The following is a 55,081-nucleotide window of genomic DNA, read 5'->3' as shown; positions in this document are numbered from 1 at the left end:
GTTCAGGACCGAGCCCTCGGAAGGGAGCGGCGGTCGCGCCATCGTCTGGCCGCGTGGCCGCGTGCTCGGCGGTTCCTCGTCGATCAATGGGTTGATCTTCATCCGCGGCCAGCACGAAGACTTCGACGATTGGGAACGCCTTGGCGCCGAGGGTTGGAGCTATCGCGAGCTCCTGCCGTATTTTCGGCGCTACGAACGTTACCGTGGAGGCGAGAGCCAGTTTCACGGCGGACTCGGGGAGTTCGAGGTCTCCGATCTCCGCAACGACAACCAGGCATCGAAGGCCTGGGTCGAGGCGGGTGTAGAGTTCGGCCTGCCGCGCAATCCCGACTTCAACGGTGCCACGACGCTGGGCGTCGGCACCTACCAGCTCGGAATCGGGCGGCACTGGCGGACCAGTTCGGCCTCCGCGTTTCTGCGCCCCGTCGCCAGCCGTCCTAATCTCACCATCATCACCCATGCGCAGGTCAGCAGGGTCGTTTTCAACGGTCGCGTCGCGACCGGCGTCGAGTGGATCAGCAAGGGGCAGGTCCACAGCGCGACGGCTGATCGTGAGATCATCCTGTCCGGGGGCGCGCTGCAGTCGCCGCAGATCCTCCAGCTCTCCGGCGTTGGTCCAGCCGATCTGCTGCGCAAGCTCGGCATTCCCGTTATTGCCGATTCTCCGGAGGTCGGCGCCAATCTCCAGGACCATTATCAGGCCCGGCTGATCGTCCGCCTCAAGGAGCGGATCTCGCTCAACGATCAGGTCCGCAATCCCGTCGAGCTTGCGAAGATGGGCCTGCAGTGGATGCTGGCGGGCAGCGGCCCGCTGACGGTCGGGGCGGGGCAGGTGGGCGGCGCAGCCTGCACGGAATACGCGGTCGGCGGACGGCCGGACGTGCAGTTCAACGTGATGCCGCTCTCGGTCGACAAGCCCGGCGAGCCCCTGCACAGCTATTCCGGCTTCACCGCCTCGGTCTGGCAGTGCCACGCAAAGTCGCGCGGACGGCTTGCGATCAGCTCCACCGATCCGTTCGAGCAGCCGCGTATCGCGCCGAATTATTTTGCCGAGGAGATCGACCGCAAGACCATTGTTGCGGGTCTGAAAATTCTGCGCGAGATTTATCAGCAGACGGCGTTTCGCCCGTTCTGGGACATCGAGATGGTGCCGGGCGAGGCGGCAAGGGATGATGCCGGGCTGTGGGATTTTGCACGCAATACCGGGGGCACGGTGTTTCACTGCGTCGGGACATGTCGCATGGGCGGCGACGCGCAGGCCGTGCTCGATCCGCAGCTGCGCGTGCGCGGCGTCGAGCGGCTGCGGGTGATCGACGCCTCGGTGATGCCGCAGATCACGTCGGCCAACACCAACGCGACCAGCCTGATGATTGGCGAACGCGGTGCCGCACAGGTCATGGCTTGATCGCGCGGCCTGAATTCCGGAGGGCGAGATGGAATTGAGTTCCGATAGTCACGTCCCCAAATACGCACAGATCGCCGACATCTTCCGGCAGCGCATCGCGCGCGGGGTTTGGACCCAGGGCTTTCGCCTGCCCGCCAACGAGGAACTGGCGGCCGAGTTTGGCGTGTCGCGCGTCACGATCAGGCAGGCGGTGGAGCTGCTCGCCCGCGACGGCGTGATCGAGGCACAGCAGGGCCGCGGCACTTTCGTCACAGGGACCGTGCGGCAGGATCGCTGGCTCAAGGTCGAGACGACGCTATCCGATCTCGCCGACATGTACCGCGACACTTCGCCCGAGATCATCAATATCTCCGAAAGCCGCAGCGATGCACCGCTTCTTCCCGGCGACGGTAAGCCGGCCGAAAAATATGTCTTCATGCGTCGGCTGCATTCGCGGGAGAAGCAGCCGTATTGCGTCATTTCCATCTATCTCGACGAGAAGATCTTCCGCAGGTCACCGAAGCGTTTTCGCAACGAGACCGTGATTCCGATCCTGAACGATCTCAGGGATCCCGCCATCGCCAGCGCGCGCCAGACCCTGACGATAGGTGCCGCGGACATCGAAGCCGCCCGGCTGCTGCGCGTGCCGCTGAATTCGCCGGTAGCAGAAGTCCGCCGCATCTTCACGACCGCGGACCGCACTGTGATCTATCTTGGCGAAGTCACCTATCGCGGCGACTTCGTGCGGATCGACATGGATCTGCGGCCCTAGCCCTCTCAGCGCGAGAACAGTTCCTGGTTCCGGCGCTCGAGCTCCTCCCCGTAGGTGCGCAGGACGTGGGCTTCGCTCAAGGTGCCGATCGTCGCGCGATGATCGGTGCGATCGACGACCGCGAGCACGTCGGCCTCGCTGCGTTCAAAGGCCTTCAGGATCTCGCGCACCGGCGTGGTCGGGAGCAGGCACTCATCCTGTTGCTGGGCCAGTGACCCCAGCTGCTCATCGTCCTGGTTGGCGACGGAATGCAGCGTCGCGGCGGGCACGATGCCCGCATAGATGCCGCTGGGATCGCGGAGCACGATCTGGCGAACCTGTGCCGGCGAGAACAGCTTTTGCGCCTCGCCGATCGGCATCGTCGTCAGCGCGTTCTCGAAGTCGGTGCGCATCAGCGAAGCCGCGCTCATCTGCCGGACCCAGCCGATGTCTTGCGGGCCGCGGATCACCTCGCCGCGCAAATGGAAGCGCCATGTGGCGAAGCTGTAGCCGAACAGCTCGCGCACGATCAGCGCGCAGACCGACGACGCGACCACCGCTCCAACGGTGACGGAGAAATCGCCGGTGATCTCGAGCGCAAGACACACCATGCTGAACGGCGCGCCAAGGACGCCCGTCCCGAGTGCGGCGAGCGCCGCGATGGCGGCCGTGCCGGGTTGAAGCGCCAGCGTGGGAAGAGGGCCCATCAGCACGATGCTGTAGAGCTGCCCGATCAGCGCGCCGAGCAACAGCGAGGCGAAGAACAGGCCGCCGCGGAAGCCGGAGCCGAGCGAGATGGCCGAGGCCAGGATCTTGAACACGATCGTGGTCGTGAGCAGAAGCCAGGTCGGATTGCTGACCAGCAGGATCTGCATCGCGCCGTGACCGGCGCCGAGCACAGTGGGCGTCAGCAAGGCGAGGCCGCCGAGGAGGAGGCCGCCGAGAATTGGGCGCAGGAAGCCCTTGAACACCGTGATGCGCAGAAAGCAGCGCTCGGAGAATGCGACGGCAAGCATCACGAGGATGCTGACGAAAGCGCAGATGATGCCGATCAGCACGGTTTGCCCGATCATCTCGACGGAGACCGGCGAGGGGAAGCCGGGCACCATCAGGAAGGACTGGTGCGTCAATTGCCGCGCGACGAGCCATGCGGTGACGGCGCTGGCGATGACCGGCACGAGACCGGCGGACGTATAGGCGCCGAGCACGACCTCGAAGGCGTAGAAGGCGCCCGCGAGCGGTGCGGAGAACGCGGCGCTGATCGCCCCCGCGGCGCCGCAGGCCACCAGCAGCCGCATGTCGTTACGGCGGGCGGCCAGGCGCTGGCCGACGTGAGAGCCGAACATCGAGCAGATCTGGGTATAGCCGGCCTCCAGCCCGACCGACCCGCCGAACCCGTTGGACAGTAATGTCTGGATCGAGATCAGCAGGCTGCCGCGAAAGGACACCCGGCCGCCATAGAGCGCATTGGCCTCGATCGCGTCGGCGAGCTGCTGTCCCTTCACGCGCCTTGCGAAGTACAGCCCGATCAGCGCAAGCACCAGGCCGCCAAGCGTCGGGATCAGCAGCGTGCGCTGCCAGGAGATCACGCCGGTGGCGCTGAGATGTGCATCGAAAGGAATGTCGAATAGAAGGGCGTGAGAAACCTGGCTGAGGCTCGAGATCGCAGCCACCAGCACGCCACTGAGCAGTCCGACGACGATCGCGATCAGCACAAGGCCGGTCTCGCGATTGCGCACGAAGTTGCGCAGGAACAACGGCAGCAGGCGGATGCCGGGAGCCGCGGCCGGCTTCGCAGGATGTGATGCCGGCGCCATCCTAGGCCGGATCCCGCGGCGGTTCGGCGCGCACGACGCGGAAACCGATATTGCTGGACGCGGAATCGGGCGTGTTGGAACTTCTCGCCGCGACGCGGTAGCGATTGCAGTAGGATTCGTGGCAGAGGAAGGATCCGCCGCGCATCGACCGGCTGGGCGCGGGCTCGGCGTTCAGGGGATCTTGCGGCGGCGTAAGACGGTGATAGCTCGGGGAAAAATAGTCTTCACACCACTCCCAGACGTTTCCGGCGACGTTGCGCAAACCATATCCGTTCGACGCAAAGGCGTGAACCGGCGCTGTGCCGAAATAGCCATCATCCACGGTGTTGCGGTCGGGAAAGTTGCCCTGCCAGATATTGCAGCGATGCTCGCCGCCGGGCTCAAGCTCGTTGCCCCAGGGGTAGGTGGCTTGGTCCAATCCGCCGCGCGCGGCCATCTCCCATTCCGCCTCGGTTGGAAGGCGCGTGCCGGACCATTGGCAATAGGCCTGTGCGTCGTTCCAGGAGACGTGGACGACGGGATGATCGAGCCTGTCGAGAATGCTGCTCGACGGTCCTTCCGGCTGCGCCCAGTAGGCGCGCGTCACCGGCACCCACCATGGCGTTTCCTGAACGCGCGTCGTGCGGGCCGCGCGTGTCTCTTCCGGCAACAGCCCGTCGAAGACAAAGCTCCAGCCGTAGCGTTCGGCATCCGTCGTGTAGCCCGTGGCCCGGACGAAGTCGCCGAATTGCAGATTGCTCACGGCGTGGCAGGCAATGGCAAACGGCGACAACGTCACCAGCCGTACCGGGCCTTCGCCGTCCTCAACGAAGCCGACGCCGGCGGATCCCATGTGGAAGGTTCCGCCGATCAGCGAGCTCCAGCGGCGCAGGATCGGAGTTGAACTGGGAGTGATGGCCGCTTGCGCATCCTCACCCGTTGCCCGCCCGCTGCCGGCGGCGCGCTGGGTGCAACAGTGTGAGCGATCCCCGGTCATGTACTATTTCTGCTTCTCTTCCTCCCAGAAGGCTGTGCCGCCTTCCGCCTTCATCAACTCCAGAATCTTTTCGCGCGGGATCACGCCGCAGCGATTGGCCCATTGCTGATACTGCGCCGTCATCTCGCGGACGCGATCCGGATGCTGCGCGGCGAGATCGTTCATCTCGGTGCGGTCCGTCTCCATGTCGTAGAGCTCCCAGGGGCCGGGATACTTCCGCACCAGCTTCCACTTGCCGACGCGGACGGCCGCGTTGCCCTCGTGCTCCCAGAACAGCGGGCCACGGTTGCCATAGGCCGAGGCGAATGACGGCACCAGGCTCTCGCCTTCGCAGGGCAGGATGGCGTTGCCGTTATACTCCTTGGGATAGGTGGCGCCGGTGACGTCGAGAATGGTTGCCATCACGTCGGTGAGCTGGCTCGGATTGTGCCGCAGGCCGCCTCTCTCGGAAATGCCGCGCGGCCAATGCACGATGAACGGGGTTGCGATGCCGCCTTCGTGGATCCAGTGCTTGTAGAGACGGAACGGCGTGTTGGAGAGGTTCGCCCAGGCGGTGCCGTAGCTCTGGTAGGTGTCCTCGGCGCCGGGCATCAGGGTCGGGTCATTGCCGAAGCGCACTGGTCTGCCGTCGCGCGTCTTCGCCTGCGCGATCATGAGCTGATCGACCAGCTCCTTTGCCGTGACGCCTTCCGGAATGTCCTCGGCGCAGGCGCCGTTGTCGGAGAGGAAGATGATCAGCGTGTTGTCCATCTGGCCGGTCTCGTCCAGCGCCTTCAGGATGCGGCCGATGCCCTGGTCCATGCGGTCGATCTGGGCCGCGTAGACCTCCATGCAGCGCAGCGTCCATTCGCGCTGCTCCGCGTCGGTCCACGGCGGTTGGGTCGGATCGCGATCGGTCAGGCGCCAGTTCGGATGGATGATGCCGTCGTCGACGAGGCGCTTGAGGCGCTCCTCCCGCAGCCTGTCCCAGCCCGCATCGAAGCGGCCCTTGTACTTGGCGATATCCTCGTCATGGGCGTGGAGCGGCCAGTGCGGCGCCGTATAGGCGACGTACTGGAAGAATGGCGCGTCGGGCTTCTGCGCCTTGTGCTGGCGGATGAAGGCGGCAGCCTGATCGCTGATCGCATCGGTGTAGAAGAACGAGGGATCCTTCACCGCCTCGTGCTCGATATTGTCGTTGCCGCGGGTGAGCGTGTTGGGATGGTAAAAGGAGCCGGCGCCGATGATGGTGCCGTAGAAGTGGTCGAAGCCGCGCTGCATCGGCCATGCGTCGGTCGGCTCCGTCAGGCTGCTGGCGATGTGCCATTTGCCGCTGAGGTAGGACGTGTAGTTCTTGCTTTTCAGCGCCTCGGCGATCGTCACGCAGCTCTTGTTCAGATTGCCGGCATAGCCTTCCGGGCCGTTGCTGTAGGTAAGGATGCCGATGCCGGTCTGGTGCGGATGCAGGCCGGTGAGCAGCGAGGCGCGTGAAGGGCTGCAGCGTGCGGTGTTGTAGAACTGCGAATAGCGCAAGCCATTCGCCGCGAGGCGGTCGAGGTTTGGCGTCTGGATCTCGCCGCCGTAACAGCCGATGTCCGAAAAGCCCATGTCGTCGTTGAGGATGAGCAGGATGTTGGGGCTGTCAGGGGTCTTTGCGCCATTCGGCATGTTCTTGTCCTCGTGATTGACGTGTGGCGGTTAGTGGCGGCGCGTGAGGCTGATGCTCAGGCGGAAATATTTCGGCAAGTACACGGCGCGCAGCAGCTCGAGCGCCCGTCCGTCCTTGCCGAAAGTGACGCGCTCGATGGAGAGCAGGGGCGAGCCGACCTTGATCCCCAGCAGCTTGGCGCTGCCGGCGTCGGCGAGGTCGGCGCTGATGGTCTGCTGGGCGTCCTTGATGGCGAGGCCAAGCTCGTCCTCGAAGACGCGGTACATGATGATCGAGACCAGATCGCGCTTCTCGAGCTCGAGACCGATATCCGGGGGATAGAAGGCGTGCTCGATGGCGATCGGCGTGTCGTCCGCGAGCCGCAAGCGTCGGAGCTGCCAGACAGCGCGTTCGCGCAGCTGCTCGCGAACGGCGGCATCGTGCCGGTTGGTCATGCCCTGCTGCAGGATCGTGGCGCCGGCCTGGTAGCCGGCGTCGCGGATGGTTTCCGAGAAGCCCATGAGGTGGCCGACCCAGTTCTCGGGCTGGTTCGAGCGCAGGAAGGTGCCGCGGCCGCGCGAGCGGTCGAACATACCTTCGTTCACGAGGGGGGCTATGGCGTTACGGATGGTGATGCGGCTGACGCCGAAATGGCGGCCGAGTTCGGCCTCGGTCATCAGGCGGCCGGTCGCATCGATCAGCTTGCCGTCGCGCACCTGGCTGCGAATGGATTCACGGATCTGGATATGCAGGGGCGTTGATCCCTCCCCAACGACATCGCTGCCGAGCGGCGCGGGCTTCTTCTTGCGTGTTTGAATAGCCATGGTGTCAGAGCCGCATGCGTGTTGCTGGATCGAACAGATGAATGTCTTGAGGTCGGGCCGTGATCGAGATCGTGTTGCCCTCGCCGGGAATGTTGCCGTCGGCGACGCGCATGCGGATCATGGTGCCGGCGCAGTCGAGATCGAGCACGGCGGTATCGCCGAGATCCTCGATCAGATCGACGCGCGCACCTAGTCCGCCTTCTGCCATGCGCAGGGCGCCGGGCCGAAACCCGACCACCACGTCGCGCTCACCTGCGATCGTGGCCGTCGTCTTGAGACGATGGCCCGCGATGATGACGTCGCCATCCACGTAGCGGGCGGGGACGAGATTCATCGGGGGATTGCCGATGAAGCCGGCAATGTCGATCGAGTTCGGGCGGGCGAACACCTCCGCGGGCGTGCCGACCTGCTGGATCTCGCCCGACATGAACACCGCCATGCGGTCCGCAAGCGTCATGGCCTCTTCCTGGTCGTGGGTGACGTAGACGGCGGTGACGCCCAGCGAACGCTGCAGCTTCTTCAGTTCGGCGCGGGTTTCCAGCCGCAGCTTTGCATCGAGGTTCGAGAGCGGCTCGTCGAGCAGGAACAGGCGCGCCTTGCGCACGATGGCGCGGGCCAGCGCGCAGCGCTGCTGCTGGCCGCCCGAGAGCTGGCCCGGCTTGCGGTCGAGCAAATGGTCTATCTTCACCTTGCGCGCCGCGTCCTTCACGGCGGGCGCGATCTCGGACTTCGGTAGCTTGGCCATCTCCAGCGGAAAGGCGATGTTCTCGGCCACCGTCATGTGCGGGTAGAGCGCGTAGCTCTGGAACACCATGGCGATGTCGCGGTCCCGCGCATCGGTCGAGGTGACGTCCTTGTCGTCGATCAGCACGCGGCCGGCGGTCGGCGCGTCCAGGCCGGCGAGGATGCGCAGCGTCGTGCTCTTGCCCGAGCCCGAGGGGCCTAGCAGGGCGAAAAATTCGCCCGGTCGGATGTCGAAATTCACGCCCCTGAGCGCGGCGAACTCGCCGTGCATCTTGACGATGTTGCGAAAACTGACCTGACCCTGGCCGCTCATCGGCGTCCTCCGCCCTTGACTGCACCGACCGTCAGGCCCTTCACGATATGCTTCTGCGCGACCACGCCGAGGACGACGACAGGCAGCATGGCGAGAACCGAGACCGCGGCGAGCTTGGCCCACAGCGTCTGCTCGACGGAGACGAAATTGAACATGGCGACCGTGACCGGGCGCACCGTGTTGCCGCTGAGTACGACGGCGAACAAAAATTCGTTCCACGCATTGAGAAACACGAATACGATCGTCACGGCGATGCCGCCACGGACCTGCGGAATGATGATCCGCCACAATGTCTTCAATCGGCTGGCGCCATCGAGAGAGGCGGCTTCCTCCATCTCGAAAGGAATGTCTTCGAAATAGGAGACCAGCAGCCAGATCGCGAAGGGCAGGGAGAACGACAGATAGATCAGGATGATGCCCTGATAGGTGTCGATCCAGCCGATGTTCCGCAGCACCAGGAAGTACGGGATGATGATGCCGACCGGCGGCAGCATCTGTGTGGCCAGCACGTAGAAGCCCGCGAACTTCTTGCCGCGAAAGCGCAGGCGCGCCAGTGCATAGGCCGCGGGCACCGCCATCAGCATGGTGACCACGGTGGTGCCGACGGAGATGATGACGCTGGAGAGCAGGTTCGGCAGGATCGATCCCGAGCCGAACAACACGTCGCGATAGGCTTCCCACGTCGGCGTGAACACAAGCTTGGGCGGATAGGCCAGCACGTCGGAATCGGTCTTGAGCGAATTCATGACGCTCCAGACGATCGGAAACGCCCAGGCGAGCAGGAAGACCGTGGAGATCGCGAGCAGGGCAATGATGCGGAGGCGCTTTGCGGTCATTTCGCCCTCCGCATCGCGAACAGGATGCCGGAGATGATGATGGTCACGATCAGGAGCGCGACAGCGAGCGCCGACCCGTAGCCGATCGACAGCTCGGTGAAGGATTTCCGGTAGGCATAGAGATTGAGGATCTCGGTCGCGGTGCCGGGACCGCCGGCGGTGACGGTGAAGATCGCTGCGAACGCGGTTAGCGCCACCATGGTCCGCATGATGATGACCATGACGATCGCCGGGCGCAGCAGGGGCAGGGTGATGCGGCGGAAGCGCTGCCAGGCCGAGGCGCGGTCGAGCCGCGCGGCCTCGTAGATGTCCTCGGGCAAGGAGGCGAGCGAAGCCAGCAGCACCATGAACGCGAACGGCGTCCACTGCCAGGTGTGGATCGCGATCACCGAGACCATCGCAAGCGTGGGATCGCCGAGCCAGTTCTTGCTGCCGAGGCCGGCGTTGATGGCGAGGAAATCGACGATGCCGAATTCCGGTGCCAGCATGAAGGTACGCCAAATCATGCCCACAACGGCCGGCGACAGCACCACGGGCAGGATGGCGATGACCCTGAACCAGCCCTGGCCGCGCTTCATGTCCATGACCAGCAAGGCGAGCGCGAGGCCAATGATGACCTGCAGCGCGACGGTCGAGCCGGTATAGACGAGGCTCACCAGCAGCGAGGTCCAGAAGCGCTCGTCGGAGAGGAGCACCTGGTAGTTCTCGAATCCGACGAAGCCGTTGGTGAACGGCATCGCCAGGTCCATCCGGAATGCGCTGGTATAGACCAGGAAGAGCAGCGGAAACGTCGTCGTGGCGAGCAGCGCGAGAAACGCCGGTGCAAGCAGGGCCGCTGCAAACCGGCGTTCGCGCTGCGCCAGGACGCGGCCGAAATCGGTGCGAGGCGCCTCGCTCGCGATCCCGGCAGATGTCACCGCTGTCGTCGCCATGGCTCAGCCGCGCATCATGGGTTCGATGCGGCGCTGCGCATCGTCCAGTGCGGCCTTGACCGTGGCCTGGCCGGAGAGGGCTGACTGGATCGCGGTCGCCATGGTGTCGCCGATCGCCGGCCATTGCGGCACGCGCGGACGCCAGTCGACGTCGGTGTCCTCCTGCAGGGCGCCCATCGTGGCCTCGACGAAGTTCTCGCCGAAGCCGTTCATCAGCTTGATGTAGTCGGGATCCTTCCACACCGAGGTTCGGTTGACGCCCGAGCGTTTGGTGGGGCCGGCGAACTTGTGCGCGGTGCGCGCCTGGGTCTCGGCGCTCGCGGCCCACTGGATGAACAGCCAAGTCGCTTTCCGCTTCTTCTCTGGCAGCGCGGAATTGATCGGGAAGCCCCAGTTCCAGATGGACGTGGTGCGCTTGCCCGAGGGGCCCTTGGGCCAGCGCGCATAGGCGACCTTGCCGATCACTTTGGACTTCTCGGGATTGTTGATGACCGAAGCCGACGAATGTGCGTCGATGTAGCTGGCGACGGTGCCTTGCGAGAATGCGTCGGCGATATCCGGCCAGTTCCAGTTGGCCGCCGCCGTCGGCGCGTACTTCTTCATGATGTCGACGTACCAGGCGAGCGCCGCCTCTGCCTCGGGGCCGTTAACGGTGAGCTTGCCGCCCTTCATCCACTCGCCGCCGAACTCGCGGAAGATCGACGGATAGATGTACATGTTCTGGCCGGCGCCGGCGATGCCGCGAAGTGCTGCGCCCCAGACGCGATCATTCGGCGTGTTCAGCGCCGCAGCGTTTGCCATATAGACCTCTAAAGTGTCGGCCGGCTTCAGGCCCTTCGCGTCGTAGAGGTCCTTGCGATAAACCTGGATGGTGACTTCGCCATCATAGGGCATGCCGTAGAGCTTGCCGTCGATGCCGTTGGCGCTGCGCCAGGCCGGGATGATGTCGTCGAGCTTGAACCAGGCCTGATCGGTCAGCGTCTTGTCGTTGAGATAGGTGTCGAGCGGCTCGACCCATTTGTTCGCGGCGTAGAGCGCGTAATACATGGGGTCCGCGGCGTGGGTCGCGTAGGTGCCGGTCTTCGAGGTCAGGTCGATGACGCTCTTTTGCCGGATCTGCGCAGGCGGAATCTTCTCGAAACGGACGTCGATGCCGGTGAGCGCCTTGAACTGCGGCGCCAGCGTGATCAGGTTTTCGAAATAGCTCGCCGGGATGACCGCAACCGTGATGGTCTCGCCGGAGACCTGCTGCCAGTCGATCTGCGCGGATTTGTAGGGTGCGAGGTCGGCGTCCTGTGCGGACGCGTGCCGCAGGATGCCAGGCCCAAACGTCGCCAGAGCCGCAGCCGCGGTTCCGGTTTTGAGTAGCGTTCGTCGCGTCGGCTTGAATGACGTCATGCTGTCCTCCCGAAAATCCGGATTTATACTTCCGGTTAGTTAGGACATTTGCCCAAATGTTATAACAAGTCAACCGCGGCAAAGTCGCCGCGCGCCGTGCCGTTGGAACGCGTCATCGCGCAGGCCCGGAACTCGGGGCGCGCGTTCCCGACGAGGGTGGTTCGAAGGTGACGATGCGTCGCTAGGCGAGCCGACTTACGGCCGCGGATGATCGCGCGACGTCAGCCGGCGAGAAATCCACCGTCGACAGCAACGACAGTGCCGGTCGCATATTGCGACGCCGGCATACAGAGGAACGCAACCGCGCCGGCGATGTCTTCCGGGCGTCCCCAACGTTTGAACGCGGTGCGGTCGGCTATCCGCTGGTAATGCGCAAGGTCGGTGCGGCCCGCGGCGTTGATCGCGGTTTCGATATAGCCGGGCGCAACCGCATTGACGCGAATGCCGTCCTCGGCCCATTTCAAGGCCAGCGCCTTGGTCAGCATCACGACGCCGCCCTTGCTCGCGCAATAGGCGGGGATTCGCGGCAGCGCGAGCGTCGCATTCATCGAGGCGATGTTGACGATCGAGCCCTTGGTCTCCGCGAGCAGCGCACGGAACGCCATGCATGTCCGGAACGTGCCGGTGAGGTTGACGTCGAGCACCTTCATAAACGTGTCGATCTCGAATTCCTTGTCGCGCGCCAGGATGCCGGCGCAATTGACCAGTGCGTCGACGCGCTTGTGGCTTCCGGCGAACGACGTGACGGCCGCATCGTCGGTGACATCAAGCGTCGCCAGCGTCAGGCCGCCGCGCGGCTTGAGCAGCGTGCGGGCGAGGTCAGCCTCGTTGGCGCCGGTCGCCGTGACTGTCGCGCCGAGATCGCAGAACTGGTTGCTGATCGCCGCGCCAATGTCGCCGGCGCCGCCGATCACGACGGCACGGAATCCGGGGGCGAAAGAAAAATTCGAAGTCATCGGCCATGCCTCACGTCAGGGATGTCGGCGGTGGAGCCGTCGATTCGCGGACCACGAGCGAGAAGTCGATCTCGCGGTGCATGATGGTCTGCTCGCCGGCGAGGCTGCGCACCAGATATTCGCCGGCGCGCTGCCAGGTTTCTCCGGTCGGAACATGGATCGTGGTCAGGCTCGGCCGCAAATGCCGGCTCCAGTCGAGGTCGTCGAAACCGACCACTGACAGGTCGCGCGGCACGGCGAATCCGTCGCGTTCCGCCTCGAGCAATACGCCATAGGCGATGACGTCGTTGCCGCACACCACGGCTGTCGGACGGTCTTTCAGGTTCAGGAGATAGCGTGCCGCCTCGCGGGCGTCGTCGAGCGTGTATGGCACCTCGACATGCCATTGCGGAGGTAGCTCGAGTCCGTTTTCGGCGAGTGCGCGACGAAAGCCGACGACGCGGGCGCTGGCGCGGTCGTTGTTGCGCTGGAGCGCCGAGACGATGCCGATGCGGCGATGGCCGAGCTCGATGACGTGCGCGGCGGCGCGATGGGCGGCGGCTTCGTTGTCGGTGCCGACGCAGGGGTAGGGCCGGTCGGGCTGGTAGATGCCGACGTTGATGAAGGGGACTTTGTTGTCGGCAAGCAGCTTGCGCAGTCCGTCGTGATGGCAATCGCCGCGCAGCACGAGGCCGTCGACGCCGCGGCCGATCAGGTTGCGCGCCTGCTGCAACTCGACATCGAGATCGTAGCCGCTCGTGGTGAGGAACAGCATGTAGCCGACCGACGACAGATATTGCTGCAGCGAAGCGATCCCGCGCGCGAACATCGTGTTGTCGATGGTCGGTACGATCGCTCCCAGGGTGCGCGAGCGCCGCGAGGAGAGAATGCGCGCCGGCGCATGCGGGATGTAGCCGAGCGCATCGATGGCCTGTTCGATGCGCACACGCAGCGACGGGCTCACCGCATCCGGATTGTTGAGAGCGCGCGAGACCGAGGCGGTCGAAACGCCGGCGCGGGCCGCCACGGCGCGGATGCCCTGTTTCACGGATTTGTTAGCAGCCTTGGGGTTGGTCAATCGCATGTATGTAACGTTACATATCGCGGCGCGAGCGGTGTGGTAGCGGCTTCACCGCAAATCTGCCGCAGATTGTGTGGCTTGTCCATCGCTTGACATGCCGGATGTGGGGTCTATTTTGTAACCGTTTTCAAGTTGCGTTCAAACGTGTCAAAATGGTCCGCCGGCTCAAGGCGGCCAGCCGGGAGGAGAGTTCGATGAAAGCCAGGATGCTCGCGACCCACGTCGCGCTGCCCGTTCTCGTCATTGCCGTCAGCGCGCAGGCGCAGGCTGCCGATTTCGACTGGATGAAGTTCAAGGGCAAGACCGTCACCTTTCTCGCCAACAACAATCCGGTGTCCAAGGCGCTGCTGACTTACAAGGCCGATTTCGAGAAGCTGACCGGCATGACCCTGAAGGTCGACGCCTATCAGGAACAGCAGATGCGCCAGCGTCTGGTCACGGTCATGAATGCGAACAGCGACGAGGTCGACGTGTTCATGACGCTGCCCTCGCGCGAGGGCGAGCAGTTCGCCGCCGCCGGCTGGTATGGCGATCTCACCACCATGGCCAAGAACGAGGTCGCCAAGGACTATGATCCGACCGGGCTGAGCCAGGCATTGCTCAAGGCCGCGACCTTCGGCGGCAAGCTGACCAGCATTCCAATGAACATCGAGGGCCCGATCTTCTACTACCGCACCGACATCTTCAAGAAGTGTGGCCTCGAAGCGCCCAAGACCATCAAGGACGTCGAAGCCGCTGCCGAGAAGATCAAGATCTGCGACAGCGCGGTGACGCCGTTCGTCTCGCGCGGTCTCAAGCCCGCGGTGGCCTATACGTTTAGCAACATGCTGCACAATATCGGCGGCACGTACATCGCCAATGGCAAGTCGAATCTCTGCTCGGCCAAGGGCAAGGAAGCGCTCGACACCTATAGCCGGCTGCTGCGCGACTTCGGCCCGCCCGGCGTCGTCAATTACAGCTTTCAGCAGATTTCGGCGCTGTATCGCAGCGGCCGCGCCGCCATGGCCTTCGAATCCTCCAACGAGCTGCGCACCGTGATGGACGGCGGCGCGCGGCTGAAGGACACTGGCCTGCTGCCGTTCCCCGCGGGCGAGGCCGGCCAGGTGCCGACCACGATCGGCTGGGGCATGGCGGTGTCCTCGCACAGCAAGCAGCCGGATGCGGCCTGGTACTTCGTGCAATGGGCGACCAGCCCCGAAGTGCAGAAGAAGATGGCACTCCAGGGCATCGCCCCGCCGCGCCCGTCGGTCGCCAAGCATCCTGAATACCGCAAGTGGATCGACGAGGAGCCGGTCCGCAAGGAATGGCAGGCCGCGCTCGACGTGCTCGCCACCAAGGGGTCCTCCGAGGTCGGCTATCCCATCGTCGCCAATCCCGAATCGCGCGAGTTCATTGGCCAGGCGGTGCAGGACCTCATCCTGAAGCAGAAGCCGATCGATCAGGCCTGTGCCGACGCCGACAAGGCGCTCGATGCATTGATCGCCCAGAAGTAACGGCCTCACGCCGGCAGGCTTGCGGCCTGCCGGCTCTTCACGCCCAGAGAAAAGGACGCATGTCGGACATGGCTGCGACACTCACGCAGGACCGGCAGAAGCTGGAGATGGCGGCGCTTTCGGCGCCGGCCGTGCTGTTCACGGTCGCGATGATCGCGTTTCCGGTCATCTATACGATTTGGCTCGGTTTCCAGACGTTTTCGTCGACCGGCAAGCAATCCTTCGCGGGTCTCGCCAACTATTCGAAGCTGATCTCCGACTACGAATTCTGGCACGGGCTGTGGATCACCATCGCGCTGTTCGTGCTGTCGCTGGTGCTGCAGCTCGTTTTCGGCATCTGGCTCGCGCTGGTGCTGTTCCATGCCAAGCGTCTGCCGGGCATCGTGCGCTCGCTTTTCATCTCGCCCTTCATGATGCCGCCTGTCGTGGCCGGGATGATGTGGCTGGTGATCCTCGACCCCTCGCTGGGCGCGGCCAACTACGTCCTGCAATCGTTCGGCCTGCCCCCGTCGGACTGGCTGGCCTCGCCGACATGGGTGATTCCGACCGTGGCGCTGATCGACAGCTGGCAGTGGACGCCCTACGTCGCCCTGATCGTGCTGGGTGGACTGCAATCGCTGCCGCCGAGCGTCTACGAGGCCGCGCAGATCGACGGTGCGTCCCCGTTCAAGACGTTCCAGCGCATCACGCTGCCGCTATTGCTGCCGACCATTGTCACCGCGGCGATCCTGCGCAGCGTCGATCTCCTGAGATTCTTTGACATCATCTACATCACCACCCAGGGCGGCCCGGGTAACGCCTCGAATACGCTCAATATCTACGGCTTCCGGGTCGGCTTCGAATTCTTCAATATCGGCTATGCCAGCGCCTTGATGCTCACGCTGACCGCGATCGTGTTCGGCGCCGTGCTCGCCTTCAATCGCCTGCGCGGCGCAGTGGCGTGGTGATGTCATGAACGATGCCGCCAACACCGACCGCTGGATACGCTGGCTCAACACGGTGCAGCTCGTGCTGGCCGGCTTGCTTATCATGGCACCGACGGTCTGGATGGTGCTGTCCTCGTTCAAGCCGTCGTTCGAGGTCACCGCCTATCCGCCGACGCTGATCTTTACGCCGACATTGGACAACTATGTCGAACTGACGAGGACCACGCCGTTCCTGAGCTATGCCGCCAACAGCCTCATCGTCACCGTCGGCTCGACCGCGCTCGGGCTGCTGTTCGGGATTCCTGCCGCCTTCGCGGTGTCTTGGACCCGGATCACGTGGCCGGCGATCCTGACGCTCGCGGCGCGCATGGCGCCCGGAACGCTGTTCCTCCTGCCTTGGTACGTGATGTTCCGGCAAATCGGCATGATCGGCTCCTATACCGCGCTGATCCTCAGCCATGCCGTCATCACGCTGCCGATCGTGATCTGGGTGCTGCTGCCGTCGTTCGACGCTATTCCGCGCAGCGTGTTCGAGGCGGCACAGGTGGATGGATGCAGCGTCACGCGCATCCTCTGGCGCATCGCGATGCCGCTGGTGGCGTCGGGCATCGCTGTCGCGGCGATCCTCGCCTTCGTGTTCTCGTGGAACTACTTCCTGTTTGCGCTGGTGCTCTCCAATGGCGACACCAAGACGCTGATCGCGGCGGCCTTCAACTTCATTGGCGAAGGCTCGACGCAATGGGGCGCTCTCATGGCGGCTGCGACGCTCATCGCGTTGCCGCCGCTGGTGCTGGCTGCCTTGGTTCAGCGCTGGCTGGTGTCAGGACTGACGCTCGGCGCGGTGAAAGGCTAGGTATCTGATGAACGAATCCCCCCGTCCGAATTCGATCATGCAGGCCGCGGTCTTCCACGGCAACGACCGCATCACTATCGAGCACGTCGCGATTCCCGATGTCGGCTCCGGCGAGGTGCTGGTCCGCGTCTCGCGCACCGCGCTGTGCGGCTCGGACTTCAAGCTCTGGCACAAGGGCGCCGAGTTCACCGCCGGGCACGAGATCTTCGGTGTCGTCGAGCAGCCCGGCCACCGGCTGCATGGCTGCCGCTGCGCCGTTTACATCCCCTTGCATTGCGGTCACTGCGCCGCCTGCAAGCGTGGCGACACCCAGATGTGCCTGGAGGTTTCCAGCCTGATCGGCTGGAACCGGCCCGGCGGCTATGCGGAATATGTGCCCGTGCCGGAGAACTGTCTGCTGCCGGTGCCTGACGACATTGAGGACAGTCTCGCGCCGCTGTTGCTCGATACCATCGGCACCTCCGGGCACGCCGTGCGCTTCGTCAGCCGCGTGGTGCCAGCGAATGAGGCCGGAGCTGTTCTCGTCATGGGAGCTGGGCCTGTCGGCCTCGGCGTCGTCCTGGCGCTTCGCGCGCTCGGCTACGAGGACATCTATGTCGCCGATCCCAATGCATCGCGATTGAAAATCGCCCAGTCTTTCGGTGCCAAAGCACATCCCGTCGGCGATACGTCCAAGCGATTTGCGCTCATCATGGAATGCTCCGGCGCCCATGCGGCGCGCAATCTCGGCATCGAGTTGGTCCTGCCGCGCGGCGCCCTGGTGCTGGTCGGCGAAAACGCGGCGCCTTGGACCATCGAAGAGGGCAAGGTGTTCCGCCGCAAGGACTTCTACATGATCCGGACCTTCTATTTCCCGGTCGCGGATTTCGAGCCGAATGTCGAGCTGCTGCGCAAATACAAGGACGAATACCGCGTCCTCGTCGATGGCGAGTTTGGCCTCTCGGCGCTGCCCGAGAATTTCGCACGCTTTGCAAAGGGTGAGCTGATCAAGCCCGTGCTGGCGCTGGACTGACGATCATGGCCTCGATCTCGATCCGCAACCTTACCAAGCGGTACGGCAATTTCACCGTGATCCCCGATCTCAATCTCGAGATCGCGGACCACGAATTCGTGGTTTTCGTCGGCCCATCCGGTTGCGGCAAGTCGACCCTGCTCCGGATCATCGCGGGTCTCGAGCCGATTTCCTCCGGAGACCTCTACATCGGCGATACCCGCGTCAACGGTGTGCAGGCGGCCGAGCGCGACATCGCGATGGTGTTCCAGGACTACGCGCTCTATCCGCACATGCGGGTTTACGACAACATGTCGTTTGCGCTGGAGCTTCGCGGGGTGCCAAAGGCGGAGATCGACGCGCGGGTGAGGCGCGCGGCGGCGCTCTTGCACATCGGGCCGTATCTCGACCGCAAGCCGAAAGAGCTCTCCGGCGGCCAGCGCCAGCGCGTCGCCATGGGGCGTGCGATCGTGCGCAATCCCAAGGCCTTCCTGTTTGACGAGCCGCTATCCAATCTCGACGCCAAGCTGCGCGGGCAGGTGCGCGCCGAGATCAAGGCGCTGTCGCAAGAGCTCAAGACCACCATGGTCTTCGTGACCCACGACCAGATCGAGGCCATGACCATGGCCGATCGCATCGTGGTGCTTCAGAGCGGCACGATCCAGCAATACGACACGCCGGAGACGGTCTACGAGCGGCCCGCCAACCAGTTCGTTGCCGGCTTCATCGGTTCGCCGGCGATGAATTTCTTTCCGGTCGAATGGCGCGGGCAGGCAGCGATCCTCTCGCAAGGCGGAACGACGGTGCCGCTGGACAGCGAGACCGCGGACCGCCTGCGCCAGGTCGGCAGCGCCGTGCTCGGCGTTCGCCCCGAGCATTTCGCCGTCGCCGCCGATGCGGCCGACGGCATCGCCATCGACGTCAGGCTGGTCGAGCCGCTAGGCTCGGATACGCTGATCCATTTCGATCTCGCCGGCGGCTCCGCCATCGCGCGGGTCGATCCGGCGCTGCGTCCGAAGGTCGGCGACCGCATCACGCTGCGACCGCAATCCGGCAAGACGCATTTGTTCGATGCCACAAGTGGACAGGTCGTGCGGTGAGCGCATTGGTCAACATCGGGCATCTGTCGGCGCTCGCGGACGTCGCGTCCAAGGCGAGGCCCTTGCACGTGATCTGTCTCGGGTTGTCGGCGCTCGACCAGGTCTGGCGCGTCGATCGGCCGTTCGCGGGCGGAAGCGAGAAGATCAAGGCCATCGAATACGGCACGCTCGGCGGTGGTATGGCGGCCAATGCGAGCATCGCGGTGGCGAAGCTCGGCGCGTCCGTCGCATTCTGGGGCCGGGCAGGGGACGACGCTGCCGGTCATGAGATGACATCGGCTTTCACTGCCCAAGGCGTCGACGTCGAGAATTTCCGGCTGTTTCCTGGCGGCCGTTCGTCGGTCTCCGGAATCATCGTCGACAGCTCCGGCGAACGGCAGATCGTCAACTTTCGCGGCCTTTTTCCGGAAGCCGCGAGCTGGCTCCCGCTCGAGGCCGTGGCGCAGGCGTCCTCCGTGCTGGCCGACCCGCGCTGGGTCGAGGGCGCCGCGACGCTGTTCAGGGAAGCGCGCGCATGCGGCATTCCGACGGTGCTCGACGGCGACATGGCCGACGCCGAGGTGTTCGAGCGGCTGCTGCCGCTGACCGACCATGCGATCTTTTCCGAGCCTGCACTGACGGCTTTTGCCGGCTCCGCTGACGACAAATCCCTGGCGGGCCTTGCGCGCTTCGGCTGCCGCGTCGTCGCCGTAACGCGCGGCGAGGGCGGCGTGAGCTGGTACGAGGACGGACAGCTACACCAGCAGGCCGCCTACGCGGTCGACGTCGTCGACACCACAGGCGCGGGCGACGTCTTTCACGGCGCTTATGCGCTCGCGATCGGCGCCGGTCTCGATGTGCGCGCTGCCATGGCGTTTTCGGCGGCGACCGCCGCCATGAAATGCCGTCACGCCGGCGGCCGCAATGGAATCCCCGATATCAACGAGTGTCTTGTATTCATGAGGACGAAGCCATGAGAACGATTGGAAAGAACCGCGGCCTGGCACGGCTCGCTGACGCCGATGGCCACTTTCGCATGGTCGCGCTTGATCAGCGGCCACCTTTGTTCGATGCCATCGCGAAAGCCAAAGGCATTACGCGGGAGCAGGTAGAATATTCCGACGTCACGGCGGCGAAACGCCTGCTCGTGGAGAACCTCGCGCCGCACTGCAGCTCGATGCTGTTCGATCCGAATTTCGCGGTGCCCGCGGCGATCGATCTCTTGCCGCCGCGCTGCGGCCTGATCATGACGCTGGAGGAACATCGCGTCGAGGAGACCGCGGGTGGCCGCAAGTCGCGTGTGATCACCAATTGGAGCGTCGAAAAAATCCGCGCCATGGGCGGCGACGCCGTCAAGGTGCTGGCCTGGTATCGTCCGGACGCCGATGCGGCGGTGAACGAGCATCAGAAGAAGTTCGTGCGTGAGATCGGCGATGATTGTGCCCGCCACGACATTCCCTACGTGCTCGAACTGCTGGTCTATCCGTTTCTCGGCAGTGCCAATCACACCGCCGACTACGTGGAATCGCCGGGCAAGCTGCCTGGCCTCGTCATCGACAGCGTGCGCGAGTTCGCCAAGCCGGAGTACGGCGTCGATCTCCTCAAGCTGGAGAGCCCGCTTGCGGCCAACAGCCTGCCGGCCCGAGACGGCAGCGCGGCAGCAAAGGCCGCGCAGAGGGAATTCGATTCGATCGGCGACATCTGCCGCGGCCGCAACATCCCCTGGGTGCTGTTGTCGGGCGGGGCCGCGCCGGAGAAGTTCGAGCGTGTTCTCGACTACTCCTACGCCGCCGGCGCAAGCGGTTTTCTCGCTGGCCGCACCATCTGGCTGGACGCCGTCCTGAACAATTTCCCGGACCGCGCGGCAGTGTCGGCGAGCCTTCGCAAGGATGGCCTCGGCGTGCTGGAGCGTCTCAACAAGCTGACCACCGCCAAGGGCACGCCGTGGAAGGCGCGCTTTCCGGTGTTTACCGACATCAAGCAGGAAGGTGACTTCGCGCGTTCCTACTAAGATGGTGGCGGCTCCACTTCGGTTGCGGGCGAGATTGGCGCCGCACCGAAGTTCTGGCCGCGCTAGCGAGCGTTGATCCCGATCGGTACATGAATTCCGCGTGCAGGGTATTGTTGCGCATTAGAGCGCGCAGAACAGCCAGAGCCACGAGAAGCGAAGCCTCGGAGTCACATCGGCTCGATGCCAATCTTCTTGATGATCCTCGCCCATTTCGCGGCTTCCGAGGCCATAAAGTCCTTGAGGGCTTGCGGGTCCATCACCAGCGGCTCGGCGCCCTGTTCGACGAAGAGGGCGCGCACTTTCGGATCGTTCACGGCTACGACCATCGCTTTATACAGCCTTTCGACGACGGGTTTCTCGGTATTCGCCGGCCCAAGCAGCGCGAGCCAGGCCGCGCTCTCGTAGTCCTTAAGACCGGCCTCAGCCGCGGTCGGCACATCCGGCAGTGCCGTCATGCGCTTGTCGTTGGCAACCGCGAGCGGACGCGCATCACCGCTTTTGATGAGTCCGAGGACGTTCGGCAGAAGTTGGAAGCCGAGCGGGACCTGTCCGGCGATGAAGTCCGGCGTGTAGGCGGCGATGTTGCGGTAGGGCACGTGCGTCAGTTCGGTACCGGTGAGCTGCTCGAAGTAGGCGGCTGCCAGATGCTGCGAGGAGCCGACGCCGACCGTCCCGTAGTTCAGCTCGCGCGGATGCGCCTTGGCGTAGTCGATCAGCTCGGCCAGAGATTTCGGCGGCAGTTTTGAGTTGATCACGATGACATTCGGCAGCGTCGCGAACAGGCCGATCGGGGCGAGATCCTTCAGTGGATCGTAGGGGAGGTCCTTGTAGAGCGACTTGTTCGCGGCCAGCGGACCGGAGGTGCTCATCAGCAAGGTGTAACCGTCAGGCGATGCATGAGCCGCCGCGGCGGTACCGATATTGCCGCCGGCGCCAGGACGGTTGTCGACCACGAAGGCCTGCCCGAGCGATGTGGACATTCGGTTGAGAAGGATGCGCGTGACGACGTCGCTGGCGCTCCCGCCGGCAAAGGGCACGAGCACCTGCACCGGCCGGGCGGGATAGTCCTGTGCTCGTGCAGGACGAAGTCCGGTAGCGGCGAGCACAGCGCCCGCGCCGAACGACAGCAGGGACCTGCGCTTGAGGTGAAAGCCGTTGGCGCATGGCGCCGTGCTGTCCGTGATCTTGCTGCGACCGAACGGTGTCATCCCGAACTGGACCTCCCGACTGTGTCTTGTTCTGCAAGACCTGAAATCGTCCGGGACAGGAGTCGTCGGGGATGAGCGCCAGGTTCGCGAGTTTCTGCGCCTGGACCGTAGTTAGCAGGCCATCGCGGCCGTCATGCCGGCTGGTCTCAAAACTTACCAACGCGTCTCATTTTGCAGCGGGCGCGACATCTTGTCCGTGCGGAATTCTGCATTCAGGAGATCGGTTTTCGCCTCGGTTTCCTGCGCGCGTTGCGTGAAGGCGAAGTTGCGTTGCGCGATGCGGGCTCCACGAACCCGCTCGCCACGGCGGCGGCCTGCGCAAGATCCTGGCTGATGACATCGAGCACGGCCTTGGCCGCGACCGACACGGCGCGCCTGGGGTGATGCACCCAGGCAATCGAGCGCACGATCCTCTGCTCGTCGAAGCGATGCGCCCGGATGCTGCCGCTGGCGAGCGGTTGCCGGAGGGCAATGGTCGGCAGCACCGTCGCGAAATCGGTAGTCGCGATCACGTCGCAGAGCGCGGGCAGGGTGTCGAGCTCCAGGCGTGGCCGCAGGTCAATTCCGATTGCGGCGGCATGCTCGTCGAGGATCAGGCGCAAGCCGTGGCGCTTCGACGGCAGCACGAGATCGACCTTGGCGATGTGGTCGAAGCGTAGTTTTGCAGGCGGCCTGATCGGGCCGTCCTTCCGGCAGGCGAACACCATCTCTTCGTCCATGACGTGGTGCGCAGCTAACGGCGTCTTGCGGCGCGGCACGTTGATCAGCGCGAAATCGAGCTGGCCGGCGCTGACCCAGTCGACCAGCGTTTCGGTATAGCCCTCGCAGACCGACAGCGTGATCTCGGGATAGCGGCTGGCGACGGTCGCCGACGACCTCGCCATCGTGCTCTGCGCCACCGACGTGATGAGGCCGACCGAGACGCGGCCCGAGATGCGCCCGCCGAGTTGGGCCATCTCCTGTCGGGCATATTCGGCATCGCGCACGATCGGCGCCGTCAGCCGCACCAGCGCTTCGCCGGCGCTGGTCAGAGTCATGCCCTGGACGTTGCGGTCGAACAGTTTCTGGCCGAGCTCGGCCTCGAGCTTGGCGATCTGCATGCTCAGCGCCGGCTGCACGATGTTGAGCTGGCGCGCAGCCTTTGTGACGTTCTTCTCCTCGGCCAGGCACAGGAAATATTGCATTTGCCTGAGTTCCACGGGGCTGTCCTTCGTTCGCCGGTCCTGTCCTTGGCTATCATTTCAGATGATTGATGACATAATCAATCATTATTTGTTCTGATGGATGCGATTGCCTAGTTTGGTTATGGACCGCGAGGACGCGTGCCCGAGGGAGCGAAACCAGACCTATGCAGGACTCAACGCCCAAGCGGATGATCATCGGCATTTCCGGCGCCTCCGGCGTCACCTATGGCGTGCGCCTGCTCCAGCTCCTGCGCAATGCCGGCGTCGAGACGCATCTGGTGATGTCGAAGACCGCCGAGCTGACCTTTGCCTACGAGACCGATCTGAAGATCGCGGAGGTGAGGGATCTCGCCAATGTCTGCCATGGGATCGACGACATGGCGTCCGCCATCTCCAGCGGCTCGTTCCGGACCGCCGGCATGATCGTGGCGCCGTGCTCGATGCGCTCGATGTCCGAGATCGCCTCCGGCGTGACCACGACGCTTTTGACCCGCGCCGCCGACGTCGTGCTCAAGGAGCGCCGGCGCCTGGTGCTGATGGTGCGCGAGACCCCGCTGCACACCGGGCATCTCAGAACGATGACGGCGCTCTCCGAGATGGGCGCGATCATCGCACCGCCGGTGCCGGCCTTCTACGGCAAGCCCGAGAACCTCGAAGACATGGTGGAGCACACCGTCGGCCGCGTGCTCGACCTGTTCGACATCGATATCGGCGTCGTGCGCCGCTGGGGCGAGGACGAGGCGCTCAAGCGTCGCCCGCCGCAGCTGCGCAAGATCGCGCCCTGACCGTTAGACGCTAAGGATAAAGTTCATGCAAATGGAAAATCCGGCCACGAAGAGCGCCACGGCGCAAGCCGATCTGCGCGGCTGGCTCGCTTACCTCGCTGAACGCGGCAAGCTCGCGATTGCTCGCGAGGGCATTGGCCTCGCCGATGAGCTCGCTGCCGTCGCCAAACGGCTGGAGCGCGACAGCGCCGTGCTGTTTCCGCGCCCCGACGGGCACGAGATTCCCGTTGTCGCCAACCTGTTCGCCGGCCGCGACTGGGTGGCCGATTCCATCGGTGTGACCGAGGACCAGTTGTTGCCGGAGTTCCTCGCTGCCGCGAACCATCCGTTGCCGACGCATGAGGTGCCTACCGGGCCGGTGCAGGACGTCGTCCACGAAGACGTCGATCTGCTCCGCCAGCTTCCGGTGCCCAAGCATAATGAGCGCGACAGCGGTCCCTATATCACGGCCGGCCTGCTGATCGCGCGCAATCCCAAGACGGGCGTTCAGAACGTCTCGATCCATCGTTGTCAGATCAGCAGCAGGAACCGCATCGGCGTGTTGCTACTGCCGCGGCATACTTTCTCCTATTATCGTCTCGCCGAAGAGCTAGGCCAGGCGCTGGAGATCGCGATCGTGATCGGCGCGCATCCGGCCTTGATGCTGGCCTCGCAGGCGATCGCCGCGCTGGACGAGGACGAGATGGCGATTGCCGGTGCGCTGTTAGGTGCGCCCGTCGATGTCGTTAAGTGCCGGACCAATTCAGTCCGCGTGCCTGCCCATGCGGAGATCGTGATCGAGGGGCGTATTCTCCAGGGCGTGCGTGAGCCCGAGGGCCCGTTCGGCGAATTCCCTCAATATTACGGTCCGCGCGCCAATCGCGAAGTGATCGAGGTCGATGCGATCACGCATCGCGCCAAGCCGATCTTCCACACCATCGTCGGCGGCGGTTTCGAACATCTCATCCTCGGCGGCGTGCCGCGTGAGGCGACGCTGCTGCAGCATCTGCGCCGCAGCTTTCCTAATGTGCTCGACGTCCGCCTGACGCGCGGCGGCACCTGCCGCTATCATGTCGCGATCATGATTGACAAGGCCAATGACGGTGAGCCCAAGAACATCATGATGTGCGCCTTCGGCGCGCATTACGACATCAAGCAGGTGATCGTGGTGGACAAGGATGTCGACATCTCCTCGTCCGACGAGATCGAATGGGCGGTGGCTACGCGCTTCCAAGCCGACCGCGACCTCATGGTTGTCGCCGGTGCGCTCGGCTCGAAGCTCGATCCGACCACCGACAACGGCATCGGCGCCAAGATGGGGCTCGATGCGACCGCGCCGGTCAGCGCGCCCGAGCTCGCCTTCAAGCGCATCCGCGTCAAGGGCGAGGAGGACGTCGATCTCGCCACCGCGTTGCAGGCCGACCCCAGTGCAGCGGTCGCGCGTCTGCTTGCGGAGGCGCGCGCATGAGCGGAGGACCACCCGCCTGCAACTTGCGTCTTTGTGCGCGGTTGGAATATGAAGCGGGTGCCGCTAATAATGCCGTGCCAATGAAGCGATCATTTTGCAGCGCAATGCTGCCGGGAGGATGGAACTGATGTCGACGGCCCTGCGCATCGCTCATGGCGCTTTCGGCAGGGTCGCTCTGCTCGACATGGACCGTTCGCTGGTCCGCCACGCTCATCATCATTGCCACGTCCTGCTCAAGGTCGAGGGTGCCGACACGCATTTCATGGTCGGTGACCAGGTCACGCCGCTGACGGATACCGCTGCCGTGCTGGTCGACGGCTGGAAGCCGCACGCCTATGTGCACGACGCCAATCGCCCGCGCACCCTCATCATGGCGCTCTATATCGAGCCGGAATGGCTGAAGGAGTTCCGCCCTGGCTGGGCCGCGAGCGGTGCGCCGGGCTTTTTCGAGCGGCCCTCGGGCGAGGTCTCGCCGCGCATCCGCCAGCTCACGCTGCATCTGGCGGCCGAAATGATGGCGAATCCGGATGCGGTGCGAACCCATGAGCAGACGCTGTCCGATCTCATGATCGCGGTAATCGAGCGTTTCACGCCGTGGCGGAGCTTTCCGATTTCGATCCGCGGCATGAGCGCGGTGAGCTGCGACTGGCGCATCCGCCGTGCCATGGACGCGATGCGGGTGCAGGATTCCTACGCCAATGTCGATCATTTTGTGAAGGGTGCCGGGCTCTCGCGCGCGCAGTTCTTCCGTCTGTTCGAGACCTCGCTCGGCGTCTCGCCGAAACTTTATCTCAACGTCGTCCGCATGGAGCGGGCGCTTGATGCCGTGATGCGCGAGGATACGCCGCTCGGCGAGCTCAGTGAGCGTTTTGGCTTTCCGGAACCAGCGCATTTCACGCGCTTCTTCCGCGATCACGCCGGCGTCAGCCCGCGCGAGTTTCGCAACGTCTCGCGTCTCGCTGGTTGATTCCCGCAGGTGATATTTTGCGCTGCACGCGCGCGAATGAGACGATTTGGTAAGTCGTGAGAGCGGGCGGTATGGCCCGCGCATCCCCTGTCCTGACATCTGTCACCGTCGCGTCAAAGAGCGCGTTGGGAGGTATGCCGGGACATGGTGCGGGCCGCGGTTCAATCCGCAAATTCAGATCAGAGTGACAGGCCGTGGGTCGCGCGTTCGATCGAGCGCGTCGAGGACGCCGCGCTGCTTTCCGGCCGCGGCCGCTTCATCGACGATCTCGGCGTTGCGCCCGGCACGTTGCACGCGACGATTTTGCGTTCGCCGCACGCGCATGCCGATATTCTCTCGATTGACGCTGAAGCCGCCAGGCGCCTGCCGGGCGTCGCCGCGGTCCTGACCGGCAGCGACGTCAAGGCCGTCACCACGAGCCTCGTCGTCGGCGTCAAGGCGCCGGTCGAGTGCTGGCCCATTGCAATGGATCGCGTGCGCTATGTCGGCGAGCCCGTCGCGGTGGTCGTGGCCACCGATCGCGCCCGTGCCGAAGACGCAGCCGAACTCGTCAGCGTCGACTATCGCCCGCGCGGTGCCGTGGTCGATCCGCTTGGTGCGCTCGCATCCGGCGCGCCCGTGCTGCATGATGGCTTTCCCGGCAATCTCGCCAGCGAGCGGACCTTCCGCTACGGCGATCCCGAGAAGGCTTTTGCGGAGGCGCCGCATCGCTTCTCCATCGACATCCGCTATCCCCGCAACTCCTGCACGCCAATCGAGACCTATGGCGTCGTCGCCTCGCACGATGCCGGCGAGGATGCTTACGAAGTTCTCGCCAATTTCCAGGGCCCGTTCAGCATCCACACCGTGATTGCGCGTGCGCTGAAGGTGCCGGGCAATCGGCTACGGCTGCGCACGCCGCCGGACTCCGGCGGCAGTTTTGGCGTCAAGCAGGGCGTTTTCCCTTACATCGTGCTGATCGCGGCTGCCGCGCGCGTCACGGGAAAGCCGGTGAAATGGATCGAGGATCGGCTCGAACATCTCACCGCCTCGGTCTCGGCAACCAATCGCGCGACGACATTGTCGGCCGCGGTCGCAAGCGACGGAAAAATCCTCGCGCTCGACTGGGATCAGGTCGAGGACTGCGGCGCGCATCTGCGCGCGCCCGAGCCGGCGACGCTCTACCGCATGCACGGCAATCTGACCGGCGCCTACGACATAAGCCACGTCAAGATCCGCAACCGTGTCGTCGTCACCAACAAGACGCCGACCGGCCTCAACCGCGGCTTTGGCGGCCCGCAGGTCTATTTCGCGCTGGAGCGATTGGTTCAGAGGATCGCGATAGGGCTCAAGCTCGATCCGCTCGATGTGATCAAGCGCAATCTGATCGTTTCAGGCGCATTTCCCTATCGCACCGCGACCGGCGCGCTGCTCGATTCCGGCAATTACCAGGAAGCCGTCGCGCGCGCGGTCGAGCAGGGCAGGCTCGCCGAACTCAAAGCAAAGCGCGACGCGGCGCGCGCGCAGGGACGTCTCTACGGCATCGGCTTCACCGCGGTGGTCGAGCCCAGCGTCTCCAACATGGGCTACATCACCACCGTGCTGACGGCGGCCGAGCGCCGCAAGGCAGGTCCCAAGAACGGCGCGCAGGCAACCGCGACGGTCGGCCTCGATCCGGTCGGCAGCGTCACGGTTCATGTCGCCTCGGTGCCGCAAGGGCAGGGCCATCGCACCGTGCTGTCACAGGTCGTCGCCGATGTGTTTGGCCTCCAGCCGAATGACATCCGCGTCAACACCGAGATCGACACCGCCAAGGACGCCTGGTCGATCGCATCGGGCAATTACGCCAGCCGCTTTGCGGCGGCGGTGGCGGGCACCACAAAGCTCGCGGCCGAGCGCGTCGCCAGCAGGCTCGCCCGCATCGCCGCCAGCCAGCTTAACGTCGAAGCCGCCGACATCGTCTTCGCGAAGGGCTTCGTCGCCTCGAAGCATAATCCGGAGAACCGCATTGCGTTCTCGCGCGTGGCCGCGCTCAGCCACTGGTCGCCTGGCTCGCTGCCTGACGATGCCGGCCAGACCATCCGCGAGACCGTGTTCTGGACGCCGCCAGAGCTGACGCCGCCCGACGAGGACGACCGTATCAACTCCTCGCTCTGCCACGGCTTCATCTTCGATTTCTGCGGCGTCGAGATCGATCCCGTCACCATGGAGACGCGGATCGACCGCTACGTCACCATGCACGATTGCGGCACCATCTTGCATCCCGGCATGGTCAACGGCCAGATCCGCGGCGGCTTTACCCAGGCGCTCGGTGCCGCGCTGCTCGAGGAATATGCCTACGCTGAAGACGGCAGTTTTCTGACGGGAACGCTCGCCGACTATTTGCTGCCGACCACGACAGAGGTGCCGGAGCCCGAGATCTTCCACATGGAGACGCCGTCGCCGTTCACGCCGCTTGGCTCGAAGGGCGTCGGTGAAGGAAACTGCATGTCGACGCCGGTGTGCCTCGCCAATGCGGTGGCGGATGCGCTCGGCGTGGACGACCTCACTTTGCCGCTGGTGCCGGCGCGGCTTGCCGAACTGGTGCGCGGTGCCGAGCCGCCGCCGCCGCCCGCTGGCGGTGCGACTGCTGCGCCGGTGTGCGATGGTGACCGGCGACTGCGCGGTGAGGGGCAGGCCTCGGTGAAGGGCGCGCCAGAGCAGGTCTGGGCGATGCTGCTCGATCCCGCCACGTTGCAATCGGTCATTCCCGGCTGCCAGAGCGTCGACAGGATCACCGACACGCATTTCCGCGCCGACGTCACGCTCGGCATCGGCCCCGTCAGCGGCCGCTATCGCGCCGATGTCCAGCTGTTTGATCTCGATCCGCCACGCGCGGTCACCCTGCGCGGCGGCGCCACCGGCGCGCTCGGCTTCGGTAATGCCGAAGGACGCATCACGCTCGCGCCCGACGGCAATGGCGGAACCAGGCTGACCTTCAGCTATGACGCTGCGATCGGCGGCAAGGTCGCCAGCATCGGCGGCCGTCTGCTCGATGGCGCGACGCGCGTGATCATCAGCCAGTTCTTCACCGCGCTTGCTCGTAAAGCCGGCGGTGGTGGCGAGGAGGGCGGCGGCTTCTCGTTGTTCGCCGTGTTGGCGAAGCTCGCCAGCCTGTTCGGGGGGCGCCGATGAAGCCGCCCGCATTCGACTATCTCCGCGCCGAGAGCGTTGGCGATGTCCTCGAAGGCCTCGCGCAGCAGGGCGGCGATGCCCGCGTGCTCGCCGGCGGGCAGTCGTTGATGGCGATGCTCAACATGCGCCTCGCCAAGCCAAAGCTGCTGATCGACATCATGCGGCTCAGGGAGCTGCGTCAGATGGAGCGGAAGGGCGATGCCGTCGTCATCGGCGCCGGGGTGCGCCAGGCCGATCTGCTGGCATGGCCTGATCTGGCCGAAACGCTGCCGCTGGTGTCACTGGCGCTGCCTTGGGTCGGGCACGTGCAGACCCGCAGCCGCGGCACGATCTGCGGCTCGCTCGCACATGCCGATCCCAGCGCCGAGATGCCGCTCGCGCTGGTCGCGCTTGGCGGCGAAGTGTTTTTGCGCAACGCCAAGCGACGGCGCCGGGTCGCTGCCAAAGACTTCTTTGCCGGCATGATGCTGACCGCGCGTGCCGATGACGAGCTGATCGAGGGCATCTCGCTGCCTGTGGTCAAAGGAGCGCGCGTCGCCTTCCGCGAGGTCGCGCGCCGTCACGGCGATTTTGCCATCGTCGCCTGCGCCGCGATGAAAACGTCAACGGGCGTGCGCCTCGCTGTTGGTGGTGTCGCCGACGTGCCAACCGCGCGCGACTGGCCGCGGCTGGAGGGCAGCGCGCTCGACGATGCGCTGAATGCCTTCGCCTACGAACTCGGCGCCCGCGATGACGTCCACGCCACCGCGCGTTACCGCCGCGACCTCGTGCGCAGGATCGGCCGCGACCTGATCGGCGAGGTGCTGCAATGACCCGTCTCAAGGCCGATCAGCGCCATGCGGTTCGCTTCACGCTCAACGGCAAGCCGGTCGAGGCAGAAGCCGAGCCGCGCATGCTGCTGTCTGACTTCCTGCGTCACCAGTTGGGTGCGACCGGCACCCATGTCGGCTGCGAGCACGGCGTCTGCGGTGCCTGCACAATCGTCGTCGACGGCATGCTGACGCGCTCTTGTCTTACGCTCGCGGCTCAGGTCGAGGGTTGCGAGCTGGAGACGGTAGAAGGGCTCGCACCTTCTGCCGACCGGCTCGGCGTGCTGCAGCAAGCCTTTCGCCGCAACCACGCGCTCCAGTGCGGCTTCTGCACCGCCGGCATATTGATGTCGCTCGATCATTACCTCGCGAAGAACCCGGCGCGGACGGAGGTCGAGATCCGCGATCTCCTCAGCGGGCATATCTGCCGCTGCACCGGCTACACCCCGATCGTCCAGGCGGCGTTAGATGCCGCTGCTGAGCTTGCTTCATCCAAAAAAGAGACGTCGAATGCTTGATCTCGCCAGGAGCTTTATCGCCAGTGCCGCGCGCGATCCCCACGCGATTGGCCTGGTCGACGGCGACCTCCGTCTGACTTACCGGCAATGGTACGACAAGATCTCCGCGCTCGTGGCCTCGTTCGACCGTCTCGGCCTCAAGCCGGGCGACCACGTAGTCACGCTGCTGCAGAACCGCTGGGAAGCGGCGACGCTGCACTGGGCGTGCCAGTTCGCCGGCCTCGTGATCACGCCGATCAACTGGCGCGCCAAGGCGGATGAGCTCGATTACTGCATCGAGAACGCCGAAGCTTGCGCGATCGTCTATCAGGACATTTCCGCTGAGGCGGTGCAGGGCTCGGCGCTGGCGGGCAAGCTGCTGCGCGTGTCCGTCGATCCCGGCACCAACGAGGCGACGAGCTTTGCCGATTTGATCAAATACAGTGCGCCGGACGCCGCGCCGCGTGTCGGCACCGACGCCTGGTCGATCATGCTCTATACGTCAGGCACGACCTCGCGCCCCAAGGGCGTGCCGCGCCGGCATCGCGCCGAACGCGCCGCGGCGATCGCCCATGTCGCGCAAAATCTCTACGGCCGCGGCGAGCGCACGCTCGGCGTCATGCCGCTCTACCACACCATGGGCGTCCGCTCGCTGCTGGCGATGTCGCTGATCGGCGGCACGTTCATCTGCCTGCCGCGCTATGACAGTCACCAGGCCCTGGCGCTGATCGAGCAGGAAGCGATCACCAACCTCTATCTTGTGCCCACGCTCTATCATGACCTCGTCCATCACGAGGCCTTTGCCAAAACTGACGTCTCCAGCGTGCGCAAGCTCGGCTTTGCCGGCGCCTCGATGACCGATGGTTTGCTGAAGAAGCTCAACGAGGCGTTCAAGCCGGAGTTGTTCGTCAATCACTACGGCAGCTCCGAGATCTACACCTTCACGATCGACCAGAACGCCGCTGCAAAACCCGGCTCGGCCGGCAAGGCCGGGCTGAACCAGCACGTCAAGGTCGTGCGTATCGGCGCGAAGTCGATCGCGGATCTCGCCGCCGTCGGCGAGGAGGGCGAGATCATCGCGACCCTCGCCGGCGACGAAGCTTTCGAAGGTTATTGGCGCCGCCCCGAGGCCGACGCCAAATCGCTGCGGGAGGGCTGGTACTTTACCGGCGATACCGGCCTCATTGATCCCGACGGCGATCTCTTCGTCACCGGCCGCGTCGACGACATGATCATCACCGGCGGCGAGAACGTCTCGCCGGTCGAGATCGAGAGCTGCCTGTCGCTGCATCCCGCTGTTGACGAGGTCGCGGTGGTCGGCGTCGCCGACGAGAAATGGGGCAAGGTCGTCGTCGCCTTCGTCAAGCGCAATCGCGCGGTGTCGGAAGGAGAGCTGGAACAGTTTTGCCGCACCTCTGGCCTTGCCAATTTCAAGCGGCCGCGCCGCTACGTCTTCGTCGATGCGATCCCGAAATCGCCGGTCGGCAAGCTGCTGCGGCGACTGCTCGTCGCTGGAGAATACGAGGCCGAGCGCCTGCCGCCGTCGGACGCGGCCTGATCATCAACCATCAACAGAAGGAAGACAACATGGCGTCACCCTATTCATTCACCGATCCCCGGCTCGCCAAGCTCGACGGGTTCAAGGTCGAGATCGACGAGGCGCGTGAGCGCGCCGACATCATCCTTGAGAGGCCGCCCTACAACGTCGTGGCGATGCCACAGCGCGACCAGCTGCGCCTGACTTTCGAGACGCTGGACGAGGATCCGCGCGTGCGCGTCATCGTGCTGCGCGGCGAGGGCGAGCACTTCTCCAGCGGCGGCAATATCGGCGGCTTCATGGAGGCGAGCCCGGAGCACGTCTCCAAGCTCGCCTGGAACATCGCCGCGCCCGCGCGCTGCGCCAAGCCCGTCATCGTCGCCAACCGCGGCTATTGCTTCGGCGTCGGCTTCGAGCTGTCGCTAGCCTGCGATTTCCGTATCGCCTCGGAGACCACGCAATACGCGTTGCCGGAGCAGAAGCTCGGCCAGATCCCGGGCTCGGGCGGCTCGGCGCGCCTTCAGAAGATGGTCGGCATCACCCGCACCAAGGACATCGTGATGCGCTCCAAGCGCATCTCGGCCAAGCAGGCCTATGACTGGGGAATCGCCACCGATTGCGTGCCGGATGCCGAGCTGGAGACGGCGACCGACAAGCTCGTCGATGAGCTCCGCACCTTCTCGCCGCTGGCGCAGCGCACCGCCAAGAAGCTCCTCAACGACACCGAGGATTCGACGCTCGCCATCGCCATCGAACTCGAAGGCCATTGCTACAGCCGCCTGCGGCAGTCGGAAGACTTCAAGGAAGGCGTCGAGGCCTTCAACGCCAAGCGTCCGCCGAAGTTCGCCGGCCGCTGAGACGCGACGAAACTGCCGCGGTTCGCAATGGTGCGAACCGCGGTGTCATTCAAAACGGGGGAGGTCAAACAACATGGCTGAGATGGATATGCCGGTCGCGGGTGCACAAGCGTCGGCCGATAACAAGCAGATGGTCAACGCGATCATCGCCTCGGTGCTCGGATGGGCACTCGATCTGTTCGATTTGTTCATTCTGCTCTACGTGGCGCCGGTTGTCGGCGCGCTGTTCTTTCCGTCGAGCAATCCGGCACTGTCGCTGGCCGCGGTCTACGGCTCGTTCGCCGTCACGTTGCTGATGCGGCCGCTCGGCTCGGCGATCTTCGGCCATTATGCCGACGTGCACGGCCGCAAGCAGGCGATGCTTATCGCCATCATCGGCGTCGGCGTCAGCACGGCGGCGTTCGGCCTGCTGCCGACCATCGCGCAGGTCGGTGTGATCGCGCCGGTCATCTTCCTGATCCTGCGCCTGGTGCAGGGCATCTTCGTCGGCGGCGTCGTGGCGTCCACCCACACTATCGGGACCGAGTCCGTGCCGCCGCAATGGCGCGGTGCGATGTCCGGTCTGGTCGGCGGCGGCGGTGCCGGCATCGGCGCGCTGCTGGCGTCCTTCATCTTCCTGATCACGTCCTCGGTCTTCGCCGGTGATGCCTTCGCGGTGTGGGGCTGGCGCTTCATGTTCTTTTCGGGACTGCTGAGCTCGCTACTCGGCTGGTTCATCTTCCGCAACCTCGAGGAGTCGCCATACTTCAAGGAGCTCAAGCGCCAGCAGGGCAACAAGCAGGCGAAAGTCTCGAAAGCGCCGGTCAAGGACGTGTTCTCCGGCCAATATCGCAGCGTGCTGCTGGTCAATCTGCTCATCACCTTCGGTGGCGGCGCGGGCTACTACCTGACCTCGGGCTATCTGCCGAGCTTCCTGAAGGTCATCAACGCGGTCCCGAATCAGACCTCGTCGCTGATCCTGATGGGCGCGAGCGTGTCGGCGTTCTCCTCCGCGGTGCTCGTCGGCGCGCTCAGTGACCAGATCGGCCGCAAGAAGACGTTTTTGCTGATCGGCGTGCTGGCTGCGGTATTGCTGCCGCTGTGCTATCTCAATCTCGCAGCGACGACGGACACGACGCAGATCACGCTCTATGCGCTGGCCATCGCCTTCATCGGCAATGCCGGTTACGCCCCGGTGCTGATCTTCCTCAACGAACGTTTTCCAACGGCGCTGCGCGCGAGCGGCACCGGCCTGTCCTGGAATATCGGCTTTGCGCTGGGCGGCATGATGCCGACCTTCGTCTCGCTGGTAAGCGGCAGCCCCGCGGAGATTCCGATGTCGCTGGCCTACTTCGCGGTCGGTGTGTTCGTGATCTATCTGATCGGTTCGATCGTGATCCCCGAGACCAAAGGCGACTTCCGCTGAAGCAAACCGGCGCGGCCACGACGGCCGCGCCGATCCATCGCATTGCACGACGAGACAGGAATGGATGAGCTGCATTTCGACGATGTGATCGTCGGCGGCGGGTCGGCGGGCTGCGTGCTCGCCAATCGGCTTTCCGCGGATGGGGGGCGTCGCGTGCTTCTGATCGAAGCCGGGATGGATACGCCGCCGGAGGCGACGCCGCCCGAAATCCTCGACAGCTATCCGATGACGCTGTTCTTCGGCGACACGTACATCTGGCGCGGCCTGTCGGCGGCGGCCGGCCGTAATGCCGAAGGCAAGCCTGTTATCCGCGCCTATGAGCAGGGACGGGTGATGGGCGGCGGCTCCAGCATCAACGTGCAGTCGGCCAATCGCGGCCTCCCGCGCGACTATGATGAATGGCGCGATCTCGGTGCGCGGGGCTGGGGCTGGGCGGATGTGCTGCCATATTTCCTCAAGCTAGAATCCGATCTCGATTTCGACGGACCGCTGCACGGCAGCACGGTCCAATCCCGATCCGACGCATCGCGCGCGAAGCGATGCCGCCGTTCGGCCACGCCGTCGGCGAGGCGTTGTCCGCAACTGGCCTGCCATTCCGAAAGGACCAGAACGGCGAGTTCGAGGACGGCATTTTTCCGCCGGCGTTTTCGAACCGCAATGACCAGCGTGTCTCCACGGCCGCCGGCTACCTCGATGCGGCGACGCGGGCGCGGCCGAATCTGACCATCTGGGCCGACAGCGAGGTCGAGCAACTTCGGCTTGACGGCCGCCGCGCAACGGGTGTGATGGTCGCTCGCGGCAGCGAGCGGCTCACCGTCGGTGCCCGCCGCGTAATCCTCACGGCAGGCGCGCTGCAATCGCCGGCGATCCTGATGCGGGCGGGCATCGGCCCCGGTGCGGCGCTGCAAGCTCTGGGCATCCCCGTGGCGATCGATTTGCCCGCGGTCGGCAGCAATCTGCGCGACCATCCCGCGCTGACGTTCTGCCAATACCTGCCGAGGCAGCTACGGCTGCCGCTGACCCGGCGGCGCCCAAACTTTGCCGCGATGCGCTTCTCCTCCAAACATCGAGGCTGCGATGCTTCCGATATGTACATCACGGCCTCGGCGCGCGGAGGCTGGCACGCGCTGGGCACGCGGCTCGGTCTCTATTTCCTCTGGTGCAACCGGCCGTATTCGAGCGGATCGCTGAAGCTGGCGACGCCCGATCCCGAGACTTTTCCGGTTGTCGATTTCAACCTGTTGTCCGATCCGCGTGATCTCGAACGGATGATTGCGTCCGTCCGCCTGCTTGCGAGCCTGGTCGTCCATCCCGCGGTCAATCCTGAGGCCGGTGATTTCTTCCCGGCCTCGTATTCCCCGCGCATCAAGCGGCTGAGCCGGTATGGCACGGTCAATCGCATTGTCGCATCCATCCTCGGGCCGATGCTCGACGTGCCTGCGGTCCTCCGGCAACTCCTGATCCGGCTGGTCCTGCTCAACGGCACCGCCTTTCGGGCGACGCTGGCGGACGACCGTGCCCTTGAAGCCTTTGTGCGGCAGAGCATGTTCGGCGTCTGGCACCCCGTGGGGACATGCCGCATGGGCGATTCCGCCGACCCCACGGCGGTAGTCGATCCCGAGGGCAGGGTGATCGGCAGCGACAATATTTTCGTGGCGGATGCCTCGATTATGCCGCGGTTGCCGACGGCCAATACCAACATCCCCGTGATCATGGCGGCCGAGAAGATCAGCGATGCGCTTTTGCCCCGAAGTTAGAGTGGGATGCCCCGACCGCAGGCGCGCGCAAGGATGGCCGAAATTGCCCGACACGTCACCGAACTTCCGGATCAGTTAGACTGGACACCGACCGAAGCTGACTATCAATGGGGTTGTGCGCCAATGACCGCTGACGGTATCGGCTGACAGTCGGTCAAAGCCCAAGAGGAGTCCGTTTCGGCTTAGTGTACGTCTATGTTCGTCGACTGATACCGATAGTTGCTGAAAGTGCCGCCCCTCAGAGCCTCGGAAATTTTCCTGTGAATTCAAGACCAAAAATTTGGGGCGGGTATACCGTCGGCATTAGACCGTCAGCTTTGAGGATTTATGCTTGTTAATCAACGCGAAAACGGCTTCCTGAATCATTGAGTGGGGAGTAGTGCGGGTGGCGAGGATAGCGCAGTTTAGCGTATTTGGTCGAACTGTTCTCCGCCCGTCGCGCTGAGAGGCGGGCCGGCCAGCGAGCTCGGCTTATCCCGGCGGAGATCTGAAAGCCATTATCTTTTCATTGATGGAGAAATTCCGCGCGCTTGGTCGTACATAAAGGTCGGGCGCTCAGAGTCTTCGACACCGATAGGTCCGCCACAGGGGTTGATTAGCACCGATCCTTTCGGCCAAGGTAGCCTCAAGCAGCCTCGGGCAGGGATTGAAGAATTCAGAAAGTTCAATTTCTGAGGTGGCTGCGTGTGGATGACGTGTGCACCGACGGACCAACAAGGATTCGGTTACAGCCATCATGCGCTTTTGACAGCAGGGCCTCCGGTTGCGGCACGAGGATTCGGCGGCTTGATAGCTCTAATTGCCCGATCTGATTGATCCGTCTGCGCAATCCCAGCCGCGACATGCCCGCGGGCGCCGCAATGCATGTCAAAAAAGTATCAGTCGCACATTGAAATCGTGGTGGCGGGTCCAGATACCGCTCGCTACGATCTCGGGCGAGAGGAAGCGCTGAAGCAAATTCAGCCAATAAGGGAACAGGTGCGGCTCATTGCAAACCGCACCGGCCTGAAGGGAGCGGATATGGAACCGGACCTGGAAGTTGTCCAGATACGGCGCGGCGAGTCGTTCAAGGCGTGGTCGCACGGCTACCCATTCCACACCGTCCGCTGGCATTTCCATCCCGAATACGAGCTCCACCAGGTTGTGACGACCAGCGGTCGCTATTTCGTCGGCGACTTCATCGGCGAGTTCGAGCCGGGCAATCTCGTGCTCACCGGCCCCAATCTGCCGCACAATTGGGTGAGTGATGTGCCGGCCGGAAACACCATCCCGCTACGCGGGCGCGTCCTCCAGTTCAGCGAAGAGTTCATCGGCGACCTGATGAAGGTCATGCCGGAGCTGTCGGGCCTCGCCGCGCTGCTGGATTTCTCCCGGCGCGGCGCGCTCTTTACGCGCAGCACCAGCGACTTGATCTCTCCGCTGATGGAGGAGATCGTGACCGCGAACGGTGTGCGCCGGATCGAACTGTTCCTGATGATCTTGGGGACACTCTGCCGCGCCCGCAATGCGCGTCCGCTCTCCAGTCCGAATTATCTGCCCGACCCGTCCGGGTATATGTCGGCGGGCATGAATAAGGCGCTTGCCTTCATCCGACAGAATTTGACGCAGCCTTTCGGTGAAGCCGAGCTTGCGGCGATCGCCGGCCAGTCGCAAAGCGCGTTTTCGCGCTCCTTCCGTCGGCACACGGGCATGTCGCTGGTGCAATACGTCAAGCGCCTGCGCGTCAATCTCGCCTGTCAGATCCTGATGAGCGACGAGCAGGCTTCCATCACCGACATCTGCTTCGAGGTCGGCTTCAACAATCTCTCCAACTTCAATCGGCAGTTTTTGGCCGAGAAAGGTATGCCGCCTTCGCGCTTCAGGCGATTGCTCGCGCAGAACATCGATACGGCACGCGCGGCCTAGCCGGCGAAAAAGCAAAGGAGGAGACCAAAACGGGAAGAATGACGGGGGCATGCCGATGGCAGCCCGCGACAGGAATCGCTTGTCCGGGAATTCCGTGCGGCTTCAGAGCCCCGGCACTCATCGCCGCCGGGACGGGAGCCGCGAAGGCCCATCTTCAAGGATCAACCACAGCACTCCAGTTCTGGAAAGGAAAGTCCGAATGAAAAAGTTCTCCCCGAAACATGCAGGCACGCTTGCTCTGGCGGTGTCGCTGCTCGGCACAACGGCAATGATCTCGCAGGCCGCAGAGGTGAAGGATGCGACGGTTGCCTTCCTGATGCCGGACCAGGCCTCCACCCGCTACGAACAGCACGATTATCCGGGCTTTGCCGCGGAGATGAAGAAGGTCTGCGAGAGCTGCAAGGTGATCTATCAGAACGCCAGCGCCGATGCAGCGCGGCAGCAACAGCAGTTCAACTCGGTCATCTCGCAGGGCGCCAAGGTGATCGTGCTCGACCCCGTCGATTCCACCGCCGCAGCCTCCCTCGTCAAGATGGCGCAGTCGCAGGGCATCAAGGTCATTGCCTATGACCGGCCGGTGCCCGACGCCAAAGTCGATTTCTACGTCTCCTTCGACAACGAAGCCATCGGCAAAGCCATCTCCGATTCGCTCATCAAGCATCTGAAGGCCACCAACGTCGCGGCGAAGGAAGGTGAGGGCGTGCTCGAAATCAACGGGTCGCCGACCGATGCCGCTGCGGGCCTCATCAAGAAGGGCATCCACGCGGGCCTTGATAAGAGCGGCTATCCGCTTCTCGCCGAATACGACACGCCGGACTGGGCGCCGCCGAAGGCGCAGCAATGGGCGAGCGGCCAGGTCACCCGCTTCGGTAAGAAGATCCTCGGTGTGGTGGCCGCCAACGACGGCACCGGCGGTGGCGCAATTGCCGCTTTCAAGGCCGCGGGCGTCGATCCGGTGCCGCCGGTGACGGGCAACGATGCGACGATCGCCGCGCTTCAGCTCATTATCGCCGGCGATCAGTACAACACGATCTCCAAGCCCAGCGAGATCGTGGCCGCTGCCGCGGCCGAGGCGGCAGTGAAGTTCCTTTCCGGCGAGACGCCCAAGGCGGAAACCACGCTTTTCAACGCGCCATCGAAGCTGTTCGTGCCGGCGGTCGTCACGCAGGAGAACCTGAAGGCGGAGATCATCGACAAGAAGATCCAGACGGCCGATCAGCTCTGCACCGGCCGATATGCCGTCGGCTGCAAGAAGCTCGGCATCACGCAATGACTGCCTCGGTCCCGGCCGCTCGCCGCGGCCGGTACCGACGTCGAGAGGACGGACAGGATATGACCACGACCCCGGACGTCGATCGCGCGCAGGGCGGACCGCGTCAGCCGGTCCTGAGTCTTCGCGGAATTTCCAAGCATTTCGGTGCCGTGTCCGCCCTGACCAACGTTGATCTCGACGTGCATGCCGGCGAGGTCGTGGCGCTCGTGGGCGACAATGGCGCTGGGAAATCCACCCTGGTAAAGATCCTTGCCGGCGTGCACCAGCCCAGCTCCGGAACGATCACCTTCGGCGGCGAACATGTCGTCCTGTCCGATCCAGCCACCGCGCTCGGCCTCGGCATCGCCACCGTTTTCCAGGATCTGGCGCTCTGCGAGAATCTCGATGTGGTCGCGAATATCTTCCTCGGCCGCGAGCTCAATCCGCTGCGGCTCGACGAGGTCTCTATGGAGCTTCGCGCCTGGACCTTGCTCAACGAATTGTCGGCGCGGATTCCGAGCGTGCGCGAGCCCGTGGCATCGCTCTCCGGCGGACAGCGCCAGACGGTTGCGATCGCGCGTTCACTGCTCACTGAACCGAAGCTCATCCTGCTCGACGAGCCCACCGCCGCACTCGGCGTCGCCCAGACCGCCGAGGTGCTCGACCTCGTCGAGCGCGTTCGCGCCCGCGGCCTCGGCGTCATCATGATCAGCCACAACATGGAGGACGTTCGCGCCGTCGCCGACCGGATCGTAGTGCTGCGGCTCGGCCGCAACAACGGTGAATTCGAGCCCGACGTCTCCAACCAGGATCTCGTCACGGCGATTACCGGTGCGGACGAAAACTCGGTCTCGCGCCGCGCCAGCCGGCGCCGCGCCCATCAGCTGCCGGAGCTTGGGCGATGACGGGCGAGACGCACCCGGTTTCGACGGCGCGGCTGCTCGACCGCAGCGACGAACGGGTCAAGCACGCGGATACGATCGGCAACACGATCCGCGCCTTTGTCGACCGGGTGCGGTCGGGCGACCTCGGCTCGCTGCCGGTGGTCGTCGGGCTCATCGTCATCTGCACGGCATTCGAGAGCCTCAACCCGGTCTTTCTCGCGCCGGACAATCTGGTCAATTTGCTGTTCGATTGCTCGACGGTGGGCGTGATCTCGCTGGGCATCGTCTGCATCCTGATGGTCGGCGAGATCGATCTCTCGGTCGGCTCGGTGAGCGGGTTTGCATCGGCACTCGTCGGCGTGCTCTGGGTCGGTCAGGATTGGCCGGTCGCCGTTGCGATCGTGACGGCGCTGGTGCTGGGCGCGGCCATCGGCGCGCTCTACGCGTTTCTGTTCAATCGCCTGGGGATGCCGAGCTTCGTGTCGACGCTGGCCGGCCTGCTGGCGTGGCTCGGCCTGCAGCTCTATCTGCTCGGCTCCTCCGGTTCGATCAATCTTCCGTACGGATCGCCATTGGTCAATTTCGGTCAGATGCTCGTCATGCCGCCGATCGTGTCTTATGTGCTGGCGGCGGTCGCGATCCTGGTCATGTTCGTGACCGACTACCGGACGGCCGCGCGTCGGCGGGCGGCGGGCCTCTGGGCCAGTTCGCTCGGCCGCATGGTGCTGAAGGCGCTGCTGGTCACCATCGTGCTCGAATTCGTCGTGTATTATCTCAATCTCGGGCGCGGCATTCCCTGGATGTTCGGCCTGTTCGTCGGATTGTGCGTGGTCATGAACTACGCGTTGACGCGAACCAAATGGGGCCGCTCGATGTCCGCCGTCGGCGGTAATCGCGAGGCGGCGCGCCGCGCCGGCATCAACGTTCGCCGCGTCCATTTGTCCGCGTTCGTGCTGTGCTCCACACTGGCGGCCGCTGGTGGCATATTGGCCGCGGCGCGGCTGGCATCGTCCAGCCAGCAGGCCGGGACCGGGGATGTGAACCTCAACGCAATCGCCGCCGCGGTCATCGGCGGCACGAGCCTGTTCGGCGGCCGCGGCAGCGCCTATTCCGCATTGCTCGGCGTCATCGTCATCCAGTCCATCGCGAGCGGCTTGACGCTGCTCGATCTCTCCTCGTCGCTACGGTACATGATTACGGGCGCGGTCCTTGCCATTGCGGTCATCGTCGATTCGCTGGCACGGCGCTCGCGTCTCTCCCATGGCCGAGCTTGAATAACCCGAACAAGAAAAGGACAAGCCTTGGCCCAAGAACTTGCAGGAAAAGTTGCCGCGATCACCGGCGCCGCGTCGGGCATCGGTCTGGAATGTGCCAGAACATTGATCGGCGCGGGTGCGCGGGTGGTGCTGATCGATCGTGCGGAGGAGGCACTGAGCAGCGTCTGCGCCGGGCTGGGCGACCGGGCGATTCCATTGCGTGTCGACCTCACCGATCTTGTGAGCGTGCAAACCATGATGCCGCAGGTGCTGGAGAAGGCGGGCCAGCTGGACATCTTTCATGCGAATGCCGGCGCCTATGTCGGCGGCGAGGTGCTTGGCGGCGATCCCGACGCCTGGGACCGCATGCTCAATTTGAACGTCAATGCGCTGTTCCGCTCCATCCATGCGGTACTGCCGCATATGGTCGAACGAAAAAGCGGCGACATCATCGTCACCAGTTCGATCGCAGGGCTCGTCCCCGTCGTCTGGGAACCGATCTACACCGCCTCAAAGCACGCCGTGCAGGCTTTCGTGCACACGCTGCGCCGGCAGGTCGCCAAGCATGGTTTGCGCGTCGGCGCGGTTGCACCCGGTCCGGTCGTGACCGCGCTCATCAAGGACTGGCCCAAGGCGAAGGTGGAGGAGGAAATGGCGGCCGGCGGGTTGATGCAGCCAGTGGAGGTCGCAGAGGCGGTGCTCTTCATGCTGACGCGTCCGAGAAACGTCACCATCCGCGACCTCGTCATCCTGCCGCAGAGCAACGATCTGTAGCGTCTCATGACCAAGCAATCCGATAACCGCCATTTCCTTGGCATCGATGTCGGCACCAGCAGCGCACGGGCCGGCGTGTTCGACCGCGCCGGCAAGCTCCTTGCGAGTGACAGCGCCCCTGTCGCGCTCTGGCGGGAGGCCGGCGATGTCGTCGAGCAGTCCAGCCAGGATATCTGGCATGCCGTCTGTCGCAGCGTGCGCGGCGCGGTGGCGCAGGCCGGCGTCGCGCCCGACAGCATCGCCGGCATGGGCTTCGACGCGACCTGCTCGCTGGTGGTGCTAGGCGAGGGCGGCGCGCCGCTGCCCGTCGGACCGTCCGGCGATCCCGCCCGCAACGTCATCGTATGGATGGATCACCGCGCCGCCGATCAGGCGCGCCGCATCAACCAGACGGGCGAAAAAGTTCTCGACTATGTCGGCGGAACGATCTCACCCGAGATGGAGACGCCGAAACTGTTGTGGCTCGCCGAGAACATGCCAGACACGTTCTGCCATGCGTGGCAGTTCATGGACTTGACCGACTTTCTCTCCTGGCGGGCGACAGGGAGCCTGTCTCGCTCCACATGTACCGTGACATGCAAGTGGACCTATCTGGGTCACGAAAACCGTTGGGACGATCAATTCTTCCGCAAGGTCGGCCTCGGCGTGCTCGCGGACGAGCAGTTTCGCAGGATGGGCACCGAGATCGTGCCCGGGGGAACGAGATTGGCGGCGGGCCTGACGGCGAAGGCCGCGGCCGATCTCGGCCTCATTGCGGGTACGGCGGTCGCCGCCGGCCTTATCGACGCCCATGCTGGCGGTGTCGGAACGGTGGGCGCGCGCGGTACGGCGGGCACGGTGCTGACGCGCATGGCCTATGTGTTCGGAACCTCCGCCTGTACCATGACGACCACGTCGGCTCCGTCCTTCGTCCCCGGCGTGTGGGGACCCTATTTCTCGGCCATGGTACCCGGGCTCTGGCTCAATGAAGGGGGGCAGTCCGCCGCCGGCGCTGCTATCGAGCATCTGTTGCAGATGCATCCGCATTCCGCGCAAGCGACGCAGGCTGCACGCCAGAAGCAGCAGACGCTTGCCGATTGGCTGGCCTCCGAAACCGAATCCCGCGGCGGTGCCGGAATGATTCCGCAGTTGGTCGGCGAGGTGCATGTGGTCCCCGAATTCCTCGGCAATCGCGCGCCGTTTGCGGATCCCGACGCGCGTGCGCTGATTGCCGGGCTCGATATGCGCGCGGATCTGGACAGCCTGCTGGCGCTTTATCTCGCCGGGCTGTGCGGTCTCGGCTGCGGCGCGCGGCAGATCGTTCGCGCCCAGCAAGACAAGGGCATCGCGGTCGATACGATGGTGGTCAGCGGTGGCGCCGCAAAGAGTCCCCTCGTGCGGCAAGTCGTCGCCGATATGACAGGCTTGACGGTCGCCGCGTCGGCCTCACCGGAGGCCGTCCTGCTCGGCTCCGCCATGCTTGGATCCGTTGCTTCGGGCGACCATGCCGATCTCGGCGAGGCGATGCAGGCGATGTCGGTTCTGGGAGACATCCATCGACCCCAGGCCGCTCTGGCAGATTGGACCGACCGGCGCTTTGCAGCCTTCGAGGCCCTGCAAAAGGTCGGTCGGGCTATCAGAAGCGCTTCCTAGCCGCTCTGCAGGCTGGACCCGGTGTCCCCAGGCACGCTCGTTTCTGGCGCCCGTGTTGGCTGTTGTGCGCGAGGGAGAAGCGGAGCGGCGCCTGGCAATCCGGATGAGCCTGGAACGTTTTGCAAAGCAGCCCTGTTTTTTCCAGGCAATGCACATGTCACGATCGATGCCGTCGGTCGTCTCTTTGTCATTAGACAGTCAAGGAGGCCGCCAAATGAAACCCCGCATCAATCTTGCAAGCCCGAATGAGGGCATTGAGGCTATGCGCGCCGCCAATCAATGGGCGGCGAGCCTTCTCGATCCGAAGCTGGTCGCACTCGTCAAGGTGAGAGCTTCCCAGATCAATGGGTGCAATTTCTGTCTGCACATGCACAGCGGCGAGGCGTTCAAGCACGGCGAGAGTCCTACCCGGCTTCTCCTGTTGGACGCCTGGCGCGAGTCGGCGCTGTTCTCGGACCTGGAGCGGGCGGCGCTTGCGTGGACGGAGAGCTTGACGCGGATTGCAGAAACTCACGCGCCCGATGAAGTGTTCGAAGAAGTGCAGCGATGCTTCTCGCAGGATGAGATCATCGCGCTCTCCGTTGCAATCGCGCTCATCAATGCCTTCAACCGCCTTGCCATAGGAGCGCGCGCTCACCATCCAGACGAACCCCAGGCCAACTGAGTTTCAGCTCGATCACTTCCTCGGGAGTGCACCATGACGGACCCCTTACAGGAGCAAAACTCGCCTGAAGAGAGCGGGCGCAGGGCGGCAGACCAGTTCGAAAAGCACCGTCGTTATTTGACCGGTTTGGCCTACCGGATGCTTGGCTCGTTGACTGAAGCCGAGGATGCTGTGCAGGAAGCCTACCTTCGATGGCACGGTACCGACAGGGCGAGGGTCGAGTCGCCGCGAGCGTTCCTGGCAAAGGTCGTCACTCGCATCTGTCTTGATCAGATGAAATCCGCCCGCGCAAAGCGTGAGACCTATGTCGGCCCATGGTTGCCGGAGCCCGTGCTGGATGCCGAGACCCTGGGGGCGGAGACGGCGAGCGACTATGCCTCCGATTTGTCCATCGGATTGATGTTGGCCCTGGAACGGCTTTCACCGCTCGAGCGGGCCGCCTTTCTGTTGCATGACGTCTTTGATGTCGAGTTCGAGGAGGTTGCCCGGCTGCTCGGACGCAATCAGGTAACGTGCCGGCAACTCGCCGCGCGAGCGCGTGCGCACATCCGGGAGTCGCGACCACGATTCGAGGTTGAACCTGACAAAGGAAATGAAATCCTCGAGGCATTCATGACGGCCTATCGGACCGGCAACGTCGATGGCCTGGCGAATATCCTCTCAAACGACGCCGTGCTGTACACGGACGGTGGCGGCAAGCGACGAGCCGCGCTCAATCCGATCGTCGGACGCCCCAGGATCATTGCGCTTTTCGCCGGCCTGGCGCGCAAGCGCGTGCAACCTGTTGTCGACCTGCGTCCTGCGATGATCAACGGGCTCCCTGGATGCGTGGCAACTTTGGCAAATGGAGAGCTTCTCACCATCGCCCTCGAGATCGTGAGCGGCAGGATCGGCAGGGTTTATGTCGTTCGGAATCCGGACAAGCTGACGCGTGTTGCCAACAGTAAAGGCCCCCACGATGCCTGAGGGTGCCAACGGCCAAGGGAGATATGGGACCGACCTGCTTCGAATCACGACCGTTATCTCGGTTGCCATCTACCTCATCCCGGAAGGCGCCCACTTCTTTGAAATGTTCAACAAATTGAAGATGTCGTCGGTCGACTACATGACGATGCAAAGGGCTTATGATGGCTGGGCGTTCTTTGGTGTCGCGATCGTCATTGCGGTTGGCTGCACGCTCGGCCACGCCATCACCATGTGGGACATTCCCGTCGCGCGCTGGCTTTCGCTGGGAGCGCTTGCCTTACTCATTGGTGCCCAGGTCATCTTCTGGTGCTTTATCTATCCGATGAACGCCCTCACAGGGAATTGGACCGAGATGCCAGCAAATCTCGACGTCGCCCGCCTCCAATGGGAATATGGGCATGCCGCGAGTGCGGCGCTGACATTGTCGGCATTGGTGCTGGCGCTGTGCGCAGTCCTGTCGGGAGTCCGGGGGATCAGTCAATCCACGAGGAAAGTCCGACGAATGCAGGCTCGATCGTCCTCACAGCGGATCCAGATGAGCAATATGCACTCGCTGCTCCTTCTCATCACGGCAGGACTGGGGACGGCCGCGTTTATCGCCCTGGCCATTCTGGGGTGGGGTGGGCTGCGCCCGTTCTTTTCTCATGCACCCCTCTCGGTGCTGACAGCGGTCACGGTCGTGCTGACGATCGCATCCATGTTCACCGCCGGCAATCTGAGTCCCGGCGTGCGTGAGGATCGGTCGAACCGCTGGGTCCTTGCCGCTTTCGCGGCCCTCGGCATTCTGATCGGCTGGCTTCCGGCTCTCACGGACCGATTGGACTGGGGTACGATTGACGGCGACACAACGCGCTGGTGTAGCGTGGTTATCTATACGATGGGCGGAGCGCTGAGACTGTGCCCCGTATTCGTCCTTGGGAATCGCTTCAGTGGACTTGTCGCGATCCAGCCAGAACACCGTCTCGTCACCACCGGGCCCTATCGCTGGATCCGTCATCCGAGTTATCTCGGCATGCTTCTATGTGTCTTGGGCTGGGCCCTTGCCTTCCGCTCACTTGCGGGCGTGCTGCTGGCAGCGGCGACAGTCGTGCCGGTCGTCGCGCGGATGGATGCTGAAGAAGCCCTGCTGATCGGCGCGTTTGGTGAGCAATACCGGACCTATCGAGTTAGCACGGCCCGCCTCGTGCCTGGCTTCTACTAATCGACGTCGTTGCGGAGTCCACCACATCAAGGACAAGGAGTGCGTTATGGAACTAGTGTCCCCCGACCGTGTCCTGCGGCTTGACCCTGTTTTCGGATCCATGGGGCTTGAGGCCGCTCGCAGCGTCTGGTCGCCGTCGAAGCTCTCAATGCGTGAAAAGGCGTGTCTGCTTCTTGCGGGCGATGTTGCGGTACGCGAGCTTGGTCTCCCGTTCGAGCTGCATGTCGCCATGGCCTTGAGCCAGGCCGATATGTCCGTTGAAGACCTGCGTGAGCTCTTGCGTCATGTGGCGCCAGCGGCCGGTCTCAATCCGACCTCGCGGGCCTTTGAGCGACTGGCGGTCGTGGTCGCTGAGCTCGGCCATAGCCCGGACAGCCATGCAGCACGCGCTCCATCGCCTCATCCGGCAACGGCCTATCCGGCACATGCTCTTGAAGCACTCAGATCTGCCGATCCCAAGCTTGCCCTTGCAATCGAAAGACAATCGTCTGAGCTTTGGGCACGACCCGGCCTGGACCACCGCGAGCGCCTGTTTGCCAGTTTTGCGATCGATGTTGTGAGCGGAACTCTCGGACAGGCCTTTGCAGCGCACGTTTGTATGGCGCTTCGGGCAGGCATCACAGCAGCCGAGATGCACGAGGCTTTGCGTGTGCTCGCCGAGTACTCGACAGTGAGAGCCTGGCAAGGGACGATTGCTCTTGAAGGCGCTTTGCGATCCGCTCCGAGGTCTCGGGGTAGCCTGGTGGCCTCCGGAGAGGGGAGTTGCGAGCCTCGCACGGTAGCGAGCAAGGTCGAGGTCGATAAATACGATAGGTCGGTTCTCAACGAGGCGGACGCGAGCGGCCTTGCCGTTGTCGAGACACGCTTGGTGGAAAAGTTTAGCGGCGGCATCGTCGGCGAGGGGAGGGCCAGCCACCTGCGGCTCGAACGTCCCGACGGCACGGGCACCTTGATCTGCTACGAGCGCATTGCGGGCTCAATCGGAACCCTGAAGGGTTCATTCCTGCTTAAAGCCGAGGGAGCCATGGAGCCGGGCCCAGTCGTCCGCGGCCGTTGGGAGGTCGTAGGCAGTTCGGGAACAGGAGAACTCGAAGGACTCAACGGTTATGCGGAGTTCTCGGCTGAGCGGGACGAGAAGTCCCCCACGGGATGGCGGGCCAGCACGTCCCTCACGTACTGGCTCTAGCCTCACCGACGTGTTGACGCTTCTGGCAAGACAGCGATGCTGCAATCGATAGCGGAGAAAATCTGGATAGCGGAGGGCTCCGAGGTGAGCTTCCACGGATTTCCGTATCCCACCCGCATGGTCATCGTCAGACTTTCGGACGGTGATCTCTGGGTCTGGTCGCCGATCGAACTCAATGAAGAGCTGCGCGCGGAAGTGGTCAGCCTCGGTCCTGTGCACCATCTCGTCAGCCCGAACAAGCTTCACCACCTCTTCCTGTCACGGTGGCAGGAATGCTTCCCGCAAGCACATCTTTGGGGGCCAGCGTCAACGATCGGCAAGCGACCCGACCTCACGTTCGAACGCAGCCTGACAGATCAGCCGCCGGCCGCATGGAGCCGAGACATCGATCAGGCTTGGTTTCGCGGCTCACCGTTGCTGGACGAGGTCGCATTCTTCCACAAAGCATCTGGTACTGCGATATTCGGCGACCTCGTTCAGGCCTTTGGCGAGGATTACCTCAAAACTAAATGGAAGCCATGGCAACGATACCTGGCGCGTCTGTCGGGCATCACTGCACTTACCGGTGCGCGTGCGCCGCTCGACCTCCGTCTATCATTTCTCGACCGCCATTTGGCGCGCAAAGCGCGTGCGAAGGTGTTGAACTGGCAGCCAGAGCGCGTCGTGATGGCACACGGGCAGTGGCAGCGGAGTGGCGGATCTGTGTTCCTCGCGCAATCCCTTTCTTGGATGGGTTGAGGTGATCCTGTTACCTGCAATGCCGCCCGTTGTGAGTAGATGGTCGTGACCGCCGCCACTGGTCGCATGAATAATGATTGCAGATACAACGACCAATATATCGGTGCGATGCTCGGGGAATGAAAAGAAGAGCCCGACCAAGCCGTTTTCGGAGGCAGCCACCCATACAAGCCAAGGCCGCCTCAGGTGGCGGCCTCTTTATGGCCTGGAATCTGGATCCGGGCGGAACTCGACTTTGAAAGCGTCCGTAAGTTATCGCGACCCGTCGATCGCATATCGTTTGACGATATCGATGGTCGAGCTTGCAAGCAAAGCTTCAGCCCCGCCATTAGCTGGTGGATAGATGAGCTTGGTATTGATTTTTCGCTTCAGGGCCTTTCCTTCAGCGCCAGTCAGCTCAACTCGTCGATCCCAGCCCTGTGTCCTGATCGCGCCCCACCGACCGAGGTCCAGACAGGTGACATAGTTAAGTTGAGAATACGGCACAGCGGTCATCCCAAGCAGGTCCCGCGCGGCGTTCTCCCCGGCAACCCGTCCAATCTGCAGCGCGTGTTGGCAGGATTGCAGAGCCCGGTGTCCATCTCCAGTGTCGGCCGCCGCAGCGTCGCCTGCGACGAATACTTCCGGCGCACCGGGAGCCCGGAGCTCTGCGTCGACGACGATCCGGCCGAGCTCATCTCGCTCGCCGGGAACATTACCCGTGAAGGGCGAGGCTCTCATGCCTGTCGCGAGCACGACGGCATCCGCCGAAAGAGCACTGTCGTCCGCGAAGCTTACACGGTTCGAAGCCAGCGCCGTGATTGTCGCGCCAAGTCGGAGCTCGATACGCGCAGACTGCAAGGCACGCTCGATCTCCGAACGCGGCCCAGGCCCGAGCTCGGGTCCGACCACGTCCGAGCGGTCGATCAAGACGATATGCATCCCTTCAGCAGCCTCGGCTGCACCGTGCGCCACGAATCGGTCGCGCAGCTCGAGCGAAAGTTCGATGCCCGTAAAGCCCGCGCCAACGACGACGAGGGTGGGGTCTTTCTTCTCGCAGGCGAGCTCCTTCAGACGCCGATCGAAAGCGATTGCTTCCGCTTGAGTGTCGACGGAATAAGCCTCTGCGGCGCCAGGCACTGGCGGACGACACATTCGACTGCCTGTGGCGACAATCAGGCGATCGTAGGTGAGGCAGGTGGCGTCATCGAGCGATACGATCTTCGCAGTCGTGTCCAGCCCGACCGCCTCGCCACGAACGTAGTTCACGTCGACCTTGTCCAGGTACGGAAGAACATCGACCGCGAGAGTGTCTGGCCTGGCCTCGTACAGTCTCGGCCTTATTTCCAGTCTTGGCTCTCTCGAAACAACAGTGATATCAGCTGCCGATTTCGCAACTCGCCGAGCCGCCATCGCTGCCCAAAAGCCGGCAAAACCTCCGCCAATGACAAGAATATTCCTCGACATGCTCGCTCCCTTTCTAACCTTGGTACGGCTTTCTCAAGTCATGACGAGTTAGAGTAGCTGGTTGTGACAGTTCATCCGGCTGATTTTGATCCGGCTGATTTTGGTCCTCACGGCATCGGCGCCGCGGGCCGATGCCTGCGCAGACACGACATCGCAGGCCTCCACAGACGGGACCAAAAAGACGGAGCGTGGCGACCTTGTTCGTGCCGGCGGCACCTGCTGCCAGAGCAAATTTGCCTCGTAGGTAGTTGCAGGTGCATGTCACACTGGGGGGCTCGCGATCGTCTCGAGGTGAATTATCCGGAGGAGAGAGACAACGGCCCGTCGGACGTCTTGCCGCTTTGGGAGATGCGCGCTCGAGCAAAGAACAGATCGGTTTTGCCGATGAGCAGGCCCCCCACCGGGCTCGTCAATTCGAGCAAGTGATATGTTGGTAAAGGAGACACGGATATGACAGGCGGCCCGGCAAAGCTGGTTCAGAGCCGATTGGCATTGCGGTTTGCGCTTGTGAGCGACAGACCAAGGTCGATCGCGAGCGCCAGCACTACGGCGCCGCCGCCGAGGCCGAACAGGACCAGATAGTCACCGCCGGTTTGGGCGTAGATCCAGGAGAAGCCATAAGCGGCGGCGGCCTGGAATAGCGCAAAGCTGGTGGTGGCATGGCTCCATGTCGCGCGCTGCTGCTCCGCCGAATGCGGCACGAGTTCGTGGATGCGCCCGAGCACCAGCGGCACGATGCCGGGCGTGAAGCCGCCGACCACGACACTCGATACGATCAGCGAGAGCGGCGCGGCGCTGACGGTCGGCAGTAGCACGGCCGCCGCCTCCATCAGGAACGCAGCGCGCAACGCCGGCCCGAACCCCGAGCGGTCTCCGAGATGACCGGTGACGAGCGGACCGACGATTGCGCCGAGACCGTACAGCACCCAATAGCGCGATCCCGCAGCGATGCCCTGGCCAAGGCCACGTGCGACGAAATCGACGATGAAGACCATGTGCGGCACCAGCGCCACCGCGTTGAGGCCATACTGGACCAGCAACGCCCGGGTCGCCGCCGAGTAGCGGTGGTGCTTCCCAGGATGCGGAGACGGCGCAGCATCACCTTTCGCGTCGGTCGGCCAATTCCACCAACTGGCGAGCGTTAGCAGAGCGGACAGCGTGCCCAGGCCATACCAGGCCTGTTGCAAGCCCTGCTGCAGGAGCAACGGCACCAGGGTGCCCGACGCGGCGACGCCAAGACCGACCCCGGCAAAGATCACGCCGCCGACGATGCCGCGTCGCGCGGGTGAGGTATGCGGCAGGATGACGGAGGCCGCCAGCACCATGATGATGCCGCCAGTCAGGCCAGACAGAAAGCGCCAGGCGAAGAACCAGGTGAACGACACCGGTACCGAGCTTGCGAAGAAGGATAGGCTGGCGAGCAGCATCATGGTCCTTAGTGCGCGGACCGCGCCGATCCGGGCGGCTGCAGCGCGGGCCGCGAGCGCGCCGGCGAGATAGCCGGCAAGATTCGCCGCGCCGAGATAGACGACGTCGGACGCGCCGAACCATTTTGCCGCGATCAGGGCCGGGATCAGCGGCGTGTAGGAAAAGCGGGCGAGGCCCAGTCCGACCAGCGATGCGGAGAGGCCCGCCACCGCATATCGCCAGGTCGCCTGCGATGTTGCTCCCGGCTGCGGAGGCAGCCGGGTCTCCAGAAGTTGCTTCGTCTTTGCGTTGGTCATGGCGTCCTCCAGCGCGCAAGCAGCGCTCGGATCATCCTGTCTGGCCGGTGCGATGGCGCCGGAATTCCTGCACGGGCAGGCCGCCCCAACCCGAATTGTCGGTGTCGACTTCCTCGATCACGACGAAGGTGGCCTCGAGCGGCTTGCCGAGAACGTCGCGCAGCAGCTCGCTCGATCCTTTGATCAGCGCCACCTTCTCCTCCCCCGTCAGCGACGCCGCTCCCGGCGTCGTTCCCTCGCGGGTCACTTGAATGGTGACGATGGGCATGATGCTGCTCCGCGCTCAATGGCCGGCGCTCTGGCCGCCGTCGACATGCAGGATCTCGCCGGTGACAAAGGAGGCTCCCTCGAGATAGAGCACGGCATCGACGATGTCGGACATTTCGCCCATGCGACCGACCGGGTGAAGTGCGCTGAGCTGGGCATGTGTGGCGACCGGATGCATCGGCGACTTGATGATGCCGGGCGACACCGCGTTCACGCGGATGCCGCGCTTGGCGTATTCGATCGCAAGCGACCTGGTCGCGGCGTTCAGCCCGCCCTTGCTCAGCGAGGCCAGCACCGAGGGAACGTTCGAGTTGGCCTGATCGACCAGCGTGGTCGTGATCTGGACGACGTGGCCCGAGCCCTGCTTCTCCATCTCGGCGATGGCAAGCTGGGTGATGTGGAAGAAGCCGGCGACGTTGGTGCCCATCACGGTCGCATAATCTTGGGCGGTGTACTGGGTGAACGGCTTGGCGACGAAGATGCCGGCATTGTTGACCAGCGCGTCGACACGGCCGAAGCGGGCGACGGCCTGCGAGACCACCCGCTCGGCGGTGGCCCGGTCGGCGATGTCGCCGGGAATGGCAAGGATGTCTTCGTCGCTTGACGGTTGGACGGAGCGCGCCGTTGCGACGACGCGGTAGTTGCGATCGCGAAAACCCTGGACCAGGGCGGCGCCGATACCCTGTGATGCACCAGTGACGATGGCAACCTTCTGCTCGATACCCATGAGGGGCTCCTGTTGTTGGCTTTCAGAACCTGCGCCAGCAGCGGCTGGCTTGGGCATTGAGGTACGTCGCGCTGCCCCGGCTGCGAATATGCGCTGTCCGGCAGACATTCTTTCGCGGCGCGAACGAATGCTGAGCGTCATGTAATTGTCGGAGGCAACTTAGCGACGCCCAAGGAGCTTCGTCAGTCTAATAGGAAACGTCTCATCTCAAGGGCTACAGCGTCTATCTGCGTCTCGAGCGCAAAATGGCCCGTATCTAACAGGGCGATGTGTGCATCAGGAATATCGCGGCGGAAGGCTTCCGCCCCCGCAGGGGCGAAGAACGGATCATTTTTCCCCCAGACAGCGAGCAATTTCGGCTGTCGCTGACGAAAGAAGGCTTGGTAGAGGGGATAACGTTCGATATTGCGCTTGTAGTCCAGTTTGAGGTCGATCTGCAAATCTGCGTTTCCCGGTCGAGCGAGTATCGCTGCATCGAGTGTAAAAGACTCTGGCTCGATAGTGGATGGATCGGCCACCCCGTGGAAATAGGCTGCCTTAACGCCATCGAGGCTCATCCGCGCGCGAATCGCTTCGCGCTTGTCGACGCTGGGGCTCGCCCAGTAAGCCCGCAGCGGATCCCACGCCTCCGGTCGCAGGCCCTCGAGATAGGCATTGCCGTTCTGGCTGATGATCCCCGCCACGCGATCGGGATAGGTCAACGCAAGATCCCAGCCGACCGGCGCGCCGTAGTCGAAAACGTAGAGCACATATCGTTTAAACTCGAGTGCATCGACGAACGCCGCTATCGTGCGGGACAGGGAGTCGAAGTCGTAAACATAATTGCGTTCGGCGGGGATTTGCGTGAAGCCGAACGACGGTAGATCGGGCGCGATCAGCCGGAACCGATCTGCCAGCCTTGGCATCAGGTGGCGAAAGTAGAAGGAGGAATTCGCAAAGCCGTGCAGCAACAGCAGGGTCGGCGCGTCGGCAGGACCCGCTTCACGGTAGAAGACGTCCAGGCCGTCGGCGCGGACCCATTTGTGACGTGGCCCGCTCGCGGCCTGCGGCACGGAGGCCTGTGCTGGCAGGGCCGTGCCCAGGCCCACGGCCGTTACGCCGGCCAGCACGGCACGTCGCGAGGCGCCCGATGAGCCTTGATTCCCGGCGACCATTGGCGGCTCGGGTGAGCATGAAAAGTGGATCATGAGAGTCTCCATTCTCAAGAGGTCATCGGGTCATCAATGCTGTCGCGGCCCCCTCAACGGTGCTTGCTGGCCTCCGCGTGCCGGACCAGCTCCGTGATCTCTGGCGTGAACCGAGTCTCACCGGGTTCGAGATATCCGGTCAGTCGAGCCGTGACTTCCTGAAACACCCAGCCATTGCCGTCGGGATCGCTGAATGAAGCGAACGACGCGTAGCTCTTGCGCTCCGGATTGGGGCCAGAGGCCACCCGCTTGCCGTTGGCGTGATGGAAGATGCCGCCCGTGTCATGGAAGGGCTCGCTGACCGCCACGCCGCGGCGGATCAGGTCGGCGCGGGCCGCCTCGATGTCGGAGACGATCAGATGCAGTCCTTGCACGGAGCCGGGAATGGCTGCCGTGACGTTCGTGCCGAAGATCACCGAGCAGCCAGAGCCAGGCGGCGTGAACTGGATTACGCGGTAGTCGTCGCCGTCAATGAAGTCGATATCGAGCCTCCAGCCGAGATCGCTGTAGAAGCTTTTTGCGCGATCTACGTCGGAAACCGGGATGACGATGACCTCGAGCTTCATCTCGATCTCGCTTGCTGCTACAGCTTTCGCCGTCGCTTCTTTTTGCAACTCAGTGACGCTCATGTTTGCCTCCTCGGTAAACGAAATGATGGTTATCGTTGGATTCAAGAGAGACACAGTTTCGTGCCT

The 55,081-nt window shown here is 64.0% G+C and carries 48 protein-coding genes and 1 pseudogene; 31 read left to right on the top strand and 18 right to left on the bottom strand.

Annotated features, from left to right (window positions below; all coding sequences use genetic code 11):
• A partial coding sequence (locus IF809_RS27825) for a GMC family oxidoreductase (protein ID WP_462839116.1) occupies positions 1-1,405 on the top strand: 1,405 nt, incomplete at its 5' end.
• Positions 1,406-1,433: 28 nt separating this feature from the next.
• The gene (locus IF809_RS27820) at positions 1,434-2,156 is read left to right on the top strand and encodes a GntR family transcriptional regulator (protein ID WP_462839115.1); all 723 of its coding nucleotides are present in this window, start codon (positions 1,434-1,436) and stop codon (positions 2,154-2,156) included.
• Positions 2,157-2,161: 5 nt separating this feature from the next.
• On the opposite strand, the gene IF809_RS27815 is transcribed toward IF809_RS27820, so the two are convergent.
• From IF809_RS27815 to IF809_RS27770, 10 genes are all read right to left on the bottom strand, one after another.
• Positions 2,162-3,952 carry a chloride channel protein gene (locus tag IF809_RS27815; protein ID WP_462839114.1) on the bottom strand — a complete coding sequence of 597 codons (1,791 nt, stop codon included), beginning with the start codon at positions 3,950-3,952 and terminating at the stop codon, positions 2,162-2,164.
• Between the two features lies 1 nt (position 3,953).
• On the bottom strand, positions 3,954-4,928 hold the full coding sequence (locus tag IF809_RS27810; protein WP_462839113.1) for a formylglycine-generating enzyme family protein: 975 nt from the start codon (positions 4,926-4,928) through the stop codon (positions 3,954-3,956).
• Between the two features lie 3 nt (positions 4,929-4,931).
• Positions 4,932-6,575, bottom strand: coding sequence for an arylsulfatase (locus tag IF809_RS27805; protein WP_063684290.1), 1,644 nt, complete (start codon positions 6,573-6,575; stop codon positions 4,932-4,934).
• 30 nt (positions 6,576-6,605) lie between these two features.
• The gene (locus IF809_RS27800; protein WP_462839112.1) at positions 6,606-7,379 is read right to left on the bottom strand and encodes a GntR family transcriptional regulator; all 774 of its coding nucleotides are present in this window, start codon (positions 7,377-7,379) and stop codon (positions 6,606-6,608) included.
• Between the two features lie 4 nt (positions 7,380-7,383).
• Complete coding sequence (locus IF809_RS27795) at positions 7,384-8,436, bottom strand: ABC transporter ATP-binding protein (protein WP_462839111.1); 1,053 nt, start codon at positions 8,434-8,436, stop codon at positions 7,384-7,386.
• Positions 8,433-9,272, bottom strand: coding sequence for a carbohydrate ABC transporter permease (locus IF809_RS27790; protein ID WP_462839110.1), 840 nt, complete (start codon positions 9,270-9,272; stop codon positions 8,433-8,435). Before IF809_RS27790 ends, IF809_RS27795 begins: the two co-directional genes overlap by 4 nt.
• Complete coding sequence (locus tag IF809_RS27785; protein ID WP_462839109.1) at positions 9,269-10,204, bottom strand: carbohydrate ABC transporter permease; 936 nt, start codon at positions 10,202-10,204, stop codon at positions 9,269-9,271. The genes IF809_RS27790 and IF809_RS27785 overlap by 4 nt, the downstream gene beginning before the upstream one ends.
• 3 nt (positions 10,205-10,207) lie before the next feature.
• On the bottom strand, positions 10,208-11,602 hold the full coding sequence (locus IF809_RS27780) for an ABC transporter substrate-binding protein (RefSeq protein ID WP_462839108.1): 1,395 nt from the start codon (positions 11,600-11,602) through the stop codon (positions 10,208-10,210).
• 221 nt (positions 11,603-11,823) lie between these two features.
• The gene (locus IF809_RS27775) at positions 11,824-12,558 is read right to left on the bottom strand and encodes an SDR family NAD(P)-dependent oxidoreductase (protein ID WP_462839107.1); all 735 of its coding nucleotides are present in this window, start codon (positions 12,556-12,558) and stop codon (positions 11,824-11,826) included.
• Positions 12,559-12,568: 10 nt separating this feature from the next.
• On the bottom strand, positions 12,569-13,621 hold the full coding sequence (locus IF809_RS27770; protein WP_462839106.1) for a LacI family DNA-binding transcriptional regulator: 1,053 nt from the start codon (positions 13,619-13,621) through the stop codon (positions 12,569-12,571).
• A gap of 191 nt (positions 13,622-13,812) precedes the next feature.
• Between IF809_RS27770 and IF809_RS27765 the strand changes: the two genes are divergently transcribed.
• The 7 genes from IF809_RS27765 (at position 13,813) to IF809_RS27735 (ending at position 20,971) form a co-directional block, all read left to right on the top strand.
• Positions 13,813-15,111 carry an ABC transporter substrate-binding protein gene (locus tag IF809_RS27765; protein ID WP_462839105.1) on the top strand — a complete coding sequence of 433 codons (1,299 nt, stop codon included), beginning with the start codon at positions 13,813-13,815 and terminating at the stop codon, positions 15,109-15,111.
• A 68-nt stretch (positions 15,112-15,179) separates the two neighbouring features.
• Positions 15,180-16,058 (top strand): carbohydrate ABC transporter permease, encoded by an 879-nt coding sequence (locus IF809_RS27760; protein WP_462839104.1) that lies wholly within the window; start codon positions 15,180-15,182, stop codon positions 16,056-16,058.
• A gap of 4 nt (positions 16,059-16,062) precedes the next feature.
• A complete protein-coding gene (locus IF809_RS27755) occupies positions 16,063-16,890 on the top strand; it encodes a carbohydrate ABC transporter permease (RefSeq protein WP_462839103.1) in 828 nt (275 codons plus the stop codon).
• Between the two features lie 7 nt (positions 16,891-16,897).
• Positions 16,898-17,902, top strand: a complete 1,005-nt coding sequence (locus IF809_RS27750; protein WP_462839102.1) for a zinc-dependent alcohol dehydrogenase family protein — start codon at positions 16,898-16,900, stop codon at positions 17,900-17,902.
• Positions 17,903-17,907: 5 nt separating this feature from the next.
• Positions 17,908-18,981 carry an ABC transporter ATP-binding protein gene (locus IF809_RS27745; protein WP_462839101.1) on the top strand — a complete coding sequence of 358 codons (1,074 nt, stop codon included), beginning with the start codon at positions 17,908-17,910 and terminating at the stop codon, positions 18,979-18,981.
• Positions 18,978-19,937, top strand: a complete 960-nt coding sequence (locus IF809_RS27740) for a sugar kinase (RefSeq protein ID WP_462839100.1) — start codon at positions 18,978-18,980, stop codon at positions 19,935-19,937. The genes IF809_RS27745 and IF809_RS27740 overlap by 4 nt, the downstream gene beginning before the upstream one ends.
• A complete protein-coding gene (locus IF809_RS27735) occupies positions 19,934-20,971 on the top strand; it encodes a tagatose 1,6-diphosphate aldolase (RefSeq protein ID WP_462839099.1) in 1,038 nt (345 codons plus the stop codon). Before IF809_RS27740 ends, IF809_RS27735 begins: the two co-directional genes overlap by 4 nt.
• A gap of 167 nt (positions 20,972-21,138) precedes the next feature.
• On the opposite strand, the gene IF809_RS27730 is transcribed toward IF809_RS27735, so the two are convergent.
• A complete protein-coding gene (locus IF809_RS27730; protein ID WP_462839098.1) occupies positions 21,139-22,179 on the bottom strand; it encodes a Bug family tripartite tricarboxylate transporter substrate binding protein in 1,041 nt (346 codons plus the stop codon).
• A gap of 212 nt (positions 22,180-22,391) precedes the next feature.
• On the bottom strand, positions 22,392-23,363 hold the full coding sequence (locus tag IF809_RS27725; RefSeq protein ID WP_462839118.1) for a LysR family transcriptional regulator: 972 nt from the start codon (positions 23,361-23,363) through the stop codon (positions 22,392-22,394).
• A 164-nt stretch (positions 23,364-23,527) separates the two neighbouring features.
• On the opposite strand from IF809_RS27725, the gene IF809_RS27720 reads away from it, so the two are divergent.
• From IF809_RS27720 to IF809_RS27615, 22 genes and pseudogenes are all read left to right on the top strand, one after another.
• Positions 23,528-24,148 (top strand): UbiX family flavin prenyltransferase, encoded by a 621-nt coding sequence (locus tag IF809_RS27720; protein ID WP_462839097.1) that lies wholly within the window; start codon positions 23,528-23,530, stop codon positions 24,146-24,148.
• A 25-nt stretch (positions 24,149-24,173) separates the two neighbouring features.
• Positions 24,174-25,595, top strand: a complete 1,422-nt coding sequence (locus IF809_RS27715; protein ID WP_462839096.1) for a UbiD family decarboxylase — start codon at positions 24,174-24,176, stop codon at positions 25,593-25,595.
• A 127-nt stretch (positions 25,596-25,722) separates the two neighbouring features.
• Positions 25,723-26,562, top strand: a complete 840-nt coding sequence (locus IF809_RS27710; RefSeq protein WP_462839095.1) for a helix-turn-helix transcriptional regulator — start codon at positions 25,723-25,725, stop codon at positions 26,560-26,562.
• 144 nt (positions 26,563-26,706) lie between these two features.
• Entirely contained in the window at positions 26,707-29,715 is a 3,009-nt protein-coding gene (locus IF809_RS27705; RefSeq protein WP_462839094.1) for a xanthine dehydrogenase family protein molybdopterin-binding subunit, read from the top strand.
• Positions 29,712-30,527 carry an FAD binding domain-containing protein gene (locus tag IF809_RS27700; RefSeq protein WP_247279447.1) on the top strand — a complete coding sequence of 272 codons (816 nt, stop codon included), beginning with the start codon at positions 29,712-29,714 and terminating at the stop codon, positions 30,525-30,527. Before IF809_RS27705 ends, IF809_RS27700 begins: the two co-directional genes overlap by 4 nt.
• Positions 30,524-31,042, top strand: a complete 519-nt coding sequence (locus IF809_RS27695; protein ID WP_462839093.1) for a (2Fe-2S)-binding protein — start codon at positions 30,524-30,526, stop codon at positions 31,040-31,042. The genes IF809_RS27700 and IF809_RS27695 overlap by 4 nt, the downstream gene beginning before the upstream one ends.
• The gene (locus IF809_RS27690) at positions 31,035-32,579 is read left to right on the top strand and encodes an AMP-binding protein (RefSeq protein WP_462839092.1); all 1,545 of its coding nucleotides are present in this window, start codon (positions 31,035-31,037) and stop codon (positions 32,577-32,579) included. Before IF809_RS27695 ends, IF809_RS27690 begins: the two co-directional genes overlap by 8 nt.
• 29 nt (positions 32,580-32,608) lie before the next feature.
• Positions 32,609-33,415 carry an enoyl-CoA hydratase/isomerase family protein gene (locus IF809_RS27685; protein WP_462839091.1) on the top strand — a complete coding sequence of 269 codons (807 nt, stop codon included), beginning with the start codon at positions 32,609-32,611 and terminating at the stop codon, positions 33,413-33,415.
• Positions 33,416-33,488: 73 nt separating this feature from the next.
• Positions 33,489-34,820 (top strand): MFS transporter, encoded by a 1,332-nt coding sequence (locus IF809_RS27680; RefSeq protein WP_462839090.1) that lies wholly within the window; start codon positions 33,489-33,491, stop codon positions 34,818-34,820.
• A gap of 60 nt (positions 34,821-34,880) precedes the next feature.
• Positions 34,881-35,243 (top strand): annotated as a pseudogene (locus IF809_RS27675) (GMC family oxidoreductase N-terminal domain-containing protein); the annotation flags it as partial.
• 149 nt (positions 35,244-35,392) lie between these two features.
• On the top strand, positions 35,393-36,577 hold the full coding sequence (locus IF809_RS27670) for a GMC family oxidoreductase (protein ID WP_462839089.1): 1,185 nt from the start codon (positions 35,393-35,395) through the stop codon (positions 36,575-36,577).
• Between the two features lie 1,020 nt (positions 36,578-37,597).
• On the top strand, positions 37,598-38,482 hold the full coding sequence (locus IF809_RS27665; protein ID WP_462839117.1) for a cupin domain-containing protein: 885 nt from the start codon (positions 37,598-37,600) through the stop codon (positions 38,480-38,482).
• A gap of 199 nt (positions 38,483-38,681) precedes the next feature.
• Positions 38,682-39,755 (top strand): ABC transporter substrate-binding protein, encoded by a 1,074-nt coding sequence (locus tag IF809_RS27660; RefSeq protein ID WP_462839088.1) that lies wholly within the window; start codon positions 38,682-38,684, stop codon positions 39,753-39,755.
• Positions 39,756-39,814: 59 nt separating this feature from the next.
• Positions 39,815-40,639: an ATP-binding cassette domain-containing protein gene (locus tag IF809_RS27655; RefSeq protein ID WP_462839087.1), complete on the top strand. Its 825-nt coding sequence runs from the start codon at positions 39,815-39,817 to the stop codon at positions 40,637-40,639.
• Positions 40,636-41,892 carry a sugar ABC transporter permease gene (locus IF809_RS27650; RefSeq protein ID WP_462839086.1) on the top strand — a complete coding sequence of 419 codons (1,257 nt, stop codon included), beginning with the start codon at positions 40,636-40,638 and terminating at the stop codon, positions 41,890-41,892. The genes IF809_RS27655 and IF809_RS27650 overlap by 4 nt, the downstream gene beginning before the upstream one ends.
• Before the next feature lie 27 nt (positions 41,893-41,919).
• On the top strand, positions 41,920-42,648 hold the full coding sequence (locus tag IF809_RS27645; RefSeq protein WP_247279437.1) for an SDR family oxidoreductase: 729 nt from the start codon (positions 41,920-41,922) through the stop codon (positions 42,646-42,648).
• Positions 42,649-42,654: 6 nt separating this feature from the next.
• On the top strand, positions 42,655-44,280 hold the full coding sequence (locus IF809_RS27640) for an FGGY-family carbohydrate kinase (RefSeq protein ID WP_462839085.1): 1,626 nt from the start codon (positions 42,655-42,657) through the stop codon (positions 44,278-44,280).
• A gap of 214 nt (positions 44,281-44,494) precedes the next feature.
• Positions 44,495-44,944: a carboxymuconolactone decarboxylase family protein gene (locus tag IF809_RS27635; RefSeq protein WP_462839084.1), complete on the top strand. Its 450-nt coding sequence runs from the start codon at positions 44,495-44,497 to the stop codon at positions 44,942-44,944.
• 33 nt (positions 44,945-44,977) lie between these two features.
• Positions 44,978-45,910 carry a sigma-70 family RNA polymerase sigma factor gene (locus IF809_RS27630; protein ID WP_462839083.1) on the top strand — a complete coding sequence of 311 codons (933 nt, stop codon included), beginning with the start codon at positions 44,978-44,980 and terminating at the stop codon, positions 45,908-45,910.
• Positions 45,903-47,111, top strand: coding sequence for a methyltransferase family protein (locus IF809_RS27625; RefSeq protein ID WP_462839082.1), 1,209 nt, complete (start codon positions 45,903-45,905; stop codon positions 47,109-47,111). Before IF809_RS27630 ends, IF809_RS27625 begins: the two co-directional genes overlap by 8 nt.
• A gap of 46 nt (positions 47,112-47,157) precedes the next feature.
• On the top strand, positions 47,158-48,297 hold the full coding sequence (locus IF809_RS27620; protein WP_462839081.1) for a DUF3224 domain-containing protein: 1,140 nt from the start codon (positions 47,158-47,160) through the stop codon (positions 48,295-48,297).
• A 36-nt stretch (positions 48,298-48,333) separates the two neighbouring features.
• A complete protein-coding gene (locus tag IF809_RS27615; protein WP_462839080.1) occupies positions 48,334-49,035 on the top strand; it encodes a DUF4336 domain-containing protein in 702 nt (233 codons plus the stop codon).
• 252 nt (positions 49,036-49,287) lie between these two features.
• On the opposite strand, the gene IF809_RS27610 is transcribed toward IF809_RS27615, so the two are convergent.
• The 6 genes from IF809_RS27610 to IF809_RS27585 all read right to left on the bottom strand — a co-directional run.
• Positions 49,288-50,481: an NAD(P)/FAD-dependent oxidoreductase gene (locus IF809_RS27610; protein WP_462839079.1), complete on the bottom strand. Its 1,194-nt coding sequence runs from the start codon at positions 50,479-50,481 to the stop codon at positions 49,288-49,290.
• Positions 50,482-50,957: 476 nt separating this feature from the next.
• Positions 50,958-52,205 carry a YbfB/YjiJ family MFS transporter gene (locus IF809_RS27605; RefSeq protein ID WP_462839078.1) on the bottom strand — a complete coding sequence of 416 codons (1,248 nt, stop codon included), beginning with the start codon at positions 52,203-52,205 and terminating at the stop codon, positions 50,958-50,960.
• 31 nt (positions 52,206-52,236) lie between these two features.
• Positions 52,237-52,473 carry a tautomerase family protein gene (locus IF809_RS27600; RefSeq protein ID WP_462839077.1) on the bottom strand — a complete coding sequence of 79 codons (237 nt, stop codon included), beginning with the start codon at positions 52,471-52,473 and terminating at the stop codon, positions 52,237-52,239.
• Positions 52,474-52,488: 15 nt separating this feature from the next.
• Positions 52,489-53,199 carry an SDR family NAD(P)-dependent oxidoreductase gene (locus IF809_RS27595; RefSeq protein ID WP_462839076.1) on the bottom strand — a complete coding sequence of 237 codons (711 nt, stop codon included), beginning with the start codon at positions 53,197-53,199 and terminating at the stop codon, positions 52,489-52,491.
• A 182-nt stretch (positions 53,200-53,381) separates the two neighbouring features.
• Entirely contained in the window at positions 53,382-54,386 is a 1,005-nt protein-coding gene (locus IF809_RS27590) for an alpha/beta fold hydrolase (protein ID WP_462839075.1), read from the bottom strand.
• Between the two features lie 53 nt (positions 54,387-54,439).
• Positions 54,440-55,081, bottom strand: a 642-nt coding sequence (locus tag IF809_RS27585) for a VOC family protein (protein ID WP_462839074.1), incomplete at its 5' end; no start/stop codon positions are given.

The sequence above is a fragment of the Bradyrhizobium sp. UFLA06-24 genome (assembly GCF_054967145.1).
Note: the sequence above shows the minus strand (reverse complement) of the source record. Positions and strands in the feature narration are given on the sequence as shown.

Bases quoted from the DNA above. Each gene is read 5' to 3' on its own strand.
- IF809_RS27820 (WP_462839115.1), top strand. From the start codon at position 1,434: ATGGAATTGAGTTCCGATAGTCACGTCCCCAAATACGCACAGATCGCC.
- IF809_RS27815 (WP_462839114.1), bottom strand. From the start codon at position 3,952: ATGGCGCCGGCATCACATCCTGCGAAGCCGGCCGCGGCTCCCGGCATC.
- IF809_RS27810 (WP_462839113.1), bottom strand. From the start codon at position 4,928: ATGACCGGGGATCGCTCACACTGTTGCACCCAGCGCGCCGCCGGCAGC.
- IF809_RS27805 (WP_063684290.1), bottom strand. From the start codon at position 6,575: ATGCCGAATGGCGCAAAGACCCCTGACAGCCCCAACATCCTGCTCATC.
- IF809_RS27800 (WP_462839112.1), bottom strand. From the start codon at position 7,379: ATGGCTATTCAAACACGCAAGAAGAAGCCCGCGCCGCTCGGCAGCGAT.
- IF809_RS27795 (WP_462839111.1), bottom strand. From the start codon at position 8,436: ATGAGCGGCCAGGGTCAGGTCAGTTTTCGCAACATCGTCAAGATGCAC.
- IF809_RS27790 (WP_462839110.1), bottom strand. From the start codon at position 9,272: ATGACCGCAAAGCGCCTCCGCATCATTGCCCTGCTCGCGATCTCCACG.
- IF809_RS27785 (WP_462839109.1), bottom strand. From the start codon at position 10,204: ATGGCGACGACAGCGGTGACATCTGCCGGGATCGCGAGCGAGGCGCCT.
- IF809_RS27780 (WP_462839108.1), bottom strand. From the start codon at position 11,602: ATGACGTCATTCAAGCCGACGCGACGAACGCTACTCAAAACCGGAACC.
- IF809_RS27775 (WP_462839107.1), bottom strand. From the start codon at position 12,558: ATGACTTCGAATTTTTCTTTCGCCCCCGGATTCCGTGCCGTCGTGATC.
- IF809_RS27770 (WP_462839106.1), bottom strand. From the start codon at position 13,621: ATGCGATTGACCAACCCCAAGGCTGCTAACAAATCCGTGAAACAGGGC.
- IF809_RS27765 (WP_462839105.1), top strand. From the start codon at position 13,813: ATGAAAGCCAGGATGCTCGCGACCCACGTCGCGCTGCCCGTTCTCGTC.
- IF809_RS27760 (WP_462839104.1), top strand. From the start codon at position 15,180: ATGGCTGCGACACTCACGCAGGACCGGCAGAAGCTGGAGATGGCGGCG.
- IF809_RS27755 (WP_462839103.1), top strand. From the start codon at position 16,063: ATGAACGATGCCGCCAACACCGACCGCTGGATACGCTGGCTCAACACG.
- IF809_RS27750 (WP_462839102.1), top strand. From the start codon at position 16,898: ATGAACGAATCCCCCCGTCCGAATTCGATCATGCAGGCCGCGGTCTTC.
- IF809_RS27745 (WP_462839101.1), top strand. From the start codon at position 17,908: ATGGCCTCGATCTCGATCCGCAACCTTACCAAGCGGTACGGCAATTTC.
- IF809_RS27735 (WP_462839099.1), top strand. From the start codon at position 19,934: ATGAGAACGATTGGAAAGAACCGCGGCCTGGCACGGCTCGCTGACGCC.
- IF809_RS27730 (WP_462839098.1), bottom strand. From the start codon at position 22,179: ATGACACCGTTCGGTCGCAGCAAGATCACGGACAGCACGGCGCCATGC.
- IF809_RS27725 (WP_462839118.1), bottom strand. From the start codon at position 23,363: ATGCAATATTTCCTGTGCCTGGCCGAGGAGAAGAACGTCACAAAGGCT.
- IF809_RS27720 (WP_462839097.1), top strand. From the start codon at position 23,528: ATGCAGGACTCAACGCCCAAGCGGATGATCATCGGCATTTCCGGCGCC.
- IF809_RS27715 (WP_462839096.1), top strand. From the start codon at position 24,174: ATGCAAATGGAAAATCCGGCCACGAAGAGCGCCACGGCGCAAGCCGAT.
- IF809_RS27710 (WP_462839095.1), top strand. From the start codon at position 25,723: ATGTCGACGGCCCTGCGCATCGCTCATGGCGCTTTCGGCAGGGTCGCT.
- IF809_RS27705 (WP_462839094.1), top strand. From the start codon at position 26,707: ATGGTGCGGGCCGCGGTTCAATCCGCAAATTCAGATCAGAGTGACAGG.
- IF809_RS27700 (WP_247279447.1), top strand. From the start codon at position 29,712: ATGAAGCCGCCCGCATTCGACTATCTCCGCGCCGAGAGCGTTGGCGAT.
- IF809_RS27695 (WP_462839093.1), top strand. From the start codon at position 30,524: ATGACCCGTCTCAAGGCCGATCAGCGCCATGCGGTTCGCTTCACGCTC.
- IF809_RS27690 (WP_462839092.1), top strand. From the start codon at position 31,035: ATGCTTGATCTCGCCAGGAGCTTTATCGCCAGTGCCGCGCGCGATCCC.
- IF809_RS27685 (WP_462839091.1), top strand. From the start codon at position 32,609: ATGGCGTCACCCTATTCATTCACCGATCCCCGGCTCGCCAAGCTCGAC.
- IF809_RS27680 (WP_462839090.1), top strand. From the start codon at position 33,489: ATGGCTGAGATGGATATGCCGGTCGCGGGTGCACAAGCGTCGGCCGAT.
- IF809_RS27665 (WP_462839117.1), top strand. From the start codon at position 37,598: ATGGAACCGGACCTGGAAGTTGTCCAGATACGGCGCGGCGAGTCGTTC.
- IF809_RS27660 (WP_462839088.1), top strand. From the start codon at position 38,682: ATGAAAAAGTTCTCCCCGAAACATGCAGGCACGCTTGCTCTGGCGGTG.
- IF809_RS27655 (WP_462839087.1), top strand. From the start codon at position 39,815: ATGACCACGACCCCGGACGTCGATCGCGCGCAGGGCGGACCGCGTCAG.
- IF809_RS27650 (WP_462839086.1), top strand. From the start codon at position 40,636: ATGACGGGCGAGACGCACCCGGTTTCGACGGCGCGGCTGCTCGACCGC.
- IF809_RS27640 (WP_462839085.1), top strand. From the start codon at position 42,655: ATGACCAAGCAATCCGATAACCGCCATTTCCTTGGCATCGATGTCGGC.
- IF809_RS27635 (WP_462839084.1), top strand. From the start codon at position 44,495: ATGAAACCCCGCATCAATCTTGCAAGCCCGAATGAGGGCATTGAGGCT.
- IF809_RS27630 (WP_462839083.1), top strand. From the start codon at position 44,978: ATGACGGACCCCTTACAGGAGCAAAACTCGCCTGAAGAGAGCGGGCGC.
- IF809_RS27625 (WP_462839082.1), top strand. From the start codon at position 45,903: ATGCCTGAGGGTGCCAACGGCCAAGGGAGATATGGGACCGACCTGCTT.
- IF809_RS27620 (WP_462839081.1), top strand. From the start codon at position 47,158: ATGGAACTAGTGTCCCCCGACCGTGTCCTGCGGCTTGACCCTGTTTTC.
- IF809_RS27615 (WP_462839080.1), top strand. From the start codon at position 48,334: ATGCTGCAATCGATAGCGGAGAAAATCTGGATAGCGGAGGGCTCCGAG.
- IF809_RS27610 (WP_462839079.1), bottom strand. From the start codon at position 50,481: ATGTCGAGGAATATTCTTGTCATTGGCGGAGGTTTTGCCGGCTTTTGG.
- IF809_RS27605 (WP_462839078.1), bottom strand. From the start codon at position 52,205: ATGACCAACGCAAAGACGAAGCAACTTCTGGAGACCCGGCTGCCTCCG.
- IF809_RS27600 (WP_462839077.1), bottom strand. From the start codon at position 52,473: ATGCCCATCGTCACCATTCAAGTGACCCGCGAGGGAACGACGCCGGGA.
- IF809_RS27595 (WP_462839076.1), bottom strand. From the start codon at position 53,199: ATGGGTATCGAGCAGAAGGTTGCCATCGTCACTGGTGCATCACAGGGT.
- IF809_RS27590 (WP_462839075.1), bottom strand. From the start codon at position 54,386: ATGATCCACTTTTCATGCTCACCCGAGCCGCCAATGGTCGCCGGGAAT.